This window comes from Brachybacterium halotolerans subsp. kimchii (assembly GCF_020792675.1).
Lineage (GTDB): Bacteria > Actinomycetota > Actinomycetes > Actinomycetales > Dermabacteraceae > Brachybacterium > Brachybacterium halotolerans.
Genome location: NZ_CP086254.1, coordinates 1,308,787 through 1,362,886 on the forward strand (window position 1 = coordinate 1,308,787; position 54,100 = coordinate 1,362,886).

At 70.6% G+C, this 54,100-nt stretch carries 59 protein-coding genes, 1 pseudogene and 1 riboswitch (2 of these 61 running past the window's edge); of the genes and pseudogenes, 26 read left to right on the forward strand and 34 right to left on the reverse strand.

Annotated features, from left to right (window positions below):
• Positions 1 to 126: the 3' end of an MFS transporter gene (locus Bra3105_RS05875; RefSeq protein WP_228358983.1), read on the forward strand. It extends 1,542 nt beyond the left edge of the window; the window shows 126 of its 1,668 coding nt (coding positions 1,543-1,668); its start codon lies off the left edge, out of view; the stop codon is at positions 124 to 126.
• 18 nt (positions 127 to 144) lie between these two features.
• Here the strand turns inward: Bra3105_RS05875 and Bra3105_RS05880 are convergent, their stop codons facing one another.
• The 4 genes from Bra3105_RS05880 to Bra3105_RS05895 all read right to left on the reverse strand — a co-directional run bounded on the left by Bra3105_RS05880 (position 145) and on the right by Bra3105_RS05895 (position 4,854).
• Positions 145 to 1,482: a glycoside hydrolase family 32 protein gene (locus Bra3105_RS05880; protein ID WP_228358984.1), complete on the reverse strand. Its 1,338-nt coding sequence runs from the start codon at positions 1,480 to 1,482 to the stop codon at positions 145 to 147.
• A 120-nt stretch (positions 1,483 to 1,602) separates the two neighbouring features.
• A complete protein-coding gene (locus Bra3105_RS05885; protein WP_228358985.1) occupies positions 1,603 to 2,544 on the reverse strand; it encodes a glycine betaine ABC transporter substrate-binding protein in 942 nt (313 codons plus the stop codon).
• Between the two features lie 43 nt (positions 2,545 to 2,587).
• Positions 2,588 to 3,583, reverse strand: coding sequence for an ABC transporter permease (locus Bra3105_RS05890; protein ID WP_228358986.1), 996 nt, complete (start codon positions 3,581 to 3,583; stop codon positions 2,588 to 2,590).
• Complete coding sequence (locus Bra3105_RS05895; RefSeq protein WP_228358987.1) at positions 3,580 to 4,854, reverse strand: quaternary amine ABC transporter ATP-binding protein; 1,275 nt, start codon at positions 4,852 to 4,854, stop codon at positions 3,580 to 3,582. The genes Bra3105_RS05890 and Bra3105_RS05895 overlap by 4 nt, the downstream gene beginning before the upstream one ends.
• Before the next feature lie 469 nt (positions 4,855 to 5,323).
• Here Bra3105_RS05895 and Bra3105_RS05900 point away from each other — a divergent pair, with 469 nt between their 5' ends.
• On the forward strand, positions 5,324 to 5,722 hold the full coding sequence (locus Bra3105_RS05900) for a VOC family protein (protein ID WP_228358988.1): 399 nt from the start codon (positions 5,324 to 5,326) through the stop codon (positions 5,720 to 5,722).
• Between the two features lie 98 nt (positions 5,723 to 5,820).
• On the opposite strand, the gene Bra3105_RS05905 is transcribed toward Bra3105_RS05900, so the two are convergent.
• Positions 5,821 to 6,654, reverse strand: a complete 834-nt coding sequence (locus tag Bra3105_RS05905) for a phosphosulfolactate synthase (protein WP_228358989.1) — start codon at positions 6,652 to 6,654, stop codon at positions 5,821 to 5,823.
• Positions 6,655 to 6,749: 95 nt separating this feature from the next.
• Positions 6,750 to 8,141 carry an MmgE/PrpD family protein gene (locus tag Bra3105_RS05910; protein ID WP_228358990.1) on the reverse strand — a complete coding sequence of 464 codons (1,392 nt, stop codon included), beginning with the start codon at positions 8,139 to 8,141 and terminating at the stop codon, positions 6,750 to 6,752.
• Positions 8,142 to 8,459: 318 nt separating this feature from the next.
• Between Bra3105_RS05910 and Bra3105_RS05915 the strand changes: the two genes are divergently transcribed.
• The 4 genes from Bra3105_RS05915 to Bra3105_RS05930 all read left to right on the forward strand — a co-directional run bounded on the left by Bra3105_RS05915 (position 8,460) and on the right by Bra3105_RS05930 (position 11,979).
• Positions 8,460 to 9,422, forward strand: a complete 963-nt coding sequence (locus Bra3105_RS05915; RefSeq protein WP_228358991.1) for a WXG100 family type VII secretion target — start codon at positions 8,460 to 8,462, stop codon at positions 9,420 to 9,422.
• Positions 9,423 to 9,491: 69 nt separating this feature from the next.
• Entirely contained in the window at positions 9,492 to 10,421 is a 930-nt protein-coding gene (locus tag Bra3105_RS05920; protein WP_228358992.1) for a hypothetical protein, read from the forward strand.
• Positions 10,418 to 11,098, forward strand: a complete 681-nt coding sequence (locus Bra3105_RS05925; RefSeq protein WP_228358993.1) for a hypothetical protein — start codon at positions 10,418 to 10,420, stop codon at positions 11,096 to 11,098. The genes Bra3105_RS05920 and Bra3105_RS05925 overlap by 4 nt, the downstream gene beginning before the upstream one ends.
• A 266-nt stretch (positions 11,099 to 11,364) precedes the next feature.
• On the forward strand, positions 11,365 to 11,979 hold the full coding sequence (locus tag Bra3105_RS05930; RefSeq protein ID WP_228358994.1) for a YceI family protein: 615 nt from the start codon (positions 11,365 to 11,367) through the stop codon (positions 11,977 to 11,979).
• Positions 11,980 to 12,093: 114 nt separating this feature from the next.
• On the opposite strand, the gene Bra3105_RS05935 is transcribed toward Bra3105_RS05930, so the two are convergent.
• Positions 12,094 to 12,903, reverse strand: coding sequence for a DsbA family oxidoreductase (locus Bra3105_RS05935; RefSeq protein WP_228358995.1), 810 nt, complete (start codon positions 12,901 to 12,903; stop codon positions 12,094 to 12,096).
• 169 nt (positions 12,904 to 13,072) lie between these two features.
• Here Bra3105_RS05935 and Bra3105_RS05940 point away from each other — a divergent pair, with 169 nt between their 5' ends.
• The gene (locus Bra3105_RS05940; protein ID WP_228358996.1) at positions 13,073 to 14,893 is read left to right on the forward strand and encodes a cation:proton antiporter; all 1,821 of its coding nucleotides are present in this window, start codon (positions 13,073 to 13,075) and stop codon (positions 14,891 to 14,893) included.
• A gap of 19 nt (positions 14,894 to 14,912) precedes the next feature.
• On the opposite strand, the gene Bra3105_RS05945 is transcribed toward Bra3105_RS05940, so the two are convergent.
• Positions 14,913 to 15,524 (reverse strand): LysE/ArgO family amino acid transporter, encoded by a 612-nt coding sequence (locus tag Bra3105_RS05945; protein ID WP_228358997.1) that lies wholly within the window; start codon positions 15,522 to 15,524, stop codon positions 14,913 to 14,915.
• A gap of 69 nt (positions 15,525 to 15,593) precedes the next feature.
• Here Bra3105_RS05945 and Bra3105_RS05950 point away from each other — a divergent pair, with 69 nt between their 5' ends.
• On the forward strand, positions 15,594 to 16,550 hold the full coding sequence (locus Bra3105_RS05950; protein WP_228358998.1) for an ArgP/LysG family DNA-binding transcriptional regulator: 957 nt from the start codon (positions 15,594 to 15,596) through the stop codon (positions 16,548 to 16,550).
• Here Bra3105_RS05950 and Bra3105_RS05955 read toward each other — a convergent pair.
• On the reverse strand, positions 16,547 to 17,176 hold the full coding sequence (locus Bra3105_RS05955; protein WP_228358999.1) for a TetR/AcrR family transcriptional regulator: 630 nt from the start codon (positions 17,174 to 17,176) through the stop codon (positions 16,547 to 16,549). The two genes, Bra3105_RS05950 and Bra3105_RS05955, sit on opposite strands and share 4 nt — an antisense overlap.
• 145 nt (positions 17,177 to 17,321) lie before the next feature.
• Here Bra3105_RS05955 and Bra3105_RS05960 point away from each other — a divergent pair, with 145 nt between their 5' ends.
• The 4 genes from Bra3105_RS05960 to Bra3105_RS05975 all read left to right on the forward strand — a co-directional run bounded on the left by Bra3105_RS05960 (position 17,322) and on the right by Bra3105_RS05975 (position 23,861).
• The gene (locus tag Bra3105_RS05960; protein ID WP_228359000.1) at positions 17,322 to 20,033 is read left to right on the forward strand and encodes a glycosyl hydrolase 2 galactose-binding domain-containing protein; all 2,712 of its coding nucleotides are present in this window, start codon (positions 17,322 to 17,324) and stop codon (positions 20,031 to 20,033) included.
• A 49-nt stretch (positions 20,034 to 20,082) separates the two neighbouring features.
• Positions 20,083 to 21,387: an MFS transporter gene (locus tag Bra3105_RS05965; RefSeq protein WP_228359001.1), complete on the forward strand. Its 1,305-nt coding sequence runs from the start codon at positions 20,083 to 20,085 to the stop codon at positions 21,385 to 21,387.
• Positions 21,387 to 22,367, forward strand: a complete 981-nt coding sequence (locus Bra3105_RS05970) for a glycoside hydrolase family 130 protein (protein WP_228359002.1) — start codon at positions 21,387 to 21,389, stop codon at positions 22,365 to 22,367. The genes Bra3105_RS05965 and Bra3105_RS05970 overlap by 1 nt, the downstream gene beginning before the upstream one ends.
• A gap of 147 nt (positions 22,368 to 22,514) precedes the next feature.
• Positions 22,515 to 23,861, forward strand: a complete 1,347-nt coding sequence (locus Bra3105_RS05975) for a M20/M25/M40 family metallo-hydrolase (protein ID WP_228359003.1) — start codon at positions 22,515 to 22,517, stop codon at positions 23,859 to 23,861.
• Positions 23,862 to 23,876: 15 nt separating this feature from the next.
• Here Bra3105_RS05975 and crcB read toward each other — a convergent pair whose 3' ends face one another.
• The 4 genes from crcB to Bra3105_RS05995 all read right to left on the reverse strand — a co-directional run bounded on the left by crcB (position 23,877) and on the right by Bra3105_RS05995 (position 27,219).
• Positions 23,877 to 24,254, reverse strand: a complete 378-nt coding sequence (crcB, locus tag Bra3105_RS05980; RefSeq protein WP_228359004.1) for a fluoride efflux transporter CrcB — start codon at positions 24,252 to 24,254, stop codon at positions 23,877 to 23,879.
• The gene (locus Bra3105_RS05985; protein ID WP_228359005.1) at positions 24,251 to 24,826 is read right to left on the reverse strand and encodes a fluoride efflux transporter FluC; all 576 of its coding nucleotides are present in this window, start codon (positions 24,824 to 24,826) and stop codon (positions 24,251 to 24,253) included. Before Bra3105_RS05985 ends, crcB begins: the two co-directional genes overlap by 4 nt.
• Positions 24,827 to 25,058: 232 nt before the next feature.
• Positions 25,059 to 25,790, reverse strand: a complete 732-nt coding sequence (locus Bra3105_RS05990; protein ID WP_228359006.1) for a TetR/AcrR family transcriptional regulator — start codon at positions 25,788 to 25,790, stop codon at positions 25,059 to 25,061.
• A 94-nt stretch (positions 25,791 to 25,884) separates the two neighbouring features.
• Positions 25,885 to 27,219 (reverse strand): MFS transporter, encoded by a 1,335-nt coding sequence (locus Bra3105_RS05995; protein WP_228359007.1) that lies wholly within the window; start codon positions 27,217 to 27,219, stop codon positions 25,885 to 25,887.
• A 294-nt stretch (positions 27,220 to 27,513) separates the two neighbouring features.
• Positions 27,514 to 27,609, forward strand: a riboswitch (TPP riboswitch).
• Positions 27,610 to 27,689: 80 nt separating this feature from the next.
• On the opposite strand from Bra3105_RS05995, the gene thiM reads away from it, so the two are divergent.
• Both thiM and thiE read left to right on the forward strand, forming a co-directional pair.
• On the forward strand, positions 27,690 to 28,658 hold the full coding sequence (thiM, locus tag Bra3105_RS06000) for a hydroxyethylthiazole kinase (RefSeq protein WP_228359008.1): 969 nt from the start codon (positions 27,690 to 27,692) through the stop codon (positions 28,656 to 28,658).
• Positions 28,655 to 29,323 carry a thiamine phosphate synthase gene (gene thiE / locus Bra3105_RS06005; protein ID WP_228359009.1) on the forward strand — a complete coding sequence of 223 codons (669 nt, stop codon included), beginning with the start codon at positions 28,655 to 28,657 and terminating at the stop codon, positions 29,321 to 29,323. The genes thiM and thiE overlap by 4 nt, the downstream gene beginning before the upstream one ends.
• Before the next feature lie 26 nt (positions 29,324 to 29,349).
• Here thiE and thiD read toward each other — a convergent pair whose 3' ends face one another.
• Together thiD and Bra3105_RS06015 are read right to left on the reverse strand one after the other, a co-directional pair.
• Positions 29,350 to 30,258: a bifunctional hydroxymethylpyrimidine kinase/phosphomethylpyrimidine kinase gene (gene thiD, locus Bra3105_RS06010; protein ID WP_323188849.1), complete on the reverse strand. Its 909-nt coding sequence runs from the start codon at positions 30,256 to 30,258 to the stop codon at positions 29,350 to 29,352.
• A gap of 169 nt (positions 30,259 to 30,427) precedes the next feature.
• The gene (locus Bra3105_RS06015) at positions 30,428 to 31,531 is read right to left on the reverse strand and encodes an NAD(P)/FAD-dependent oxidoreductase (protein WP_228359010.1); all 1,104 of its coding nucleotides are present in this window, start codon (positions 31,529 to 31,531) and stop codon (positions 30,428 to 30,430) included.
• Positions 31,532 to 31,622: 91 nt separating this feature from the next.
• Here Bra3105_RS06015 and Bra3105_RS06020 point away from each other — a divergent pair, with 91 nt between their 5' ends.
• Entirely contained in the window at positions 31,623 to 32,201 is a 579-nt protein-coding gene (locus Bra3105_RS06020; protein ID WP_228359011.1) for a helix-turn-helix transcriptional regulator, read from the forward strand.
• A gap of 99 nt (positions 32,202 to 32,300) precedes the next feature.
• Here the strand turns inward: Bra3105_RS06020 and Bra3105_RS06025 are convergent, their stop codons facing one another.
• From Bra3105_RS06025 to Bra3105_RS06050, 6 genes are all read right to left on the reverse strand, one after another.
• A complete protein-coding gene (locus Bra3105_RS06025; RefSeq protein ID WP_228359012.1) occupies positions 32,301 to 32,510 on the reverse strand; it encodes a CsbD family protein in 210 nt (69 codons plus the stop codon).
• Between the two features lie 214 nt (positions 32,511 to 32,724).
• Positions 32,725 to 32,928, reverse strand: a complete 204-nt coding sequence (locus Bra3105_RS06030) for a cold-shock protein (protein ID WP_152352115.1) — start codon at positions 32,926 to 32,928, stop codon at positions 32,725 to 32,727.
• Positions 32,929 to 33,318: 390 nt separating this feature from the next.
• Positions 33,319 to 33,720, reverse strand: coding sequence for a hypothetical protein (locus tag Bra3105_RS06035; RefSeq protein ID WP_228359013.1), 402 nt, complete (start codon positions 33,718 to 33,720; stop codon positions 33,319 to 33,321).
• Positions 33,721 to 33,835: 115 nt separating this feature from the next.
• Entirely contained in the window at positions 33,836 to 35,227 is a 1,392-nt protein-coding gene (locus Bra3105_RS06040; RefSeq protein ID WP_228359014.1) for an NAD-dependent succinate-semialdehyde dehydrogenase, read from the reverse strand.
• A 12-nt stretch (positions 35,228 to 35,239) separates the two neighbouring features.
• Positions 35,240 to 36,403 (reverse strand): ectoine hydrolase, encoded by a 1,164-nt coding sequence (gene doeA / locus Bra3105_RS06045; RefSeq protein WP_228359015.1) that lies wholly within the window; start codon positions 36,401 to 36,403, stop codon positions 35,240 to 35,242.
• On the reverse strand, positions 36,403 to 37,698 hold the full coding sequence (locus Bra3105_RS06050) for an aspartate aminotransferase family protein (RefSeq protein ID WP_228359016.1): 1,296 nt from the start codon (positions 37,696 to 37,698) through the stop codon (positions 36,403 to 36,405). Before Bra3105_RS06050 ends, doeA begins: the two co-directional genes overlap by 1 nt.
• Positions 37,699 to 38,028: 330 nt before the next feature.
• On the opposite strand from Bra3105_RS06050, the gene Bra3105_RS06055 reads away from it, so the two are divergent.
• Positions 38,029 to 38,439, forward strand: coding sequence for a hypothetical protein (locus tag Bra3105_RS06055; RefSeq protein ID WP_228359017.1), 411 nt, complete (start codon positions 38,029 to 38,031; stop codon positions 38,437 to 38,439).
• 48 nt (positions 38,440 to 38,487) lie between these two features.
• On the opposite strand, the gene Bra3105_RS06060 is transcribed toward Bra3105_RS06055, so the two are convergent.
• From Bra3105_RS06060 to Bra3105_RS06110, 11 genes are all read right to left on the reverse strand, one after another.
• Positions 38,488 to 38,973, reverse strand: a complete 486-nt coding sequence (locus Bra3105_RS06060) for a GNAT family N-acetyltransferase (protein WP_228359018.1) — start codon at positions 38,971 to 38,973, stop codon at positions 38,488 to 38,490.
• A gap of 51 nt (positions 38,974 to 39,024) precedes the next feature.
• On the reverse strand, positions 39,025 to 39,774 hold the full coding sequence (locus Bra3105_RS06065) for an MBL fold metallo-hydrolase (protein ID WP_228359019.1): 750 nt from the start codon (positions 39,772 to 39,774) through the stop codon (positions 39,025 to 39,027).
• Between the two features lie 71 nt (positions 39,775 to 39,845).
• Complete coding sequence (gene ilvD / locus Bra3105_RS06070) at positions 39,846 to 41,621, reverse strand: dihydroxy-acid dehydratase (protein WP_228359020.1); 1,776 nt, start codon at positions 41,619 to 41,621, stop codon at positions 39,846 to 39,848.
• A gap of 64 nt (positions 41,622 to 41,685) precedes the next feature.
• A complete protein-coding gene (locus tag Bra3105_RS06075; RefSeq protein WP_228359021.1) occupies positions 41,686 to 41,982 on the reverse strand; it encodes a hypothetical protein in 297 nt (98 codons plus the stop codon).
• A 419-nt stretch (positions 41,983 to 42,401) separates the two neighbouring features.
• Entirely contained in the window at positions 42,402 to 42,686 is a 285-nt protein-coding gene (locus tag Bra3105_RS06080) for a GlsB/YeaQ/YmgE family stress response membrane protein (protein WP_152352126.1), read from the reverse strand.
• Between the two features lie 216 nt (positions 42,687 to 42,902).
• Positions 42,903 to 43,334 (reverse strand): Hsp20/alpha crystallin family protein, encoded by a 432-nt coding sequence (locus Bra3105_RS06085; protein ID WP_228359022.1) that lies wholly within the window; start codon positions 43,332 to 43,334, stop codon positions 42,903 to 42,905.
• A 101-nt stretch (positions 43,335 to 43,435) separates the two neighbouring features.
• On the reverse strand, positions 43,436 to 43,615 hold the full coding sequence (locus Bra3105_RS06090; protein WP_228359023.1) for a hypothetical protein: 180 nt from the start codon (positions 43,613 to 43,615) through the stop codon (positions 43,436 to 43,438).
• A 136-nt stretch (positions 43,616 to 43,751) separates the two neighbouring features.
• A complete protein-coding gene (locus Bra3105_RS06095; RefSeq protein WP_228359024.1) occupies positions 43,752 to 44,867 on the reverse strand; it encodes a hypothetical protein in 1,116 nt (371 codons plus the stop codon).
• A gap of 18 nt (positions 44,868 to 44,885) precedes the next feature.
• Positions 44,886 to 45,077 carry a hypothetical protein gene (locus tag Bra3105_RS06100; protein WP_228359025.1) on the reverse strand — a complete coding sequence of 64 codons (192 nt, stop codon included), beginning with the start codon at positions 45,075 to 45,077 and terminating at the stop codon, positions 44,886 to 44,888.
• Between the two features lie 409 nt (positions 45,078 to 45,486).
• On the reverse strand, positions 45,487 to 45,918 hold the full coding sequence (locus tag Bra3105_RS06105) for an arsenate reductase ArsC (RefSeq protein WP_228359608.1): 432 nt from the start codon (positions 45,916 to 45,918) through the stop codon (positions 45,487 to 45,489).
• A gap of 33 nt (positions 45,919 to 45,951) precedes the next feature.
• On the reverse strand, positions 45,952 to 46,317 hold the full coding sequence (locus Bra3105_RS06110; RefSeq protein WP_228359026.1) for an ArsR/SmtB family transcription factor: 366 nt from the start codon (positions 46,315 to 46,317) through the stop codon (positions 45,952 to 45,954).
• An 81-nt stretch (positions 46,318 to 46,398) separates the two neighbouring features.
• Between Bra3105_RS06110 and arsB the strand changes: the two genes are divergently transcribed.
• The 4 genes from arsB (at position 46,399) to Bra3105_RS06130 (ending at position 48,859) form a co-directional block, all read left to right on the forward strand.
• On the forward strand, positions 46,399 to 47,490 hold the full coding sequence (arsB, locus tag Bra3105_RS06115) for an ACR3 family arsenite efflux transporter (protein WP_323188850.1): 1,092 nt from the start codon (positions 46,399 to 46,401) through the stop codon (positions 47,488 to 47,490).
• 23 nt (positions 47,491 to 47,513) lie between these two features.
• Positions 47,514 to 47,942 carry an arsenate-mycothiol transferase ArsC gene (locus Bra3105_RS06120; protein WP_228359027.1) on the forward strand — a complete coding sequence of 143 codons (429 nt, stop codon included), beginning with the start codon at positions 47,514 to 47,516 and terminating at the stop codon, positions 47,940 to 47,942.
• A gap of 126 nt (positions 47,943 to 48,068) precedes the next feature.
• Positions 48,069 to 48,377 carry a transposase gene (locus Bra3105_RS06125; RefSeq protein WP_228359028.1) on the forward strand — a complete coding sequence of 103 codons (309 nt, stop codon included), beginning with the start codon at positions 48,069 to 48,071 and terminating at the stop codon, positions 48,375 to 48,377.
• On the forward strand, positions 48,374 to 48,859 hold the full coding sequence (locus tag Bra3105_RS06130) for a hypothetical protein (protein WP_228359029.1): 486 nt from the start codon (positions 48,374 to 48,376) through the stop codon (positions 48,857 to 48,859). Before Bra3105_RS06125 ends, Bra3105_RS06130 begins: the two co-directional genes overlap by 4 nt.
• Here Bra3105_RS06130 and Bra3105_RS06135 read toward each other — a convergent pair.
• A protein-coding gene (locus tag Bra3105_RS06135) for an IS3 family transposase (protein ID WP_407650884.1) occupies positions 48,829 to 50,093 on the reverse strand; the annotation gives its coding sequence in 2 pieces (ribosomal slippage) (positions 48,829 to 49,751 and positions 49,751 to 50,093; 1,266 coding nt in all). The two genes, Bra3105_RS06130 and Bra3105_RS06135, sit on opposite strands and share 31 nt — an antisense overlap.
• A gap of 18 nt (positions 50,094 to 50,111) precedes the next feature.
• Here Bra3105_RS06135 and Bra3105_RS06140 point away from each other — a divergent pair.
• The 6 genes and pseudogenes from Bra3105_RS06140 to Bra3105_RS06160 form a co-directional block, all read left to right on the forward strand.
• Positions 50,112 to 50,603: pseudogene (locus Bra3105_RS06140) on the forward strand (transposase); the annotation flags it as partial.
• A 260-nt stretch (positions 50,604 to 50,863) separates the two neighbouring features.
• On the forward strand, positions 50,864 to 51,448 hold the full coding sequence (locus Bra3105_RS06145) for a YdhK family protein (RefSeq protein WP_122942833.1): 585 nt from the start codon (positions 50,864 to 50,866) through the stop codon (positions 51,446 to 51,448).
• A gap of 104 nt (positions 51,449 to 51,552) precedes the next feature.
• Positions 51,553 to 52,101, forward strand: coding sequence for a CueP family metal-binding protein (locus tag Bra3105_RS06150; protein WP_227488028.1), 549 nt, complete (start codon positions 51,553 to 51,555; stop codon positions 52,099 to 52,101).
• 155 nt (positions 52,102 to 52,256) lie between these two features.
• Positions 52,257 to 52,514 carry a TlpA disulfide reductase family protein gene (locus tag Bra3105_RS18540; RefSeq protein WP_323188851.1) on the forward strand — a complete coding sequence of 86 codons (258 nt, stop codon included), beginning with the start codon at positions 52,257 to 52,259 and terminating at the stop codon, positions 52,512 to 52,514.
• Positions 52,505 to 52,756 carry a TlpA family protein disulfide reductase gene (locus tag Bra3105_RS18545; RefSeq protein WP_318152451.1) on the forward strand — a complete coding sequence of 84 codons (252 nt, stop codon included), beginning with the start codon at positions 52,505 to 52,507 and terminating at the stop codon, positions 52,754 to 52,756. The genes Bra3105_RS18540 and Bra3105_RS18545 overlap by 10 nt, the downstream gene beginning before the upstream one ends.
• Positions 52,756 to 53,523, forward strand: coding sequence for a cytochrome c biogenesis CcdA family protein (locus Bra3105_RS06160; RefSeq protein WP_152352134.1), 768 nt, complete (start codon positions 52,756 to 52,758; stop codon positions 53,521 to 53,523). The genes Bra3105_RS18545 and Bra3105_RS06160 overlap by 1 nt, the downstream gene beginning before the upstream one ends.
• Positions 53,524 to 53,550: 27 nt before the next feature.
• Here Bra3105_RS06160 and Bra3105_RS06165 read toward each other — a convergent pair whose 3' ends face one another.
• Positions 53,551 to 54,100, reverse strand: partial view of a sensor histidine kinase gene (locus tag Bra3105_RS06165; RefSeq protein ID WP_122942837.1) — the 3' portion only. The gene runs 527 nt beyond the window's last position; only the last 550 of its 1,077 coding nucleotides appear in the window; its start codon lies beyond the right edge, outside the window — the gene reads right to left on this strand; its stop codon occupies positions 53,551 to 53,553.

Consider the following 54,100-nt stretch of genomic DNA (forward strand, 5'->3'; position numbering starts at 1 on the left):
TCGATGGAGGACCTCTTCACCGACGGCTCGCGCAGCGCGATGATCGGCGCGGGGGTGTTCCTCGTGCTCGGCCTGCTGGGCGCCCTCCAGGTCTCCCGCGCCGCCCGGCGCTCCGTCACGGACTGAGCCGCGGCGCTTCGCCGCCTACGCCGTGCGCTCCGACTCGGGGATGCGCAGGCTCCAGGCCTGCAGCTCCTGGCCGCTGATCCGCAGCTGCTCGCCGTCGGCGAGGTGCACGCGGCGCGTGTGCGGCAGGGTGCGCTCCCCGATCGCCTCGAGGAGGCTGCCGTCGACGAAGATCCGCAGGGCGCCGTCAAGGGCGACGACCTCGTCAGACGCGCCGTCCGCAGCGAGCACCTCCACGCGCGCCCCGTGGGGTGCGCGCACCTCGAGGCGCGGCGGCGCCCCGACCTGGACGGCGTTGCCGATCACGAGCTCCTCGCGTGCGCGCAGCGCGTCGATCTCCCGCGGCACCCGCGCGAGCAGACGGTCGTTCTCGAGCGCGAGCTCACGGGGGAAGGTGAGGCACCCGGCCCAGCCCTGGGCGTCGGACTGCTCCTGGGTGCGCTCCTCCCCCTCCCAGGACCAGCCCCACATCAGCACGCGATCGTCCTCGCGGTCCTGCACCGCCTGCGGCGCGTAGAGATCGGGACCGGAGTCGATCGGCCCGCCGGCGCGGGCGACGAACCGCGGGAGCCCGCGCTCGTCCTGCTCGAGGGCGCCGACGAGGTGCACCGTGCGGGAGGTCCGCCCCTCCGCAGGGCCCCGGCGATCCCACAGGGAGAGCAGCAGCACCCAGTCGCCGTCCACCTGCACCAGCTGCGGGCACTCCCAGATCTCCGCGGGCGCGATCTCCCCGGCGATCGGGTCCTCCCCGGTCAGCAGGGCGCCCAGCGGCTCCCAGCTCTCCAGGTCGTCGCAGCCGTACAGCAGCAGCGCGGGCGTCGCGGGGGCGGCATCGTCGCCGTCCGCCCCGTCGGCATCGAGGATCCCGGCACCTTGGACCGCATAGCGATGTCCGAAGGCCCCGAACACGAAGGGGTCGCGCACGCCCAACAGGCGCAGGCCCTCGGGGACGTCCGCGACCACGTGTCCGGGCTCGAGGATCTCGGTCATGTCCGCGCTGGTGCGCGCGAGCATCACCCGCGCGTGCTCGTCGCCGACGCCGTCGACGCCCGAGTAGACGAGGGCGGGCGCGTGGTCACGGGCGGGATCGAGGAGGGCGACCCCGCTCCAGCAGCCGCCCGCGTCAGCCTCGCCCGGGCGCGGGACCAGGCTGTCGGGCTCGGCGCGCCAGCTCACCAGATCGGGGGACGACATGTGGCCCCAGCGGATGTCCCCGTGCCGCGGCGCGGCCGGATTGTGCTGGAAGTGCACGTGCCAACGGCCGTCCGTGCGCACGATCCCGTTGGGGTCGTTGATCCAGCCTCTCGGGTGCACGCGGTGCAGGGCGGGGAAGGAGGGATCAGGGGCGTCGGACATGGAGGCACCTCGTGCTCGTGGGCGGGGCGGGCGTAGCGGGGCGGGGCGGGGCAGTTCGGACGGCGCAGGGCCCGCCGCCTCACGCATGAGGCGGCGGGCCCTCCGGGGCGTTCCCCTCGGTCAGCTCTTCTTGACCTCGGGCAGGACGTCGGGGTTGTCCTCGAGCCACTTCTTGACGGCCTCCGCCTCCTTGCCCTTGCCGTACTCGTTGACCACGAGGTCCTCGAGGCTGTTGTACTGCTTGTCGTCGAGCTTGATGCCGCCGATGAACTCCGCGGCGTCCGCGAAATCGTCGGCGAAGTCCTTCTTCCCCAGGAAGTGCAGACCCTCCTTCTTGCCCATGGCGCCCTCGGGGTCCTTGAGATCCTTCACGGGGAAGGCCGTGTTGGCCCAGAAGGGACGCCACAGGGTGACGACGATGTCCTTCTCCGCGTCGGTCGCCTTCTTCAGCTCGCTGAGCATGGCGGTCGTCGAGGAGGTGACGAGCTCGTACTCCTTGTCCAGGCCGTACGCGGGCATCGCGTCGTCCTTGACCACGCCGGTGAGGCCGGCGCCGGGCTCGATGCCGATGATCTTCCCGTCGAACATGTCGGCGTTGCCCTTGAGGTCGGCGATCGACTCGATCTTCGTGTACTTCGGGACGGCGATGGTGAGCACCGCGTTGCCGTAGTACGTGTCGAGGTCGTCGATGTCGTCGCCGTACTTGTCCATGTACTTCTTGTGGGTGACCTCGGGCCAGGCCGACGGGTAGATGTCGATGTCGCCCTTGGCGAGCCCCGCGTACAGCGCCGCGGGCTCCTCGATCTCCTGGTGCTTGACGGAGTAGCCCATCTCGGTGAGCCGGTTGTCCAGCAGGTAGGCGGTGCTCAGGCCGTCCGTCCACGAGGGGACGTAGCCCATGACGATCTCCTTGCCGCCGCTGTCGCCGGAGTCGCCCGAGTCGCCGCCAGTGGTGGCGTTCCCGGAGCAGGCCGCGAGGCCGAGTCCCACGAGGCCCGCGCCGCCGACGAGGGCGCTGCGGCGGGCGAGGGGGCGGGTGCTGAGGACGTGTCGTTCGTTCATCTCTGCTTCTCTCCTTCGGTCGGGATGTGGAATGCGACGGGGATCAGGCGTTCGAGTCGGCCGATGCGGACGCGACCGCCGATCCGCTCGAGGCGCTCGCGGCGTTCGCGGAGGACGACGCCGCGGCGGCCGACGCGGACTTCTTCGCCCGGTTGCCGCGCGCCTTCCGCGCGAGCGCGATCAGGGAGCTGCCGTACTGGTTCGGCGTGCCCAGGGCGGCGGTGAGGCGATCGAGGAACACGGCGAGGAAGACGACGGACAGTCCGGCCTCGACGCCGAGCGGCAGGTCGAGGCTCGAGATCGCCTGGACGACCTGCTTGCCGAGCCCGGGAGCGCCGATCATGCCGGCGATGACGCCCATCGAGAGGGCGAGCATGATGACCTGGTTGACGCCGGCCATGATCGTGGGCACGGCGAGCGGCAGCTGGATGCCGCGCAGGATCTGCCAGGGTGTGGCGCCGAAGGCCTCGCCGGCCTCGACGGTCTCGCCGTCGACCTGACGGATGCCCAGCTCCGTCATGCGCACCCCGGGCGGCAGCGCGAAGATGATCGTCGCGACCATGCCGGGCACCACGCCGATGGAGAACATGGTGACCGCGGGGATCAGGTAGACGAAGGCGGGCATCGTCTGCATGAAGTCCAGGATCGGCCGGACGATCGCGCTGACCACGCGGTTGCGCGCGGCGAGCACGCCCACCGGGATCGCGATCACCACGGCGATCACGGTCGCCACCAGCACCAGCGCGGTGGTCTCCATCATGTGCACCCACTGCCCCATGGACAGCACGAGCGCGAACATGATGACGGTGCCGATCGCGAACTTCCAGGAGCGCACGGCCCATGCGAGCAGGGCGCAGATGATGATCAGCGCGATCGGTGCGATCCCGGTGAGGGCGAGGGTGAGGTTCTCGACCAGGAACGTGAAGATCAGCTTGATGGCGTCGAACAGCCAGCCGACGTTGTCCGTGAGCCAGTCGATGGCCGACTCGACCCAGTTGCCGATCGGGATGGCGGGGATGATGCTCTCGTCGGGGTTCATCGGGCCTCCCCTCCCTGGTGCTCGGAGCGCGCGGCGGTCGTCAGTTCCTCATCCGGCGGTGATGGAGGCTCCGAGGGCGACCCGCGGTGCTCGTCGTTCGCGACGCCCGCGGCGGTCAGCAGGGTGACGCGGGGGACGACGCCCGTGAACTTCCCGGCGCCGTCGACCACCACGAGGGGGCTGAGGTGCTGGGCCGACGGCGCGAAGAGCTCGGCGATCGGGGTGTCCTCCCGGACCACGGGCATCTCGTGGACGCTCGACCAGGGCAGGTCCTCGCGCCCGGCGCTCACGGCGTCGGCGACGTCGTCCTCCCAGAGGACTCCGGCCGGCGTGTGGTCGCGGTTCAGCACCACGAGCCACGGGTTCTGGGTCTCGCGCATGAGCTTGTGGGCGGTGCGCGGGCCCTGGGCGGTGCCGAGCACCTCGGCGGGCTTCTCGAGGATCGCGCCGGCGGTCAGCACGCGGCTGCGGTCGACGTCCTGGATGAACTTCGCGACGTAGTCGTTCGCGGGCTCGTTGAGGATCTCCTCGCTCGTGCCCACCTGGACGATGCGGCCGTCGCGCATCATCGCGATGCGGTCGCCGATGCGCATGGCCTCGTTGAGGTCGTGGGTGATGAACAGGATGGTCTTCTCGAGGCGCTGCTGCAGGTCCACGAGCTGGTCCTGCATGTCGCGGCGGATCAGCGGGTCCAGAGCGCTGAAGGCCTCGTCCATCAGCAGGATGTCGGTGCCGGCGGCGAGGGCGCGGGCGAGGCCCACGCGCTGCTGCATGCCGCCGGAGAGCGCCGAGGGGCTGTAGCCGCCCCAGCCCTCGAGGCCCACCATCTGCAGAGCCTGCTCCGCCTTCTTCTCCCGCTCGGCGCGGTTCACGCCGCTGACCTCGAGCCCATAGGCGGCGTTCTCGCCGACGGTCCGGTGCGGCAGCAGGGCGAAGTGCTGGAAGACCATGGAGATCCGCCGGCGCCGCACCTCGCGCTCCTGCTTCGCGGACATCGTGAACAGGTTCTCGCCGCCGATCTCGAGGCTTCCGGCGGTCGCGGGCAGGAGCCCGTTGACCATGCGGATGAGCGTGGACTTGCCCGAGCCGGACAGGCCCATGACCACGAAGATCTCACCGGGCTCGACCTCGAAGGAGGCGTCGATGACGGCGGCCGTGAGGCCGTCCTCGCGCAGCTGGTCGCGGGTGCTCCCGCGGCGCAGCGCATCGACGCCCCGCTGCGGGCGGCGCCCGAACACTTTGAAGAGACCGTCGGCTGAGATGACGGGCACTATCGACTCCCTCGTGTAGACGTCCGGCGAACGGCCAGGGACAGGCAGATCGCTCCGGAACCGCGGTTCTGCGAGCGCTCGGAGCGATTCCTCCGCCTTCTCGAGCGCGCGAATGACGATTCTTCGATGCTGCGTCCGACCCTGACCCGACGTCCCATACTGGTCGTCTGACCTGCGGTTCTCAACCTCGCAACACCCAGGAACGCACGTCGCGTCCGATTTCCGGCGGATCCGGGTGCTGTGTCCGCAGATTTCGGACCGTGAATCCGACCCCCTCCCGGAACGCGCTCTGACCAGCACCGGCGCGGCCTTTTCGCGCACTCTCGGAGGGCGCTCTCCGGGCGCACTCATCACATTTGTGTCACGATCTCGATCCCGCCTCCGCGCTTGCGCCCCGCACGAGGGTCCCGGACGCTGGAGTCCGGGGTCCGGGCCCGTCGGACCCCCTCGCATCGGGAGGCATCGCAGCATGCGCATCACGAAGAGCTTCATGGTCCTGGACGCCGCGGACACCGGGACCGAGGCCGCCTTCTGGGCCGCGGTCCTGGGCGGCGAGGTCGAGGCCGGGCCCGACGAGGGTCCGTTCGCGCACTGGCGGGACGTCGTCGTCGACGGCCGCATCGCGCTGGGCGTGCAGCACGCCCCGGACCACGTGGCGCCCGAGTGGCCGGGGCAGGGTCCCGAGCGCCAGCGGATCCAGATCCATCCCGACCTCTACGTCGACCACGCGGACGCCCCGGCCGCGCTGCAGGAGGTGCTGGACCTCGGCGCTCGGATGCTCCAGCCGGCCGCGACGCCGCAGCAGGCGGGAGGCTTCCACGTCCTGGCCGACCCTGCGGGGCATCCGTTCTGCATCTGCTGGGAGTGAGGTCCGCGCATGCGGACGGGGGCGGGAGCCCCTGGCATGGCGCCCGCTCCCGCCCCCGTGTCCTGGGCGTCGCGCCCGTCGTGGACGCCTTCTCCGTCTCAGGCGGGGTTGATGACCCGGCCCCACGTGGACTTGTTGCCCCAGATGTTCTGGCGCAGCCCCTCGAGCTGCAGGATCTGGGAGTGGTCGACGAAGAGGTTGACCTCGTTGCCGTAGTTCTTGACGTACCACTCGAAGACGGGCCCGTCGGCCGCCTCGAACATGACGTTCTCCATGCCCAGCCCGTTCATGATCGACGCGGCGGCGCCGGTGTTCCACTCGCGGACGTTCTCGGTGATGCCCTCGGACTCGATCATGATGATCTCCGCACCGGCGTCGAGGGCCCGCTTGCCGCGGTCCACGAGGTCGCCGATGTCCTTGGCGCCCTCGGCGGCCAGCTCGGCCTCGCCGGAGTCGCCGCCGGAGCCGATCTGGATGCCGAGCTCGGGCTTGGCCTTGAGCCCGGCCTTCACGACCTTCTCGACCAGGCGCTCGAGCCCTGACGTGGGCAGCATGATGAAGCCCGTCGAGATCTCGATGACGTCGAAGCCGACCTCCTTCGCCTCCTTGAGGTAGTGGTCGACCGCGTCGTCGCCGTAGCGCAGCACGGTCTCGAGCCAGCCGCCCGAGGAGACGTAGGAGTCGTTCTCGTGGGCGATGTCGGAGAAGGCGCGCACCTGCTCCGGCGGGACCAGGGCGAAGGATCCGCCGGCCCACTTGATGCCGTCGACCCACTGGCCCGCCACGTCGAAGACGTCGCTCAGGTGGCGGGTGCCGAAGGTCGAGTAGTAGGGGGCGCGGATCTCCGTGAGGCCCACGGTGCGCGGCTTCTGGGGGCGCTTCGCGCGGGGCACGACGTTGAACGAGACGTCGAAGGGGATCTGGTTGCTCATGATTCCTCCTGGGGTGGGAGCGGGTGCGGCGGGTGTGTTCGTGGTGCGGTCGGGACGCGGGCCCGACGGGTCGGTCCCGGGCGCGGCCGACGGGGTCAGGCGCGCGTGCCGCGCACCTGGGCGAGCGCGTCCATGAGGTCGGCGACCTCGTGGTGCTCGAGGTCCTCGACGATCCCGGCGATGCGATCGCGCAGTTCGGCCGAGGCGAAGGGGGCGGCGAGCGCGTCGAACTTCTCGCGCGCTCCGCCCCAGCTCAGGGGGTCGCTGTGGAAGCCCTCGTAGGAGTCCGCTGCGGAGCGGAAGACGGTGCCGTCCGCCAGCGTCACCTCGAGGTCGGCGGGCATGGCCTGCGGGAAGCGCGCCGAGAGCTCGTCGTCCGGGACGATCTCGACGAGCCGCATGAGGTCCTGCACGTCGTCGGCGAGGATCCGCTCGTGGTGGTACTGCGCGGGCGTGAGCTCCCCGTCCAGGAGCACCGCGGCGAGCATCCACGGCAGGGAGTGGTCCGCCTCCTCCTTGGTGCGCACGGTGCGCTTGTCGCCCTCCTCGCCGCCGCCGATGATCGAGTGGGCGACGTCGAAGGTGCGCAGGCGCACGCCCGTGATCGCGGAGGCGGAGAAGCCGTCCTGGGCGCGCACGTCCTGGGCGGCGTCGAGCGCGGACTGCGAGTGGATCTCCGCGTTGTGCTTCTTGATGATCGTGCGCAGCACGGACTCGAGGTCCTCGGCCTCCCAGTCGATCGAGAAGGGACCGGCGATGGAGTCCTCGAAGCCCTTGTTGCCCTCGAAGACCTCCTCCGGGCCGGTGATCCCGCGCGCGGCGAGCAGCGCGGCGAAGGTCCCCTCCTTGGCGACCTGCGGGTAGGCGAGGCCCTTCCAGTGGCTGAGGTTCCCGGTGCGGGTGACGCGCAGGGCGTTGTTCGCGGTGCCGGAGATCGCGATCGCGTGGGCGATCTGCGCGGCGGGCAGGCGCAGGGCCTTCGCGGCGCCGGCGGCCGCCGCATAGGCGCCCTGGACGGTGTGGTCGAAGCCCTTGGCGCGCACGGGCGCCTCGTCAGAGAGCCGGGTGTGGACCTGGTAGGCGACGGCGAGCGCGGTGAGCAGCTCCTTCCCGCTCGCGCCGACGGAGTCGGCGCAGGCCAGCACGGCGCCGAGGTTGTCGCTGGGATGGCAGGTCTCCCCCGGTGCGAGGTAGGAGTCCATGAAGTCGAGGTACCGCGAGAGGCCGCTGGTGACGAAGGCGGCGCGGTCGGGCGCGGTGCGCCCGCCGCCGATGAGGCCCGAGCGCGGGGCGCCGCCGAGGTCATCGACGAGCTCGCGGATCGCGATCATCGGCTCCGCGTCGAGGGCGCCGATCGCGACGCCGAGGGTGTCCAGGACGCGGATGCGCAGCTGCTCGGCGGCGGCCTCGCTGAGGTCCTCGTAGCGGGCGCGATCGACGAACGCGGAGAGCTGCTGGACGCGGGTGGGTCCGGCGTCTGTGGTCATGGATGGCGTCTCCCTTCCGGGGTGGACGGGCCGGCGCACCGGAAGCGCTGCCGGTCATGAGCGATCAGGAGGTAAGGCATGCCTTGCCTTCCTTCTGCTCACCATGACACCACGGAATTATCTTGACGTCAAGAGATATCGTCGCCCGCCTCTCTCCAGCTCCGCCCCTCTCTCGCCACGTCCCATCGGGCGCCCCGCTCCTCCTCCGTCGCCCGATGGGGACTTCTCCCCATCGCGTGCGTGCCAGAAGCCACGTAGGTTCGCCGGAGCGCGGGCTCCACGACAACGCGCATCCCGCCCCACACCGGAGGATGATCCGTGACGAGCTTCTTGGGTGCAGACACCGACCAGCTGCGAGATCTCGCGAGAACGTTCCAGGAGCGCAGTCGGCGCCTGACGGAGATCCGCGACGACTTGGCACCGCTCGCGTCGGACCCCGCCATCTGGGTGGGCCCCGACGGCGACGCGTTCCGCGACCGCTGGGCGGATGTGTCCCGTCGCATCGATCAGGCGGCGGCGGACATCGGCACGCGTCGCGGTGACCTCGAGCGCCAGGCGGACGAGCAGGACGCCGCCTCGGACGCAGGCGGCGACGGATCCGGCGACGACGGCGGCGGGCTCTTCGGCGGTCTCAAGGATCTCTGGGAGGGCGCCAAGGGGATCGGCAAGGCGCTGTCGAAGATCAGCAAGGGCATCAAGGCCTTCCGACTGTTCAACGATCTGCAGAAGCTGGGCAAGGCGGGCTTCACGGCACTCAGGGACATGATCCACAGCCAGTACGTGGACGAGCTCGGCAACATGCTCGCCAAGCCCGGCCGCGTCGCGACCGAGTTCCTCGAGGGCAAGGGCATGCAGCGGCTGGCCGACATCACCCGGGGGGTCATGGACTCACCGGCGACCAAGCTCCTGGGCAAGACGGGCGCGAAGCTCCTGCCGGGCATCGACATCGCCACCGGCATCCATCAGATGGTGACCGCGGACGACGGCTGGGACGTCGCCTCCGGCGGTCTGAGCACGCTGGGCGGGACGCTCATGGTCGTCGCCCCGTTCACCGGCCCCGCGGCTCCGATCGTCGCCGGGGTCGGCCTGGTGGCCAGCGGCGCGTCGATTGCGATCGACGCGGGCAAGGCCATCGTGGAGAACTGGGATTCCATCAGCGGCACCGCGAGCGATGTCTGGAACTCGACGACGGACGCGGTCGGCGATGCCTGGGATTCCACGACCGATGCGGTCGGCGATGCCCTGGGCGGCGTCGGGGACGCGATCGGCTCGATCTTCTGATCCGGCGCCGAGCGCACGCACCGTGCCCCGAACACCCGAAGCCCGACGACCCGCACTTAGGATCGCACCATGACCTCGAGCACATCCGCTCCCGCCGACCCGTCGGCCGACGTGCCGTTCGGCGTCGGCACAGCCCGCACGCCGGACGGACCGATCGACTTCACCGAGTTCGACGTCGCCAGCGCCCTGGCGGTGCTCCGCCGGCGAGGGCAGAGCGATGGTCCCGTCGAGATCCTCACCCTGAGCGATGAGCAGATCATCGGCCTCGACGGCGCGGGGCGCAGCCAGCTCACGGAGCTGCCCTGGGTGCAGGACCATGCGTCGGACAGGGAGCTGCTGGCCGCCGCCGGCCTGCGTTCGCTGCTCGCGACCGGCGCCGTGTCCCTCTCCCCCGTCCACGGCGCGGAGGGCGCGGACGGCGCAGGGGGCACCGATGACGCGCAGCAGGGCGACGCGGAGCCCGCGGCACTGCGCTGGGTCGTCGACCCTGCGATCGACGGCTGCCTCGTGCTGCGTCGCACCGCCGACGTGCTCTGCGGCGTGGAGCGCCAGGTGCGGGGCGACGACGGGCTGCAGACGCACCGTCTGTACCACTACGTCCACACGGAGGGTGTCCTCGAGGAGGAGGTCACGGCCTCGGGCATGCATGTGTTCCGCTCACTCTCCGTCGCCGACGTGCCGGCTCGGATCGTGCACCTGGCGGACCCCGACCATGCCGCCCGGACCGCCTCGGAGCCCGAGGTGCTGCCGCTGTCGGAGCTCGACGACGCCGGGCAGCTCAGCCAGCAGCTCGCCGACGCCCGGGCGATCAGCCTGCTGACGTCGCTGGACACGACGACGGATGCCGTCAAGCAGCTGACCCTGTACGCGACGCCCGATGCGGTCCTGCTCATGGAGACCGGGGATCCCGAGTCGGAGGACCCCGAGGTGATGGTGCGGGCCGTCGATGCGGCGCAGCTGTCGGCTCTCGCCGCATGGTTCATCGGGGGCGAGGAGTGAGCCCCAAGGCAACCCGGGTCTCCCACCGCGCGGGGCTCGGGCGTCCGCTGCGCACGGTCCACCAGGCATGGCCCCTGTGGTGGTGGCTGCTGTGGATCGGGATCCTCGTCGTCATCCTGGGCGCCGTGTCCGTGAACCCCAACCTGGGAGCGGGGACCAAGGTCGCCGGAGCGTCGGCCCCCGTGCTCGCGACGCTCGTCGCCGGGTGGCTGCTGAGCGACAAGCGGCTCGTCGTGTGCGAAGGAGGCCTGCTGATCGGCGGCTTCTTCCCGTTCCGACTGCCGTTCGCGATCCGCTGGCAGGAGATCGAGCCGCGCGGGGTGACCTCTGTATCCGACATCGGCCGCCTCGCCTCGGTCACCGGGCGGTCCCAGGGATCCACTCTTTTCCTGCTTCCGCAGTCCCGGGCAGGAATCCTCCTCGACGGCCCGCTCGCGCCGCGTGCGCGCCTGCGCGGAGACGGATCCATCGGCGCCTTCGACACGGCGCCCGACACGGTGCGCGGGGGAAAGCTGTGGGCGTTCGCCCATCGGATGCCTCCGGAGCAGCTCGTCCACCTGCTGACCGAGCGTCTCTCCGCGGCCTCCGTCCCGCATGCCGCATCACTCCCCGACGCGGCCCTGCCCCCGCGCTCGATCGCTCGGGGAGGGAGGATCAACGGCCTTGCCCGGGACTGATCTCCGCACGGATGCGCCGCACCCGTCCGGTATGCCGCATCGACGCGATCCACCCCTCCCGTCTATCCTGGTCCGAATCCGGACGTCCGTTTTGTCCCACCCGGGGACGTGACGCCCCACCGCCCGAGCATCCGCATCCCGGCGCCCGGGACCGGCACCCATTCCAAGGAGCACCCCATGCCCCACCCGAACACCACCTCCTCGGCGCACGCGACGGAGTCGTCGCGCCCGATCCCGATGGCACCCGAGAGGACGGTGGTCCGCTGATGTCCTCCCAGCTCACAGGCACCTGGACCGTCGACCCGGACCACTCGAGGATCGGCTTCTCCTCCCGCCACGCGATGGTCACGAAGGTGCGCGGCGCGTTCAACGACGTCGCCGGCACGATCGTCTTCGACGAGGAGGACCACAACCGCTCCCACGTCGAGGTGACCGTGCAGATGGCCAGCATCGACACCCGCAGCTCGGCGCGCGACGAGCACCTGCGAAGCGCCGACTTCTTCGACGTCGAGACGCATCCGGAGATGGTGTTCCGCTCGAGCCGCGTCGAGGAGGTCGACGAGGGCGGCTTCATCGTCAGCGGCGACCTCACGATCCACGGGATCACCCGACCGATGAGCATCCCGCTGCACTTCGTGGGCGTGGACACCGATCCCTTTGGGAACCTGCGCGCGGGCTTCGAGGGCACGCGCCGCATCGACCGCCGCGACTGGGGCGTCACCTGGAACACCCCGCTGGACTCGGGCGGCCTGCTGATCTCCGACCGCATCAGCCTCGAGTTCGAGATGTCGCTCATCAAGCAGTCCGACGAGGTCTCCCCGGCTCCCGCGGTGGACGCCGCCGGCGCGGACGCAGAGGGCGGCGGTCCCGTGGAACGGTGACCAGCAGCTCCTGAACCCCGATGGGCCCGATCCGCATGCAGCGGATCGGGCCCATCGTCATTTCGAGGACTCGGCGTCAGCGGGCCCCGTGGGCCTCAGCAGTTCCTGTCGATCTCAGCAGTTCCCGTCGATGCCGCAGGCCTCGCCGCCGACGACGCCCGTCGACCCGTGGGCCGCGCCGTCCTCGCCCAGCAGCCCGCGGGCGCGGCCGAGCTCCTCGAGGGCGCCGCGCAGCGCCTCGACCGGAAGCGCGCCCGGAGCGGCGTAGGCGTCGCCGAGGACCATGAACGGGACTCCGCGCGCCCCCATCTCGACCGCGGCGCGCACCTCGTCGTCGACCTCCGCGTCGTGCGCGTCCGAGGCGAGGACCTCGCGCGCCGCCTGCGCATCGAGTCCCGCCGCGACGGCGTGCTCCACGAGCACCTCGTCCTCGAAGGGGTCGAGCTCGCCGCGGAAGTAGCCGCGCTGCAGGGAGAGGAAGAAGTCCTTCGCGGCCTCCTCCCCCGCCGCGGCTCGCACCGCCTGCAGCAGACGGTGCGCGGGGCGGGTGCTCGCGACCGGCCGCTCGAGCGCGTAGTCGCGACCGAGCTCCCGGGCGAGCTGCGCGATCTGCTCCTCCATGCCGCGCACCTCCTCGGCGCCGCGGCCGGTCTTCTGCATCAGGTGGTCGACGTTCGTGGGCGACTGGCCTGCCGCGCGCTCCTCGGCGCGCGTGGGGGCCGACGGGTCCAGCTCGAAGGAGTGCGTGCGCACCTGCACCTTCCCGGTGAGTCCGGCCTCCTGGATGGCCTGCTCGAGGCGGCCCTCGCCCACGTAGCACCAGGGGCAGACGACGTCGGTCCAGACATCGACGACGAGCGGCTGCTTCGCGCCGAGCGGGATGAGAGAGGGTGCGGCGGCGGGGGCGGACTCTGCAGGACTCATGACGGCTCATCTCCGAGAAGAGTGGTGTGGGAGCGCGAGGCGGCTCGATGCGCTCACGCTACGCTCGTGCCCGCACGTGCAGCGCATGCAGCCCGGGTGCTCTCCAGCGCTCATGGACGCGCCCGCCCGCTGCGAGATGACCTGCACGCCCGTCCGGACGGAGCCCGCCGTGACCCTCCCCATCGCCCTCGCGGTCGCCGCGATCATCGTGATCTGCGCGACCGACGTGATCGCGCCGCGCGTGCGGACCGCGGCGCCGTTGATCCTCGTGGGCATCGGGATCCTCGTCTCGATCGTGCCCGGGGTGCCCGCCGTCGAGATCGAGCCCGAGCTGATCCTCGAGGTGATCCTGCCGCCCCTGCTGTACGCCTCCGCGGTGCGGATGCCCGCGATCAGCTTCCCCCGCGACATCTACCCGATCAGCGCCCTGTCGATCATCCTCGTGATCACCTCGTCGCTGGCCCTCGGGGGCCTCTTCGCTTGGCTGGTGCCGGGCGTCTCCTACGTGTGGGGCGTGGCCCTGGGCGCCGTGCTGAGCCCCACGGACGCCGTCGCGACCTCGATCATCCGCGGCGGGCGCGTGCCCGGCCGCGTGGTGACGATCCTCGAGGGCGAGAGCCTGCTCAACGATGCGACGGCCCTGGTCATCCTGCGCACGGCGATCGTCGCGACGGCCTCGGGCTTCTCCCTCGCGGGGGCGCTGGGGTCCTTCGCCTGGTCGCTCGTGGTCGCGATCATCATCGGCGCTCTCGTCGCGGCCGTGAGCTTCGTGGTGCGCAAGCACATCGAGAGCTCGACCGTGAACACCGCGCTCACCTTCACCCTGCCGTTCATCGCCTCCGTCCCCACGGAGATGCTGGGCAGCTCGGGCCTGGTCGCTGCGGTCGTCGCGGGCCTCATCACGGGCACTCTCGATCCGCGGGTGCTGCCGCCGCGCCACCGCATGTCCAGCGCGGAGAACTGGGCGAGCATCCAGCTGCTGCTCGAAGGCTTCGTGTTCCTCACCATGGGCCTGCAGATCACCACCGTGCTCGAGGCGCTGCACGAGGACAGCCTGGGGATCCTCGCGGGCCTCGGCCTCACAGCCCTCGCGCTCGTGGTCACCCTCGCCGTGCGGTCACTGCTGGTGCGCACCCTGCTCAAACGGCTGCGCCGCTCCCGCGTGCGCGGCGAGGCGATGACCGAGCGCATCGCCTCGATGCAGAAGATGATCGAGGCCGGCGAGGACATCCGCATGCCGCGGCGCGGCGGGCCCCGCCGGGGCGAGGCGGTGACCGTGAAGAACACGGAGCTGTTCGCCACGCGGCTGCGGCGCGCCCGCGCGGACTTCGGCTACTACTCCCGCCAGGATCTGGGGCGCAGCGAGGGCATCATGCTGATCTGGGGAGGGATGCGCGGCGCCGTCACCGTTGCGGCCGCACAGACCCTGCCCGCCTCGGTCCCGCACCGTCCGCTGTTGGTGTTCATCGCCTTCGCGGTCGCGACGCTCTCCCTGCTGATCCAGGGCGGCACCGTCGGCAAGGTCGCCGGCCGCCTCTTCCCAGCCGGAGAGGCCGACGCCGAGGCCGAGGAGTTCGATCGCCGCCAGCGCGAGGCGATCTTCGACCTGCTCGCCGGCGCCGCGGCCGCCGCCGGAGGAACCAGCACGATCGGCGCGGAGACCGTGGAGGACGCGGACGGCGAGGAATCGGAGGGCGAGCGCGCTGCCGGCGCGCGCGCTGCCGACCCGGGCGAGGCCCCGGAGGACGAACCGTCCGCCGACGACGCGGGACCCGACTCCGGTGCGTCTTCCCCTGCGGCCGGTCACTCCGGGCGGCCCGGTCAGGGTCCCGACAAGGCGGAGATGCTGCGGATCCTCCGGGCGCAGCGCAAGGCCCTGCTGGATGCGCGCGACGACGGGCTGTTCGATGCGGAGATGGTCGAGCACGTGCTCGCGACGATCGACGCCGAGCAGATCTCGGTGGAGATGCGCGGCGCACCCGTCGACTGAACCCGCTGCCGCCCGGGCGTCAGCCGCCCGTCACAAGCATCACCGCGACGACGACCATCGTCACCGCGACCAGGGCGTCCAGCACGCGCCAGGCGCGCGGGCTCGCGAGCGCGCCGCTGAGCGCCCGGGCGCCGAAGCCGAGCGCCGAGAACCACAGGGCGCTGCCGATGATCGCCCCGAGGGCGAACTGCCAGCGGTCGCTCCCGTGCGTCGCCGCCACCGACCCCAGCAGGAGCACGGTGTCGAGGTACACGTGCGGGTTCAGCCAGGTGAGCGCCAGCGCGGTGACCGCGACCGCGGTCGTCCCGCCGCGTCGGCCCGCCGGGCCCTCCGCCTCGAGCGCCTCGCCCGTCGGCCGCAGGGCCCGACGCGCGGCGAGGAGCGCGTAGCCGACGAGGAACGCCGCCCCCGCCCAGCGCGCGACCTGCACGAGCTGCGGCGCGCCGGCGACCAGCAGGCCGAGCCCGCCGGCACCGGCGCTGATCAGAACGACGTCCGAGAGCGTGCAGACCACGACCACGGCGAGCACGTGCTCGCGGCGCAGGCCCTGGCGCAGGACGAACACGTTCTGCGAGCCGATGGCGACGATCAGTGCGAGGCCCGTGAGCAGGCCGTGGAGGGAAGCAGGCATCCCTCGACGCTACGAGCCCCGCACCTGAAGCACCAGCAAGGATTCCTGATGCAGATGTAGCGTTGCTTCATGAGCACCGATCCTCTGCGCGCAGCACCCGTGCGCATCGATCCCGTCCTCGCGCAGACGCTCGCCGCCGTCGTGGACGAGGGCTCGCTCGAGGCGGCCTCGCGGCGCCTGCACCTCACACCCTCGGCGGTCAGCCAGCGCGTGCGTCAGCTCGAGCAGCAGTTGGGACGGCGCATGCTGGTGCGATCCCGTCCGGTGAGCGCCACGGGCGCCGGGCAGGCGGTGATCCGCTTCGCACGCCGCCACGCGCTCATCGAGCACGAGGCCCACGAGGCCCTCGGGCTCGACGGCGAGGCGCAGGCTCCCCGGATCTCGGTCGCCGTGAACTCCGATTCGTCGGCGACCTGGTTCATCGAGCCTCTGGCTGCGTTCGTCGCCGCGCACGACGTCCAGGTCGAGGTGCTGCGCGAGGACCAGGACGCGACCGCGCGCCTCCTCGAGAGCGGCGCCGCGATGGCCGCCGTGACCTCGTCCTCGCTCGCCTCCCCCGGGTGCTCGGTGACGCCCCTGGGAAGCCTGGTGTACGAGGCGGTCGCCGCGCCGCAGTGGTGCGAGCGGTGGTGCGAGCAGTGGTCAGCGGAATCCGCGACCCTGCGGGAGTCCCGGCCCCCGTCGGCCGACGTCCTCTCCCGCGCCCCGCGCATCGACTTCGATCGCACCGACCAGCTGCAGGCGCAGTGGCTGCGGGCGCACGACGTCGACCCTGCGGACGCCCCGCGACACTTCGTGCCCTCGACGCATGACCTCGCGAGCGCGGTCGTGGAGGGGCTCGGCTGGGCGATGATGCCGCTGCAGCAGTCGGTCCCCCTGCGCGAGGAGGGCCGTCTGATCCCCTTGGGCGGTCCCGAGGTGACGACGCCGCTGTACTGGCAGGCCTGGCGCACGCCTCCCGCCCTGCTGCGGGATCTGGGAGAGCACGTCGAGGCCGCGGCTCGCCGGGAGCTGCGAGCGGGTTAGCCCACGTCGGCATCGGCGTCGGTGCCGGCGTCGGCGTCGGGGAGGAGGACGCTGCCGTCCGCGAGCAGCCGCGCGAGGTCGCGCGCGATCTCGCGCCCCGGGGTCGCGCCGTCGCCGTCGCGCCAGAGGTCGGCCGCCGTCTCCGCGACGAGCACCGCGAGGCGCGCGGTGAGCACGATCCGTGGCGTCGTCGGCTCGGTGCCCGTGCGCCGGCCGATCTCGTCCGCGAGCCTGCGTCGCTGCTCCGCCAGGAGGTCCCACACCCTGGCTCGGGCGGGCGGCGACTGGTCGATGATCGCGCGCAGCTGGCGGCGCTGCTCCCTGTGCTCCCGGTCCTCCGGCTCCAGCACGGCATCGATCGCCTGCATGAGCGCAGTCTCCGGCGGGAGCGTCGGCGAACAGCCCTCGAAGGTCTCCGCGAGCTTCTCGATCGAGGTCGCGAACTCCGCGAGGACGATCTGGTCCTTGCTCGGGAAGTAGCGGTAGAGCGTGGCGGGGTGCACCTCCGCCTCGGCGGCGATGCCCTCCATGGTGGTCCGGTCGTAGCCCTGGGACGCGAACCGCGCGAGGGCGACCTCCACGATCCGCTCCCGCGTCTGCTGCGCCTTGCGCTCTCGAAGTCCCACGGCCGCAGTCTACGAACCGCGAGCGGGAGGGCCGCGAGCACGGAGCGCGGATGGGAGGACGTCCGGCCTTGCCCCGCCCGAGATCGTGCAATACTCTCGCTTTTGCGAGTCACTCGCATTTTTTCTGACGGAGGAGCGAACGACGATGCGCGGAGCTGTGCAGACCACCGAGACGATCACTCCGATCGAAGGCGCACGGTTCACGGGATCGGACCCCGCCGTGCCGCCGAGCGCCCTCGACCTCGACCCCGACCTCGGCGGAGAGGACTGGCTCGATGCCGGCTTCCCCTTCGAGGTGCACGACGCCCTGCACCGCGCGCAGCGCATCGACCACCCGTACGTCGCGGAGAACTCCGAGCAGCTCGGCTGGATCCAGCAGCGCGCGTGGTGGCTGCGCACCACGATCCCCGCGACCGACCGGGAGACGGGACCGGGCGCCGAGCGCCTCCTGCGGATGCGCGGCCTGGACCTCGCGGCGACGCTCTGGCTCGACGGAGAGCGCGCGGCGACCCATGCATCGCTCTACCGCGATCTCGAGATCCCCCTGCCCGCGGGCCCGGACGGACCCCACGAGCTGCTGATCCGGATCGATCCCCCGCTGTGGGGGCTGGAGGCCCCGCAGGGTCCGCTCGACACGGCCCGGCGGCTCGCCCGGGCGATGGGCCGCGATGTCCCCGATGACGGCGGCGACAGCGACGACGGCGACGTCCAGGGTCTGTTCGGCGATCCCCGCACCGTGCTGCGACGCAAGCCCGTGGTGCACTTCGGCTGGGACTTCGCGCCGCGACTCCCCTCGATCGGCGTGCGGGCCATCGAGGTCGTGGAGCGGCCCGAGCGTCGGGTCCTCGGCGTGCGGCTGCGCACGCTGGGCCTGGACGAGGACGGCACGGCCGAGGCCGACCTGATCGCCCGGACCACGGCCCCGGGAGCACGGGTCGACTTCGAGCTCGCGCGGCCCTCCGGCTCCGCCTGTTCCACCGCAGTCCTGTCCGCGCACGCGATCTCCGGCGAGGACGGCGAGGCGCGCACACGCCTCCGCATCCCCACCGCCGACCTCTGGTGGCCCCATGACCTGGGTGAACCCCATCTGCACACCCTCACCGCCGCGCTGTCCGACGCCGCGGGGCGAGCCGACGCCACAGGGCGGGCCGACGGCGCGGGTCCGGCCGACGTCACGGGCCTGACGCGGCGCGTCGGCATCCGCACGATCGAGCTGGTGCGGGAGGACGAGGGCGACGGCCACCGGGCCTTCCACCTCGCGGTCAACGGCACGCGCGTGTTCGCGCGCGGGGCGAGCATCGTCCCCGACGACATGCTGCGCCCCGATCCGGCCCGTGAGCGCCGCCTGGCGGCGCTCGCCCGGGAGGCGGGCATGACGATGCTGCGCGTCTGGGGCGGAGGCGGGTACGCGGGCGACGCGCTCCTCGATGCCGCGGACGAGCTCGGCCTGCTGATCTGGCAGGACGCGCCGTTCGCCTGCAGCGACCAGGTGGAGTCCGCCGACTTCCTCGCGGAGGTGGAGGCCGAGATCCGCGTCCAGGCCGCCCGTCTCGCCGACCACCCGTCCCTCGCGCTGCTGACCGGGGGCAACGAGGTGCTCGCGCTCCATGAGCTCGCGCACGGCTCCCTCGAGCACGGCCCGTGGGGGTGGCACATCGTCCGCGAGCTGATCCCCCGTGTGCTCGCCGAGATCGCGCCGGAGGTGCCGTACTGGCCGAACTCGCCCTACGGGGAGGACGATCCCGCCGGTGTCAACGGCGTCGCCGACGGCGATCGCCACGCCTGGGAGGTCTGGCACGGGCTCCCGCTGGGGGCCCCGGATCCCGATCAGCACGCGAGCTTCGGGGAAGCGGCCCACTTCCGCCGCTACCGCCACGACACCGGTCGGTTCATCAGCGAGTTCGGCATCCTCTCCGCCGCCTGCGCTCCCACTCTCGAGCAGGTCATCCCCCGCGAGCACCGACGGCTGGACTCCCCCGTCCTGCGCTCACGGATCCGGGACGAGCCGAAGGACAAGGCGCTCGCGATCCTCGACGTCGAGACCGGCGTCCCGCGCACGTTCGCGGAGTACGTCCGCACCACCCAGGCCCTGCAGGCCGAGGGCTTGAAGTACGGCATCGAGCACTATCGGCGGCAGGAGCCGTGGACCAGCGGCACCCTGGTCTGGCAGCTGAACGAGCCCTGGCCGGGGATCACGTGGGCGCTCGTCGACCATGCCCTGCGCCGGAAGCAGGCGTTCCACGCGGTGCGCAGGGCCTTCGCCCCCGTGATCGCCTCCTTCGAGGACTCGGAGGGCGTGCTGCGGCTGTGGGTCGTCAACTCGACGCCCGAGCCCGCGGACGTGCGCCTGCGCGTGCGCCTCGAGCGGGCCGACGGGACCGTGCTGCTCGAGGACGAGGCAGCGGGCTCGGCCCCGGCCCACGGCGCCGCCGTGCTGTGGACGCTTCCCGCATCCTCCACGGCGTTCTTCGCCGAGGGACCGCACGTGCTCGACCCCGGGACGATCGCCTGGGTCGAGGACGCCGGGGGCTCCACGCGGGTCTCGGCCAACCGACTGCTCGGGGGCGCCCTGAAGGACCTGCCCCTCCCCTTCCCCGACGTGCGTCCACGAGTGCTCGAGTCCGCCGGCGATCGTGCGCGTCTGCGTCTGGAGGCCCGCACCCTTGCCCTCGGGCTCACCGTGACCCTGGGCGCGGACGACGTCCAGGCCGAGGACAACGCCATCGATCTCGGGGCGGGACGCGTCCGCGATCTCGAGATCCGGGCGCCTCGACTGCACTCGCGGCTCGACGAGCTGCTCGTCAGCGCGTACACCCCGCCGGGATCCGCCGCCGCGCTCTGGACGCCGGAGACCTGAGACGTCCCGATCCACCGCTCATCCCACGAGGCTTGATGAGGAGCCCGCCATGCCCACTCCACCCCGTCCGCCGTCGGACGCGCCGCCGCCGTCCACATCCACGCCCACGTCCACGTCCACGTCCACGTCCACCGTGGCCGGTCCGCGCACCGCACTGCGGGAGACGCTGGGCATCATCGGCCCGCTCGTGCTGGTGTTCAACCTCGGATGGTCCGCGACCAACAACGCCGGCGGCGCATACCTGCAGGCCGCCTCGGACGCGATCGCGCCCGGCGATCCGATCGGCTTCTACACGACGGCCTCCACGGCGGGCGCCGTGCTCGCGGCGATCACCATCGTCATCACGGGCACCCTCTCGGATCGCACGCGCAGCCGCTTCGGGAAGCGGGCTCCGTGGATCGCCGGGGGCGCGATCATCGGCTCCCTGTCCCTCATGCTCACCGGAGCGAGCAGCTCACGGGTCCTCGTCGTGATCGGCTGGGCCCTGTTCCAGATGTCGATCAACGCGATGATCGCCGCCGTGCTCGCCGTCGGCCCTGATCACCTCGTCCCCAGGATCTTCGGGCGCATGTCGGGGCTGGCCGGTCTGGGCGTGCTGCTGGGCACGGTAGCCGGCGGCGTGCTGACCGCGGTGTTCATCACCCGCCCGCAGCAGGGTCTGCTCGCCGTGCCCTGGATCATGCTCGTGGTCTGCGTGGGGGTCGCCGTCGCCCTGCCCCGGCGCTCGAGCATCGACGAGCCGCGGCCCGCGGGCGGAGCGCGGGGCTTCCTGCGGGCCCTCGTCCCTCCCGCCGATCTGCAGTACTGGCTGGTGTTCGCCGGCCGCTTCCTGTTCGTGCTCGCGCTCTACATGGTCGTCCTCTACCAGGTCTTCATCGCGAGCGACTACATCGGGCTGGGGCGGCAGGCCGCAGGGAACCTGATCGCCACGGCCTCCGCGGTGCTCGCGGTCTGCGCCGGAGCGGCCACGGTGATCGCGGGTCCGCTCTCGGACCGGCTCGGGCGCCGTCCGTTCGTGATCGCGGCCCCTCTGCTCACGGCGGTGGCCGTGGTGCCGCTGATGGCGTTCCGCACCCCATGGGCGTTCCTGGCGTTCTTCGCACTGGGCGGCATCGCCTACGGGGCCTACCTCTCGGTCGACGCCGCGCTGATGCTCGACGTGCTGCCCGACCAGGACCACGTCGCCAAGGACCTCTCCGTCCTCAACGCCTCCAACACGCTCCCCGCCGTCTTCGCCCCGATCGTCGCCGGTTCCCTCTCCTCGGCCGTCGGGTACGAGGCATCGTTCATCGCAGTGGCCGTGACCTGCGTGGTCGCGGCTGCCTGCATCATTCCCGTCAGAAGGGTCCGCTGATGTCGCACACCTCCCCCTCCGCCCCGGCGGCGGTCTTCCCGCTCGGTCCGTTCACCCCCAGCGCGCACAATCCGATCCTCGAGCCCCGCGGGGACGGCTGGGAGTCCGCGAACCTCTACAACCCGGCGGCGATCGTCGTCGAGGACGAGGTGGTCCTTCTGTACCGGGCGCACGGCGAGGACCTGGTCTCCCGGATCGGCCTCGCCCGCAGTCGCGACGGTCTGGCCTTCACCCGCGAGGAGGAGCCCGTGCTCGTCCCCGAGCACGACTACGAGTCCGCCGGCTGCGAGGACCCGCGGATCACCCGCATCGACGGGACCTTCTACCTCACCTACACCGGCTATGACGGCCATCGCGCGCAGCTCTGCCTCGCGACCTCGAGCGACCTCCGCACCTGGGAGAAGCACGGACCGCTGTTCCCGCAGTTCAACACGTGGGGAACCCTCCCCTACGGCCCCGACGGGCCCTGGTCGAAGGCCGGCGTGATCTGGCCCGAGCCGATCGACGGGGTCTATGTCATGTACTTCGGCGAAGGTGCGATCTACGTCGCGACCAGCACGGATCTCCTGCACTGGACACCGTGCGCCCAGGACCGCCCCATCCATCGGCCCTCCGCGGACCCCTCGCGGTTCGACGCGACGCTGGTGGAGATCGGAGCCCCTCCGGTGGTGACCGCGGAGGGACTGCTGGTGCTGCTCATCAACGGCGCGGTCGCCCAGTCGCCGCACGAGGTCGACTACCGCTGCGGGCAGCTCGCCGTCGCCCAGTCGGATCCCACGCGGGTGCTCGCGCACACCGATGTCCCCTGGCTCCTGCCCACCACCCGCGCCGAGACGGAAGGGCTGGTCCCGAGCGTCACGTTCGTCGAGGGGCTGGTCCACTTCCACGGACGCTGGCTCGCCTACTACGGCCAGGCGGACACGCGCCTGGCCGTCGCGATCCATGATCCGGCGCAGGACTCCTATCGCCCTCACGACTGACCGGGCAGCGCGTGGAGCGCGCTCCGTCGGACCCCTGTGCGCGCGTACGCTGGCCGGGACGACCCGATGCTGCGCGCCCGCGCGTGCCGGAGCCCCGCGGCTCGGTTCGGACAGACCCGTCCAGCCCCGCTCAGGAAGGACCACCGCGTGCCGCTCTCCGCACCGACTCAGGACGAACTGGAGCTGCTGCAGGACGAGGCCGTGCAGATCACGCGCGACCTCATCCGCATCGACACCAGCAACTTCGGCGGCAACAAGGGGCCGGGTGAGCGCGAGGCCGCCGACTACGTGGCCGGCCGGCTGCGCGAGGTCGGGTACGAGCCGGAGATCATGGAGTCCGAGCCCGGGCGCGCGAGCGTGGTGCTGCGCATCCCCGGCGAGGACCGCGAGCGCGGCGGCCTGGTGATCCACGGCCATCTCGACGTCGTGCCCGCGAACGCCGAGGACTGGAGCGTCGACCCCTTCGCCGCCGAGGTGCGCGACGGCGTCCTCTACGGCCGCGGCGCCGTGGACATGAAGGACATGGACGGCATGATCCTCGCGCTCGTGCGGCACCTGGCCCGCACCGGGCAGAAGCCGCCGCGGGACCTGGTCATCGTCATGTTCGCCGACGAGGAGGCCGGCGGCGTGCTCGGCTCCCGCTGGATGGTCGCGCACCGCCCCGAGATCTTCGAGGGCTGCACCGAGGCGATCAGCGAGGTGGGCGGGTACTCGATCACCGTCCCCGAGAAGGACACGGGGCGCGACGTGCGCGCCTACCTGCTGCAGACCGCCGAGAAGGGCTACGCCTGGATGCGTCTGCGGGCGCACGGCCGCGCCGGGCACGGCTCGGTCCCCAACGACGAGAACGCGATCGTGCGGCTCTCGCGGGCGATCGCCGCGATCGACGCGCACGAGTTCCCCTTCGAGTACATCGCGAGCGTGCGCACCCTCTTCGACCGCGTGGGCGAGATCAGCGGGCGCGACTGGGACGAGGAGGACCCCGCGGCGTTCCTGCCGCTGCTCGGCGGCGCGCGCCAGTTCGTCTCGGGCACCCTCTCGGACACCGCGAACGCGACCACGCTGCGCGCCGGCTACAAGGGCAACGTGATCCCGCAGACCGCCGAGGCGGAGCTCGACTGCCGCTTCCTCCCCGGCCATCAGGACGAGCTGCTCGCCCTCATCGACGAGCTCTCGGGGCCTGACGTCGAGATGATCGTGGACACCCTGGGCATCTCGCTCGATGCGCCCGACGACACCCCGTTCGTCGCCGCGATGCACCGCGCGATCCTCGCCGAGGACCCCGGCGCCGAGCTGCTCCCCTACTGCCTGAGCGGCGGCACCGACAACAAGCAGCTCGCCGGGCTCGGCATCACCGGCTACGGCTTCGCGCCCCTGCAGCTGCCCGCCGACCTCGACTTCGCTCCCCTGTTCCACGGCATCGACGAGCGCGTCCCGGTGGACGCGATCCGCTTCGGCGCCCGCGTGCTGCTGCGCCTGGTCTCCGACTGCTGAGAGGGCGGGCGCACCTCAGAGCGCCGCGCCGACCACGAGCCCCAGCGCAGCGGCGGCCGAGCCGACGACGAGCGAGCCCAGCAGGTTCCCCAGGGCGTAGAGCACCCGGCGCTCCTGGAGCAGGCGCGCGGTCTCGACGCTCGCTGTAGAGAAGGTGGTGTACCCGCCGAGGAAGCCCGCCCCCAGGACCACCTGCAGCTCGGGACTCAGCAGCTGGGCGCCGAGCATCCCTGTGACCAGGCCCAGCAGCAGCGACCCGCTGATGTTGATGAGCACGGTCCCCCAGGGCATGGCGCCGGAGACGCGGGAGCGCACGATCCCGTCGACCACGAAGCGGGCGACCGCACCGACGCCGCCGGCGAGGCTGAGCAGGACGAAGATCGCGGCGCTCATCGGGCGGCCTCCTCATGGGGCCGACGCGACGTGCGCCGGGAGGCGGCCAGGATGCCGGCGGCGGCGAAGAGCACGCCGAGGACCACGCTGACCAGGCCGAAGGCCACGCCGACGAGGGCCCGCCCGTCGGCCATGAGCTGATCGACGGCGAGGGCGAGCGAGCTGTACGAGGTGAAGCCGCCCATCACTCCCGTGCCGACGCACAGCCGCAGCGCGCGGCGCACGCCCTGGTCTGGCCCGCTGCGGGCGAGGGCCTCCAGGAGGATGCCGAGCAGGAAGGCGCCCGCGAGGTTGATCGCGAACAGGGCGATCGGCACTCCGCCGAGCTCCGGGACGGCGAGTGTCAGGGCCTCGCGGGCGGCCGTGCCGAGCGTCCCGCCGATCAGCACCAGGGCGATCGAGCTCGGTCGCAGGTGCAGGGGTCGGACGCGTGCTGGGAGGAGGACGTCGGGTGCAGTGGTGTTTCCCTGAGCAGTGGTGTCGCTCGGCGCTGTCGTGCCGCCCTGCGGATCAGGACTCTCAACGTCGGGGTCGAGCGGGATCTCGGGATGCGGGTCCTCGGGTCGGGGCACGGATCACTCCTGTTCAGAGTCGGGCGGGCGCGCGCTACCGCCGGATCCCGGCGCGCGAGGGGCGCGCTCCGGGAGCGAACAGGGACCGTTGTCGATCATCGAGGTTGGGTACGGCGGGCCCCACCGCCGTGCCGGCGGGCCCGAGGGCGGCCGACGCGCACCATTGAACGCCGCGCGGGCCGAACGGGGCAAGTCGCCGCCGACAGCGTCGGCTCACCGGGCCGGTGCGCCGTCAGTCCTGGCCCGTCCCCCAGGCCTCCTTGAGCCGGGCGACGTGGTCGCCGAGGATCTCCGCCATGTCCACCGAGGGGTCGATGAGCCATTGCAGCTGCAGCCCGTCCATGAGGGCGACCGTCTCCCGGGCGATGCGCTCGACGGGGGCGTCCTCGCGCACGTCCCCCTTCTCCTGGTCCAGGCGCAGGCAGCGGGTCAGCGACTCCATGACGGCCTCGAAGTGATCGAGCATCCACTCGTGCGCGGGGTGGTCGGGGGTGGTGGCCTCGCCCGTGACCGTCGCGTAGAGGAGCACGATCTGGCGTCGCTGCATGTTCAGCCCGGCCACGTGCACGAGATGGTCGAAGGCGGACCAGGGCGTGGATCCCTCGGGCGGCATGGGGTCGCTGTCCACGGCGTCGCGATGGGCGAGCACGGCCCCCAGCAGCGCCTTCTTCGAGGGGAAGTGATGGGCGAGGCCGGACGGGGAGATCCCGGCGCCCTCGGCGACCTGCGCCATGGAGGTCGCGCCGAAGCCCTGACGGGCGATGAGGTCGACGGCGGTCCGCAGCGCCTGTTCGCGGACGACCGCGGAGTCCTGCCCGCGGGGCCGCCCCGGGCGCCGACGGACCGGACGCTTCTCGGCGGCGGCCCCCTCGGCGGTGCTGTGCTCGCGCGGCTCGCGCGCGGCGACGGTCCCCTCGGCGGCGCTCGCGGTCGCGGCGGCGCGCGTGGTCTGGTCGGTGTTCATGGGCTCCCCTTCGGCACAGGTCTCCGTCGACCTGGGACGAGAGCGGGCCGGTGCGATCGTGCCGCACCGGCCCGTCATCAATGTGTCGCCCCTACTATTTCACGCCGCGGATGAACATCGTGAGCACAGCGCCGATGACGCCCGAGATCGCGGCGGCCACGAAGAGCACCGTGAAGTCGGTGCCCCCGCCGATGCGGGCGAGGAGCATCCCGCCCAGGGCCGGGGCGATCGACTGCGGGAGGGCGTTGGCCATGTTGAAGACGCCCAGGTCCTTGCCGGAGGTCTTGCGGTCCGGCAGCACCTCGAAGACGAGCGCGAGGTCGACGGCGAGATAGGTGCCGTAGGCGAGGCCCATGATCGCCTCGCACAGGAAGAACCCGCCGACCGAGTCGACGTGGGCGAGCATGTAGGTGCCCAGTCCGAAGACGAGGATCGACCCCGCCACGAGCACCTTGCGACGTCCGATCCGGTCGGAGATCCACCCGGCGGCCAGCCCGGCGACCATGGAGAGCACCGTGTAGATCGTGACGCCGGTGGCGACCGCGGTGGCGGCCGCCGCGTCCTCGAGCCCCAGGTGGTTGGTCATGAACAGCACGCGGAAGCTGATGAACAGGTAGGAGGCCAGGATGATCATGAAGCGCCCCCACCAGGCCAGTCCGAAATCCGGGAACTTCAGGGGGTTGGTCCAGAACGAGGTGACCAGCTCGCGCACGTTGAACGGGTAGCGGTTCTGCTTGAGCACCGGATCCGGGATCATCAGCGCGTAGACGGTCACCAGCAGGAAGCCGAGCACGGCGGGGATCATGAACAGGCCCACCATGGTCCCGCCGAAGAACGAGGCCAGCCAGGTCGCGGCCATGATGGCGGAGTTCTGGGCGATGCCCACGATGCCGGAGACCTTGCCGTACTGCTCGTCCGGCAGCTGATCGGCGAGCGAGGCCGTGTATGCCGCGTACGCCATGTTCGCGCAGGCCTGGGCGATGAACCAGCCAGTGGCCAGCACCACGACGTTCGGCGCGATCGCCATGATGAGGATCGCCGCGCACATCGCGAAGGCCCCGCCGATGATCCATGGTCGGCGCCGCCCCAGCCCCGATCGCGTGCGATCGGAGAGGCGTCCGCCGAGGGCGTTGAAGATGAGCGCTGCGATCGCGCCCGGGGCGAGGGCGGCGGCCGCGATCGAGGCCTGCTCCGCCGGGATGTCCGAGAGCGTGCGGGCCTTCATCTGGACCGACACCGTCGCGGGCCCCATCAGGGCGACGAACAGGCCGAACTGCCCCAGGAAGATGCCGATGACATACCAGATCGGCTTCTTCCGGTCTGGCTTGATGCCCATGGCGGGCACGCGCAGTCGCGGGCCGAGGATATTGGGGCTGCCCGTCGGGTCGACGGTCGGGTCGACCTCGAGGTCGGGTGCGGCAGTTGACACGGGAGACTCCTTCGTCATGACCGTCGGGCGACGCTCGCGACGGTGTGCGTGCGGTCCGTGCGACCGCCCCGAAAGTATTAGTTGGTCTGAACTATTTTGTCGAGCCGCATCCTGCCGCACGGACGTCCGGGACGCCCGGTCGGCACCCTGAGCTGGACGCCCGATGCCGCACCGTGCCGCACATCACAGAGGCTGACCGCAGGGAATCCGCGGCACCACGTACGTGCGGTGCGTCGTGCCGACGAGGGCCGGGCGGCGTTCCCCGACCTCCCTTCGCGCGCGCTAGGCTCGTCGGCACGTGACACGGGGTGCCGCCGATGGCGGCTGAGAGCAGACCCGTCGAACCTGATCCAGTCAGCGCTGGCGTAGGGAATGTCCGAAGCCGCGGCCGGGTGCCGACGATCCTCGAGGGTCGTCGACGACCACCCGCCGCGGCCGCTCCGGCCCCTCGCCCCGACGAGAGGAGCCCGATGGCCCCCGCAACCCCCGCAGGCGGCGTCCCCGAGGTCGCCACTGATCTCTCCGCGCGCCCCGCGACAGCCGTCGGTCCCGTCGATCCCGCAGGACTCGCCGCCCGCTGCGGCGAGCTGCTGGGCGCGGTGCGCGAGCGCGGTCCGCTGGTCCACGCGATCACGAACTCCGTGGTCACGAACGTGACGGCGAACGTGGTGCTCGCGATCGGTGCAGCCCCGGCGATGGTCGATATCGTCGGCGAGGCCGGCGACTTCGCCGCGGTGGCCGACGGCCTCCTCATCAACCTGGGCACTCCCGCGCCCGAGCAGCGCGAGGCCATGCACGAGGCGGTCGCGGGAGCGCGTCGCGCCGGGACGCCGTGGGTCCTGGACCCGGTCGCGATCGGATCGCTGCGGGTGCGCACGCCGCTGGCTGCCGAGCTCGTGGCGCAGGGGCCGACCGCCGTGCGCGGCAACGCCTCGGAGATCCTCGCCCTCGCCGGCGAGGGAACCGGCGGCCGGGGCGTCGACTCCTCCGACCCGATCGACGCGGCCGTCGCGGCGGCGACCCGCCTCGCGCGCACGCACGGCGCCGTGGTCGCGGTCTCGGGTGAGCGCGACCTCATCACCGACGGGAGCACGCTCGTGGAGGTGGGCGGCGGCAGTGCGCTGCTGACCCGCATGACCGGCGGGGGCTGCGCCCTGGGCGCCGTGATCGCGGCCTTCCTGGGCGTGCGCGGCGAGGGAGCACCTGCGCTGGAGGCCGTCGTCGCCGCGCACGCCGCCTACTCCGCGGCGGCCGAGCGCGCTGCTTCCGGGGCCGACGGGCCGGGCACCTTCGCGCCCCGGCTGCTCGACGCCCTCGCCGCGATCGGCCCGGACGAGCTCCGTGCGCCCAGCCGCCTGCACGTCGGCGCCGTGACTCCGGGCGGCACCGGGGATCACGGCGGCACCGCGGATCAGGGCGACGGGGGCGAGGCGGCGTGAGGCCCTCGAGCGAGGAGCTCGGCCTGTACCTCGTCACCGACGCCGCGCTCTGCGGTGCGCGGGGCATCGTGCGCACGGTCGAGCTCGCCGTCGAGGGCGGCGCGCGCGTGGTGCAGCTGCGGGAGAAGCACGCGGACCTCGCCGAGCACGTGCGCCTCCTGGAGCGCCTCGCGCGGGTGATCGATGCCCGTGCGCTGCTGCTGGTGAACGACCGTGTGGACGCCGCCGTGGCGGCGCGCGAGCGCGGGATCCGCGTGGACGGCGTGCATCTGGGGCAGGGCGACGAGGACGTGCGCCGTGCCCGCGAACTTCTCGGGCCCGACGCCGCCATAGGGCTCAGCGCGAACACGTCGGCGCATCTGGACGCCGTGGCCGCACTGCCCGAGGGCACCGTCGACCACGTGGGCATCGGCGCGATCCGCGCGACCGCCACCAAGGCGGATCATCCGCCGGCCCTCGGTGTGGAAGGGTTCGCGCTGCTCGCGGCCGCCTCCCCGGTGCCGAGCGTCGCGATCGGCGGGATCACTGCGGCCGACGTCCCGGCCCTGCGGCGCGCGGGCGCCTCGGGCTGCGCGGTGGTCTCGGCGGTCTGCGCGGCCGACGATCCCCTGCGCGCGGCACGGGTGCTCAGCGCGGCCTGGAGCGGAGCCGCATCGGATCAGTGAGCGGGACCCGCGCCCGTGGGAAGGGGTCAGCGCCCCGGTGTCCCCTCGCCGTCCCACAGCTCGAAGAAGTGGTGCAGGGGTCCGTGGCCGTGGCCCACGTCGAGGCGGTCGCTCGCGGCGAGCGCGCCGTGGAGGTACTCCTTGGCGCCCCGCACGGCGTCCTCGACGGGCATGCGCGGCAGCCGGGCGGCGATCGCCGCGGAGAGCGTGCAGCCGGTGCCGTGGTCGTTGGTGGTCTCGATGCGCGGGGCGGGCAGCTCGAGGATGCCCTCGCTCCCGCACAGCAGGTCGGTGCTGGTGGGCGACCCCTCGAGGTGACCGCCCTTGAGGAGCACGCTGCGCGGTCCGAGGGCCAGCAGGTCGTGGGCGCGCCGACGCATCTCCGCCGCGCTCCAGTCCGGCTCCTCCCCCAGCAGCACCGCGGCCTCGGGCAGGTTCGGGGTGAGAACGTCGGCGAGGGGCACGAGCTGCTCGCGCACGGCGTCGACCGCGTCCTCGTCCAGGAGGCGGTCGCCGCTCTTGGCGACCATCACGGGGTCCAGGACGATCCTGCGCGCGCCGTGGCGGCGCAGGCGCTCGGCGATGACCTCCGTGATCGCGGCGTTCGCGACCATGCCGATCTTCACGGCGTCCACCTGCACGTCCTCGAGGACCGCATCGATCTGCTCGCCGACGAACTCCGGATCGAGCGCGACGACCCCGCGCACCCCCTGCGTGTTCTGGGCGACGACGGCGGTCACCACGGCCATCCCGAAGGCGCGCTGGGCGGCGAAGGCTTTGAGGTCCGCGTGGATGCCCGCGCCACCCGTCGGGTCGGTCCCCGCGATCGAGAGGACGTTGGGGACGCGACCGGTGGCGGGTTCGCCGGGGGACGGCGCGCTGGCGCTGCGGGCGCTCGCGCTGCGGGCGCTGGGGCTGGGGGCGCTGGTGCTCACGATGCCTCTTCCACGAGGCCGGCGGGGAGGGCGCTCAGCGGTTCCGTCCCTGCGCCGGCATGATCCGGATCAGGTGCTCAGGGTCTCCACGCCGTCGCCGCCTCGCGCTCCTGCGCATCGCGTGACCAGTGGACTCTCAGCCCCTTGCCGGGACTCCCCTCGGTGCCGCTCACGCTAGCAGGGAGAGGCTCCCGTCGGCGGCCTCGCCCACCGTGCGCGAGCGCAGCGCGGCGTCGGTGTCGGCAGTGGCGAGGTCGGCATTGATGTGCGCTCCGGCGAGCGCACCCGCGGCCGCCGCGGCACCCACCTGCGCGGTCGGGTCGGTGACGTTCCCCGCGACCCAGACGCCGGGGACCTCGCTCACCCCGGCCATCGCCGACGGCACCTTCGCTCCCATCCCCGGGACCTCCTCCACGCGCAGGCCCAGGCCCTCGAGCCCGTCGAGGCGAGGGGTCATCGTGGTCGCGACGGCCAGCACGCGGCGCGCGATCACCTCCCCGCTCGCCAGGCGCACGCCCGCGATGCGGGGCGCGCGCTCCCCCTCGACGGCGGAGGCGTCGGGGTCCGTTCCGTCGTCGGCGATCACCTCGGCCACCTCCTCGTCGATCACGCGGATCCCGCGGGCGGACATCCTCGCGCGGGTCCGGGCGTCGAGCGCGGTGCCGCGGGCGAAGAAGGCGATGTCGTCGCTGAGCTGGCGGAACAGCCACGCCTGGTGCGCCGACATCGGGCCCGAGGCGAGGATGCCGATCGGCTCGTCGCGCACCTCCCAGCCGTGGCAGTAGGGGCAGTGGACGACGCCGCTGCCCCAGTGCCGGGCGAGCCCCGGGATCGCGGGCAGCTCGTCGCGCACGCCGGTCGCGACGAGGAGTCGCCGGGCGCGCAGTGCGCGACCGTCCTCGAGGGTGAGGTCGAAGCCGCCCTCGACGCCGTCGACACTCCAGTCCGGCCGCACCGAGGCGACGCGGCCCTGCACGATGGTCCCGCCGTAGCTCTCGACCTCGTCGCGCCCGCGTGCCAGGAGCTCGGCGGGCGGCGTGCCCTCGCGGCCCAGCAGCCCGTGGACGCCCTCCGCCGGGGCGTTGCGCGGGTTCCCCGCGTCCACCACGATCACGCGGCGGCGGGAACGGGCGAGCATGAGTGCGCCGTTCAGTCCTGCGGCGCCGCCGCCGATGACGACGACGTCCGAAAGGGGATCCGCCGCGCCGCGTGCCGGGGAGCCGTCGCGGGCGCTGGTGCCTGCGGATGCAGCGGTGATGTCTCGGGGATCCATGGATGCCTCCTCCTGCCCGCGGGGCGGGCCGATCGTCGTGTACGACGTCGACACTAGGCATGGTTTGCCTATACGGCATACACTCTTGCCTATGACGCAAGAAGATGCTGCGATCGAGACCCTCGTGCGCAAACGGATCCGGGCGCTGCGCGTCTCGCGCGGGTGGTCGCTCGGCGATCTGGCGGAGCGCGCCCGGATGAGCCCGTCGTCCCTGAGCCGGATCGAGGGAGGGACCCGGCGCCTGGCCCTGGATCAGCTGATCACGCTGGCCCGAGCCCTGGACACGACCCTGGACGAGCTCGTGGACTCCGGCGCGGAGGATGTGGTCTCGAGTCCCACGCTCGACGGGCCGCGGGGCGCGATGCGCTGGACGATCCGGGGCCAGCCGGATCTCTCGGTGATCCGTCAGCGCCTCACGGAGCCGCCCTCGGCGCCCTCGGCCATGCGGGCGCACACGGGCCGCGAATGGTTCGTGGTGCTCTCGGGGACGGCGACCCTCCTGCTGGGCGATCGGCGGCTGCGGGTCGAGAAGAACCAGGCGGCCGAGTTCCCGACGATGCTCCCGCATGCGATCGGCGCCGAAGGGAGCAGGCCCTGCGAGATCCTGGGCGTCTTCGACCGCGAGGCCCGGCGCGAGCACAGCGGGCCGCCGTCCGCGTCCGCGAGCTGAGCCGGCCGGACTCCGCAGCCCGCGACGCGAAAGAGCCCCCGCCCGGCGTGCGCCGGACGGGGGCTCCTCTCGGAGTGCTGGGACTCCGGGCGGCGGGTCTTACTCGCCGTCCTTCTTCCCGGTGAGGCCGTTCAGGGCCCCCTTCACGGAGTCCTTGACGTCCTGGACCTTGTCCTCGAGGCCGGCGCGCGCCTGCTGCACCTTGCCCTCCGACTCGGCCTCCTTGTCACCGGTCAGCTTGCCGAGGCCCTCCTTGGCCTTGCCGCCCAGCTGATCCGCCGTGTTCTCGAACTTCTCATCCGCACTCATCAGTGCCTCCCTCGCTGTCGGATGTCCTGCTCGTACCCTTGCGAGTATAGGGACGAAGACCGGACGGCGGGCGAGTTCCACCTGGCCGCGAGCTGAACGCGGTCGCGCCCCGCCCTCCGCCGGTGAGGGCGGAGGACGGGGCGCGGTGCACGCGATGCGTGCGACTCCCGGAACGAGGCGGCGGGCGGACCCGCCCCTCAGCTCAGGAGGAGGTTCAGGCCGGCTGGATGTTGGTCGCGGTCAGGCCGCGATCCGTGCGCTCGGTGTCGAAGGAGACCTTCTGGTCCTCCTCGAGGTTGCGGTAGCCGGAGCCGGCGATGTTGCTGAAGTGGGCGAAGACGTCGGCCGAGCCGTCGTCGGGGGCGATGAAGCCGTACCCCTTCTCGGAGTTGAACCACTTCACGGTGCCTGTAGTCATGCAGTCTTTCCTTCGGTGTGCAGAGAGCAGATGCCCTCTGTGCGGTCACGACGAGATCTCCGCCGTGCGCCCCCACGGCGGAACCTTCCCGGTGGGAAGGAGTCCGAAGTGGGGAGTTCGTGGGGATGGGCGCGGGGCCTCATCCGGTGGGCTGCCGAGTGCGCTGCGGAGATCCTTCATGGACCTGCGACGCCACGGTCGATTGCAGGGGGTGTGGGTGCTGCGGGTGAAGATGTCCTGACGGTCGGCCGTGCGCTCGATCGGCGCACTTGATTCGAGCGTACCCGATGGATCCGGATCGCACGAGGGGTTTGCCGCGTGCATCATGCGGGAGTGTCGGGCGGAGCACTCGACGGGCGCGTGATCAGGCCCCGCCGGCGGCGGCTGCCGTCACCACATCGCCCGGGCGAGCGCGGCGACGACGACGCTCAGCAGCTGGCCGCCCACCATCATCACCAGCCAGGAGACGCCCACGGTCACGCCGACGATCGCCGCCGTCCTGCGTCGCAAGCGCTGCAGCAGGGCGACGACTCCGATGACGATGGCGACCAGCGCCACGAGCGCGAGCAGGATCGTCGATCCCCAGCCCCAGAGCGCGTAGCCCGTGTTGTACTTCGCCATCAGCAGCGGCACCAGCACATTCAGTCCGCCGCGGATGGTGGAGAGCACCACAAGCACGATCGCCGCGATCAACGAGACGACGCCCAGCGGGTTCGGCGCGGCGTACGACGCGGGATCAGAGGCGGAGGGGGACGGTGCGGCGCCGGAGCGCGGCTGTTCGGGCTGGCCCATGGGGCGAGTATGCCCGACGAGCGCCGCGCCCCGAAGGGATGAGGCGGGCGGACTCGGCATCGCGTACCGAGTCCGCCCGCCTCATGGGTTCACGGTCAAGCGCGGGCCGCGCCGATCAGCCGACGGCGGGACCCACCCAGACCTGCTGGGCGTTGACGAACTCGCGGATGCCGTGCGGCCCCAGCTCGCGGCCGTAGCCGGAGCGCTTGATGCCGCCCGAGGGCAGACGCGGATCTGTCTTCACGATCCCGTTGACGCTGACCTGCCCTGCCTCGATGCGCCGGGCGAGGGCCTCCCCGCGTGCGGTCTCGGTCCAGATCGAGGATCCGAGCCCGTACGGGGTGTCGTTCGCGATCGCGATGGCATCGTCCGCGTCGTCGGCCGCGACGACCACGGCGACCGGCCCGAAGGTCTCCTCTGTGCACGCCGTCATGCCCTGCTGCACGCCGGTGAGCAGGGTGACCGGATAGAAGAACCCGGGCCCGTCGGGCATCTCGCCACCCAGCACGAGCTGCGCCCCGGCCTCGACGGACGAGGCGACCTGCCGGTGCAGGTTCTCGCGCAGCTCCTCCCGGGCGATGGGCCCCACCTGGCTGGCGTCCTCGCGGGGGTCGCCCACGGTGAGCGCCTCGAGCTGCGCGCGCAGCAGCTCGACGAACTCGTCGTGCACCGAGCGCTCGACGATGACGCGCTTGGCGGCGATGCAGGACTGGCCGGCGTTGATGATGCGCGAGAGCGCGGAGACCTTCGCGGCCTCCTCGAGGTCCGCGTCGGCCAGCACGATGCACGGGTCCGAACCGCCGAGCTCGAGCACGGCCGGCTTGATCTCGCTCGCGGCGATCGCCGCGACCTTCGCGCCGGCCCGGTCGGATCCGGTGAAGGAGACGGCGGCGATGCGCGGGTCGCGGATCGCCTGCTCGACGTCCTCGGTGCGGGCCTGGAGGACCTGGAAGATCCCCTCGGGAGCGCCGACGGCCCGGAAGACCTCCCCGATCGCCGCCGCGCAGCCGGGCACGTGCGGGTCGTGCTTCATCACGCACGTGTTGCCTGCCATCAGCGCGGGAGCGGCGAAGCGGAACGCGATCCAGAAGGGCGCGTTCCAGGGCAGCACGCCCAGCACCGGCCCGAGCGGCAGATGCTGGATGTAGGACGAGGTGGCGTCGGAGGCGATGTGCTCGTCGGCCAGGTACTCCTCGGCGTGGTCGGCGTAGTGCTCGGCGGCCCAGGCGGCCTTGTTCACCTCTCCCCTGGCCTCGCCGATGGGCTTGCCCATCTCCTGGGTCATCAGCGGTGCGAGCTCCTCGACGTGCTCGCGCATGTGCGCGGCGACGGCGCGGAGCACGCCGGCGCGCTCGGCGAAGGTGGTCTCCTTCCAGGTCGTGAAGGCGTCGTGGGCGCGGCCGACGATCCCGCTGATCTGCGAGGGCGTCGCGGCCGGCACCTCGCGCACGACGTCGCCGGTGGTGGGATCGATGGCTGTCAGCACGCTGGCGGTCTGTTCGCTCATGGTGTGCTCCTCTCAGGCGGAGTGGACGGTGAAGTCCTCGGGGACATGGAAGAGGGATTCGCAGCCGTCGGCCGTGATGCGGACCGTGTCGGAGATCCCGCAGGTCTTGTCGCCGTCCACGCCCCACATCCAGGGGATGAGGTGGAAGGTCATGCCCTCCTCGAGCTCGCGCCGGTCCCCGCTCATGAGGGAGAGGATGTAGCCCTCGTCCCAGCTGGGCGGGAAGGCGATGCCGATCGAGTAGCCGGCGCGGGTGATCAGGTGCGCACCCACGGAGTTGTCCTCGATGACGGCGCGGGTGAGCTCGTCGACCTCGGAGACGGTGACGCCGGGCTTCATGAGTCCGCGCAGCTCCGCCAGCGCCCGCTTCATCGTCTCCTGAGCCTCGTGCATGGAGTCGGTGAGGCCGCCGTTGACCACGGTGCGCATGATCGCCGCGTGGTAGCGGCGGTAGCAGCCGCCGATCTCGAGGAACACGTGCTCGCCGGGCTGGATGATGCGGCCCTCCCAGGTGGCGTGCCCGATCATCGAGCGCGGCCCGGAGGTCACGTAGGGCATGACCGCCGGGAACTCGCCGCCCGCGCGGAACATCGCGGAGGCGATCGCCGCGGCGACGTCGTTCTCCGAGTTCCCGGGGACGGCGACCTCGACACCCGCCGCCCAGCCGGCCTCGGCGGCCCGCGCCGCGCGGCCCATCACCTCGATCTCCGCCGGCGACTTGCGCAGGCGCCCCTCCTCGACGATCCCGAAGCAGTCCACGAGCCCGTGCCCGAAGGCCTCGTGCATGCGGTCCTGCTGGTAGGCCGGGAAGTAGTAGCTGTTGCGCTCGAAGCCGACCGTGGCGTCGCCGAGCCCCAGATCCTTCAGCAGGCCCACGAGGGTGACGATGGCGTCGCCGTCGTCGGGGAAGGGCCGGGTGCGGTCCACCCAGGTGCGGTGGATGACGTTGGACTCCTCCATGCCGCGGGTGACGAACACGGAGTCGTCCGTCAGCGGCACCACGAGCGCCTGGAAGAAGGAGTAGCCGGTGGTCTGGTAGTCCGTGAGGTACATGAGGTTCTCGGGGTCCGAGATCACGACCGCGTCCAGTCCGCGCTCGGCCATGCGGCTGCGCAGTCCGTCGAGGCGGCGCTCGTACTCCTCGGGCGCGAAGGTCATATCCTCGCGCCGGCGCATCAGCGGGCGCCTTCCAGGTCGGCGTCCTTCGCGGCGGGGATCGCCGCCGCGGCGGCGTCGATCGCCTCGGCGAGGATGTCGAGGCCCGCCGCGAGGTCGTCCTCGGGGATCGTCAGCGGCGGGATGAGCTTCACGACCCGGCCGTCCTGGCCGCAGGGGCCGATGAGCAGGCCGCGTGCGAAGCACTCGTCCTGGACCTTCTTGGCGAAGGCGCCGTCGAGGGTGTCCAGGGCCTGCATCATGCCCTTGCCGCGCACCTCCCAGCCCCGCTCGGGGTGGGCCGCGGCGATCTGCTCGAGCCGGTCGCGCATCACCTGCCCCTTGGCGGTCACGTCCTTCCCGAAGGCGTCGTCCGTGAAGTAGTCCAGGGCCACGGTGCCCGCGACGAAGGACATGCCCTGGCCGCGGAAGGTGCCGGTGTGCGCGCCGGGCGACCAGTGCCGGTCGACCTCGGGCTTGTTGAGGTTCATGGCGATCGGGGTGCCGAACCCGCCCAGCCCCTTGGCGAGCGTGATGATGTCGGGGTCCAGGCCCATCCCGTCGAAGGAGAAGAAGCTGCCGGTGCGACCGATGCCCGCCTGGATGTCGTCGAAGATCACGAGCGCCCCGACCTCGCGGGCGAGGTCCTGGACGGAGCGCAGCCAGGCGGCGCTGGCCACGTTGACGCCGCCCTCGGCCTGGATCGGCTCGAGGAGGAACGCGGCGGGAGCGGTGAGCCCGCTCGAGGTGTCCAGCAGTGCCTCCCGGTACTCGGCGATCGCGGTGTCCCCGCCCGGCGCGGTCTCGAACGGCAGGCGCACGATGTTGTCCAGCGGCACGCCCGCCCACTGCCGGAAGGCGTGGTTGGCGGTCGCGGCGAGGGAGCCGAGGGTCATGCCGTGGAAGCCGTGGCTGAACGCGACGATCTCCCGGCGGCCGGTGGCGCGGCGGGCGAGCTTCATGGCGGCCTCGACGGCGTTGGAGCCGGTGGGGCCCATGAACTGCATGCGATGGTCCATGCCGCGCGGGGCCAGGATGACGTCCTGGAACTTCTGCACGAAGTCCCGCTTGGTGGTGGTGTACGTGTCGAGGCTGTGGGCGACGCCGTCGTTGCTGATGAACTCGATCAGCGCCTCCTTCATCCTCGGGTTGTTGTGGCCGAAGTTCAGGACGCCGGCGCCGGCGAAGAAGTCGATGAAGCTGGTGCCGTCCTCGTCGACCTGGCGTGCGTTGGACGCGGAGGCGAAGACGGTCGGGTAGTTGCGGCAGTAGCCGCGGATCTCGGATTCGTGCTGCTCGAAGACTGCAGTGTCCATGGCATATGCCTCGCTTTCGGCGACGTGCGAGAGGACGGCGATCCGGACCACTGTGTCCGGGATCGACGAAGGCGGCCCCGAATCGAGAACCGCCTTATGACGCACCCTCAACCCCCGATGCCGCCCCCGTCAAGCAGGGTCTGTCCCCCGGTGCCGGCGGGCCGGTCCGTTCCGCGCTCCCACCTGCGCGGGGTCCGTCTCGATACATCCGGGGATCGGGGCCCGCCGGCGCGTCGTCGGTTCACTCGGCCCGCGCCCCGACCTTCCCGAGGCATGCGAGCGCACGTAGGGTGGCAGCCATCACACGTCGCGACGGAGGAGGCGACCACGATGGCGCAGACGGAGCCCCACCTGGCCGAGATCGCGCTGCGGGTCGCGCGCGGCGAGCTGGCCATCGTGCCCGGCAGCCCGCGCAGCGGCCCGAACTCGCGGGCGGAGGCGCAGGCGCTGCTGTTCGACGCGCTCGGCGCCCTCCCGGAGGACGTGCAGCACCGCCTCTTCGGGGAGCCCACCCAGCGCGCGATGTTCCTGTACTACGAGGAGGGCCCGGCGACCGTGGGCGTGGTCCTCGAACCGGCGACCGCGGTGCACGGCCCCTCCCTCGCCGCGGTGGAGCGGCACGTGCGCGACGTCGTCGCCGCAGATCGCGGCGTGGTGCACGCGGACGTGCGCGTGTTCGGCACGCGCGTGGATCGCGACGTGGTGCTCGAGGCTCTGCAGGACGTCGTGCCCCGGAGGTGACAGCGGACCTGCTGCCCTTCCGGGGCACGACGCCGGCGCACTGACCCGTCAGAGGGCTCGAGGGAGCGCCTTCTCGAGTCTCTGCGAGGTCTCCGTGGCGCGTCGGCGCACACCGCCGTCGTCGACGTACTCGTAGGTGCAGGTCTCCGATGCACCCGTCGCCGCGAACCCGAGTCGCTCGTACAGGCGGCGCGCATCCGGATTGTCGACACCGACCGCGAGACCGATCCTGCCCTGCGGCCGTGCGGCATCCTCCGCCGCCGCGACCAGCCCGGAGCCGACTCCTCTGCTGCGGAACCCTGCTTCGACGTGCAGGTTCCGCAGCTCCGGCACCTGCTTCCACACCAGCTCCCCCGACCCGACGGGGACATCATCGATCCACGCGACGAGGAAGAGGCACAGCCCCTGCTGCTGGGCGGCGAAGACGGAGGACGCATAGTCCTTGCCCGCCGGTTCGCGGGCGGTGAGTGCGCGCGCATCATCCTCACCGCAGGGGTGGATGCGCAGTCCTGCGGCGGGGTCCGGGGCGTCCATGCGCGCACCCTACCGACCCGTGCGAGCGCGCGAAGCGCGAGGCGAGCCTGTTCAGAGGGACGACTGAGCCGCGCTGCGGGCCCTGGCGCGCTCCACGGCCTCGCGCACGCTCCCCTGCCACGGGTCCCCATGCCCGGGAAGGATGAGACCGGCCGGCAGGTCGACGAGGGCATCGAGCCCGTCGAGCGCCGCCTGCGGATCGCGCGCGAAGAACTCGGGGAGCATCTGGGGCCCGTCGACGACGGACAGCCGATGCCCCGTGATCAGCGCGTCGCCGGTCAGGAGGATCCCCGCGTCCCGCAGCAGGAACGCCGCGTGACCGAGGCTGTGGCCGGGCGCGGGCACGGGCTCGGGGCGCCCGGGGAGGTCGAGGGGGCCGCCCAGCGGCAGCGGCGAGGCCGACGGCACGGCCACGTGGGACATCCCTCCCGCACGCAGCACCGTGAGGATCCACCGCGCCATGTGCGGGGCGGAGAGGTTCGCGAGCACGTCGCGCGCGCCCGCCTGGTCGTGGACCTCGCCGTGCAGGGCCGGGATCTCGTCGGCGTGAGCGAGGACCGGCACGTCCCAGTGGCGCAGCAGACCGGGCAGGGCGCCGATGTGGTCGACATGCGCGTGGGTGACCAGCACGGCGCGGACCTTCCAGGGGCTGCCGACGAGTCGGCGCACGTCGTCAGCGACCTGCGGAGCATCCCCGGGGTAGCCGGCGTCCACGAGGGTGAGCTCGTCGTCCTCGCGCAGCAGGATCCAGTTGGATCCGCATCCGGAGGAGAAGAAGACTCCGTCGGCGACTTCACGCATGGCAGGGGTCCTCCGGTTCTCGGACGGGGAAGGCGGCGCGGGCGGGGTCGTCGAGGCCCGGGCCGGCGCCGTCAGTCACCCAGGATCGCACCGCGCGAGGCGGACTTCACGAGCTTGACGTACTTGGCCAGGACGCCCTTGGTGAACTTCGGAGGCAGCGGCGCCCATCCCTCCTTGCGCGACTCGAGCTCCTCGGGGTCCACCAGCACGTCCAGCTTCCCCGTCGCGACCTCGAGACGGATCCGGTCGCCGTCGCGCACGAAGGCGATCGGCCCGCCGTCCACGGCCTCCGGGGCGATGTGCCCGACGCACAGGCCGGTGGTGCCGCCGGAGAAGCGTCCGTCGGTCATGAGAAGCACGTCCTTCCCCAGCCCGGCGCCCTTGATCGCCGCGGTGATCGCGAGCATCTCGCGCATCCCGGGTCCGCCCTTGGGGCCCTCGTAGCGAATGACGACCACGTCGCCGTGGGTGATGGTGCCGTCGCGCAGGGCCTGCAGCGCGGGCTTCTCGCGCTCGAAGACGCGCGCGGTCCCCTCGAACACGTCGCCCTCGAAGCCGGCGGACTTCACGACCGCGCCCTCGGGGGCGAGCGAGCCGTGGAGGATCGTGATGCCGCCGGTGGGCGCGATCGGGTCGGCCACCGGCCGCAGGATCTCCCCGTCGGGCTTCGGCGGATCGAGGGCCTCGAGGTTCTCGGCGACGGTGCGGCCGGTGATCGTGAGGCAGTCGCCGTCGAGCAGCCCCGCCTCGAGCAGGGAGCGCATGACGACCTGGATGCCGCCGACGCGGTCCACGTCGTTCATGACGTACTGGCCGTAGGGCTTGAGGTTCGCCAGGTGCGGGACCTTCGCGCCGATGCGGGCGAAGTCCTCGAGCGTCAGGTCGACATCGACCTCGTGGGCGATCGCCATCAGGTGCAGCACGGCGTTGGTGGAGCCGCCGAAGGCCTGGACGACGGCGATGGCGTTCTCGAAGGCCGGCTTGGTCATGATGTCGCGGGCGGTGATGCCCTGGCGCAGCATCTCCACGACGGCCTCGCCGGCTCGTCTCGCGTCTGCGTCACGCCGCCGATCGGCCGACGGCGGGGTCGCCGACCCCGGGATCGACATCCCGATCGCCTCGGCGACGGTGGCCATCGTGTTGGCGGTGTAGAAGCCGCCGCAGGCGCCCTCGCCGGGGCAGATGCGGCGCTCGATCTGGTCGGCGTCGGCCTGGCTCATGCGGCCGCGGGCCAGTGCCCCGGCGGCCTCGAAGCCGTCGATGATGGTGACGTCCTTCGAGGTGCCGTCGGACAGGTCCACGTGGCCGGGCATGATGCTCCCGGCGTAGACGAACACGCTGGCCAGGTCCAACCGTGCGGCGGCCATGAGCATGCCCGGCAGGGACTTGTCGCAGCCGGCGAGCAGGACGGAACCGTCGAGCCTCTCGGCGCTCATCACGGTCTCGACGGAGTCGGCGATCAGGTCGCGCGAGACCAGGGAGAAGTGCATGCCCTCGTGGCCCATCGAGATGCCGTCGGATACGGAGATGGTGCCGAACTGCAGGGGGTAGCCGCCCGCGGCGTGCACGCCGTCCTTCGCGGCGCCCGCCAGCCGGTCCAGGGAGAGATTGCACGGGGTGATCTCGTTCCAGGAGCTGGCGACGCCGATCTGCGGCTTGTCCCAGTCCTCGTCCCCCATGCCCACGGCGCGGAGCATCCCGCGCGAGACGATCGCGTCGGGCCCGTCGGTGACCTGGTGACTGCGGGGCTTCAGTCGCGAGGCGCCGGTGCCGGTGGCAACGGGATCGGCGCCAGTGGGATCGGCGACGGTGGGGTCGGAATCGGCGGTGTTCCCGGGGGCGGTCATGCCCTCGACTCTAGGACGTGAGCGCGATCATGTCAGGGGGCACGGGAGCGGAGGATCCCCCGCCCTACGCGACCTCAGGCGGCCACGGGGCGCTCGGTCGCGCCGATCCGGAGCGCCGACAGCACGGCTGCCAGGACGACGGCAGGACGATCCCTGCCCCCACCGCGCGCCGAGCCCCGACGCAGTCCGAGAGGTTCCCGGCGCACAACAGCAGTGACGCGAACACCAGCGCGTACCCGTCGACCATCCACAGCAGCGCGGAGATCCCGCCGCCCAGCTCCCGTCCGGTCGAGCTGAAGGCGGTGTTCACGATGAGGATGTCGAGCGTGGCGAGGACGAACGCGCCCGCCAGCGCAGCCACAGACATAGCCTGACCGCAGGCGGCTAGTACCCGGGCAGGCGCTGGCCGCCCAGAGCGGGGGCGTCGCCCCCGCCCGGGTGCCCCCACCCCCTTCCACGGGGCGCGGGCGCTTCCTGTGAAGTGTCGGACTTGCCCCCACGAATGTCCCGCGCGCCGTGGAGTGACCTTCGGTGGCTCTCTTGATTGAAGCCCGGGAGACCCGCCTCTGGAGTGGCGCACTTCGAAAACGTCCCCCGTTCTCGGTAGCTGGGAGGCGGGGGCGTTCTTCGTGCCTGGGGGTAGCCTTCGGGGAAAGTGGCTTCTTCTATGGACCGTCGGGGAGGCCTCCACGTCGCGGGAGCAGCCACTCCCGCCATTCGAAGCGCCCCCATCCTGACCTCACGATCGGGGTGGGGGCGCTCCGTCGTCTCCTGAGTAGCTCAGCGGCGCCGACCTGCGGCCAGACCGTAGACGACCATGACGATCAATGCGCCGATGACGGAGAGCACGATCGTCCACACGCTCCACGGATCCGCGAAGACACCGCTGACGCCCTTGGATCCGAAAAGCCCGCCGATGAAGCCGCCGACGAGCGCGCCCACGACACCGAGAACGATGGTCGTGCCAATGCCCATGGCCTGCTTGCCGGGCATGACCGCGCGGGCGATCAGACCGATGATCGCGCCGATGACCAGCCACCAGATGAGAGCTCCGATGAAGCCCATGATGCACACTCCAATGCACTAGGGACAGGGACGGGCCGACAATGCGACCCCTACGGGGACGCACCAGCGCGCACTTCCGTCACACCCCGAGTGATCGAAAGCACACATAGAAGGCCCCTTTGAATCGGAGGCAACCGCCCGCTCCGCGCGAGCAAGCCGGAAACGAGGGCGGGCCCTGTCGCCGAAGCGAAAGGGCCCGCCCATGAGTGAGACCGGTCAGGTGGTGGTGGATTCGATCTGCTGAGGTGTGTTCTCGGTCGAGATCTCGATCTTGCGAGGCTTGGCCTTCTCGCTGATCGGGATCATCACGCTGAGAACGCCGTTGTTGTAGGTCGCAGAGATCTTCTCCTTATCCAGTCCCTGTCCCAGGCTGAGCTGACGCAAGAAGCTCCCGCTGGTGCGCTCTCTGGTGATCCACTGCGCATCCTCGTCCGTGGTGAGGGTGCGCTCGGCGCGGATCGTCAGCAGCTGCCCGTCGATGTCGACGTCGACGGATCCGGGATCGATGCCAGGCAGATCTGCCGAGAGGATGTAGTGATCACCCTTGCGGTACAGATCCATCGGCATCTGCCGCGGGCCGCGGCGGCCGGACTCGAGGACGGTGGAGGCAAAGCGCTCCAGGTCTCGGAGCGGATCATAGGTGGCCATGTCAGTCTCCTTCCTGTCGGAGGCCGCTCCCATAGCGGCCTGCGCGTCTTGAGCGTCCCCCGCTCAAGTGCGGCCAGATTAGCACTCTCCTCCCGAGAGTGCTAGACCTCTTCCTCATCGATCGGAACCTCTTCGCGTTGCTCGAGGACGTCGACCGGGTCGGCGTCGTGGGAACCGACCGGCCCCTGCAAAGTTTGGTCCTCGTCCAGCGCAAACACCGCCTGTTCCTGCGCATCCTCGAGAGGCACATCGAGGCGGGTTTCACGCGGTTCGCCGTTCATATCGCTCCCTCCTTCCCTACATCCAACTGCGGCCGGATGACGAGGGTAGAGCGAAACACGGGCATCGGGAAAGCATGCAACCGAACCAATCCGGTGGTCGCTGGTGGAGCTATACCGCACCGGCGGGCGAGGCCGCTCAGGTGGACGGGCGATCGTGGCTGCCCGAGCTCTCGACAGAACGCGAGTCGCGCTCTTTCTCCTCGGTATATCGGCGCTGGCGCTCGCGCTGCCCGTGCGTGAGGGTGCGGAGGTTGGTCTCATGGTCGAAGCTCGAGCCGAGTGCACCAGCGACGACCCCTATTGCCGCACTGAGCCACGCGATGTCCAGATAGTTCCCGAACGTAGGTGACTCCCGGATGATCGTGGCCATGTAATCCGGCGAGATGGCGATCAGCCCGCCAGCCAGGATCAGGAGGACGAGAGCCAGGTAGAGCGCTACCACGCAGAGCAGCAGCGTCCCGACCGTGGAGAGGTTGTACAGCAGGACAACCCGAGCCAAACCGCTTCGTCTCGGCGAATCCCACAAGCCATTGCTGACGATCAACCACAGCACCATCGCACCTATTGCCAAGGCTCCGATGCCGACCAGGCGCGGCATCGAGAGATACGTAGACATGGCCCAGATCGAGCTGTAGAAGATCCCGAACGCCCCGGTCGCTGAGGCCGCTGCCAGCGCACTCGAGAGCCGTGGAGCGGTCTTCCGTGGCTCATTGCCGGCGACCATCCCCAGAACGGTCCGCACCCCACCGACCGCCGGGCTGGCATAGAGAGTCGAGTGGGCCCCCGCTTCTCCAGCGTCACTCCAGTGAAGCCAGGATCGGCCGAACTGCGACGTTCCGCTCCCCTCGTTCACGGGCTTCATCTTCAGAATGCAGTCCATGAGGGTGTCCAGAATGCGCTGCCGGCTGGCGAACGCTCCGAGGGTCGGGCACGAGATCACCGCCACCTGCTCGTCGGGGAAGATCTCCGCGATCAGGGGCCTCCCGTCAGTGAGGCGAGGAATCTCCGTCAACAGCAGCACCACGTCCGGGCGCTCGTACTCCTCCGCAAGCTGCACTGCATCGCTGAGGTCGAGAGAGTTATCCGGCCGTAGGCGAAGCATCGACGTGCGCGTATGCAACTCCACCGGCGGACTGAACACCTCATTCAAATGCTCCTGAAGCTCATCCTCGATGGACCGTGCGCGCCGAGTCGGAAGCCCCGGATCCGACACCAAAAGCACTCGCACACCACGGGTCAAGCCGTCTGTCATCGTGTACCTCCAACTCCCTCAAACGGTCGCCCCCAGTCTCTCAGCTACTACGTCGCCCCCAGCCGCCCAGATCTGCGACTCCTCGCCACGCTGCGCCCACTCGTCGTCGGCCGTCGGGACGGGCGGCTCGAAGAACGGGTGCACCCGCTGCTCGATCCTGACCCGCACCTCGTGCGCCCACTCCGCGTCCCGCTCACGCATGCTCGCCATGGGTAAAGTCTGGCCCCGGGGTGGGACACGCGGAGTCTGTTCTGCGCGAAACAGCAGAATGCCGATGTGTGACCCCTGGGCTACACCTGAGCTAGGACTGGACCGCGCTCGGGTGTTCTGGCTACACCATCGTCTACACCATCGCCACATGTGTAGCACTACATACCGGGGCTGAACTGGTGGGCCCGGAGGGGATCGAACCCTCGACCCGCGGATGAAAAGCCCGCCAGAGCATCGGCCGCAGAGCGTGTACAAGCAGGTCAGAGGGCTCGTACTGCTACCCGAAGCGCGACGGACACCATCGCGTCGCTGGCAGCGTTGCTGTCAAGAGGTGTTCGAGACGAGTCGGCATCTGTTCCTTGGGGATGGTGTCTCCAGAAGCCGTCGTCACACGTGCTCTCGGCTTTCCTCAACCTTGGCCTGGAATGTCGAGTGGCTCGCGGGACAGCAAGCTGCCGATGAGCTCCTCGAGGCGGGTGCGGATCTCATCGCGCACCGGGCGGACTTCCGCGACGCCCTTGCCGGCTGGGTCCTCGAGCTTCCAGTCCTCGTACCGCTTGCCGGGGAAGTAAGGGCAGGCGTCGCCGCATCCCATGGTGATGACCACGTCGGAGGCCTGGACGGATTCGGGAGTGAGGATCTTCGTGTTCTGGTGGGAGATGTCGATGCCGACCTCCGCCCTGGCCTCTACCGCTGCGGGGTTGATCGAGTCGGCGGGCGCTGACCCGGCGGAGTGGACCTCGATGCGGTCCCCGGCGAGCTCCCGCAGCCACCCGGCTGCCATCTGGGATCGACCGGCGTTGCGGACACAGACGAACAAGACGCTGGGGCGAACGGTCAGGGGAGTCTCTAGACAGGGGTGAGAGGGAGGGGTTCAGGCGATGTCGAGGAACGCGCGGAGCTCGGCGAAGGCTGACGGGACGACGGAGTAGTGGGCCCAGCGGCCCTTCTGCTCGCGCGTGAGCAGGCCGGCGTCGACGAGCTTCTTCATGTGGTGGCTCACGGTGGGCTGACTGATGCCGAGCGGCTCGGTGAGATCGCATGCGCAGACCGACTCGCAGCCCTGGGCGGCGACGTGGGACAGGAGCCGGAGGCGCGTGGGGTCGGACAGCGCCTTCAGGAGAGAGGCGATCCGCTCGGCGTCGACAGCGTCGACCGGGCCTGCGGACAGCGAGCAGCACTCGTCAGAGTCGGTCCTAGACGCGAGTCCGGTGGCTATGGCGTCGGTCGTCGTGGTCATACCCTCACCTTACATTGACAGTTATCGATGTGGAACATAGCGTACTCATCGATAACCGTCGATGGAAGGTGCCGAGGACTGATGAGTACGACCACCAAGGACGTGGAGCAGCCGCGCGTGATGAAGGAGATGTCCTTCCTCGATCGCTGGCTCCCGGTATGGATCCTGGCCGCCATGGCCGTGGGGCTCCTGTTGGGGCGGTTCGTCCCCGGCCTGAACACCGCACTGGCGGCGGTGAAGATCGGGTCCGTGTCCCTCCCCATCGCGATCGGGCTGCTGGTGATGATGTACCCGGTCCTGGCGAAGGTCCGCTACGACGAGACCCGGCGCATCGGCGCGGACCGACGCCTGTTGGTGACTTCGTTAGTGCTGAACTGGATCGTCGGACCGGCACTCATGTTCGGCCTCGCGTGGATCTTCCTGGCCGACCTGCCGGAGTACCGGACCGGCCTGGTCATCGTGGGTCTCGCGCGCTGCATCGCGATGGTCCTCATCTGGAACGACCTCGCCTGCGGTGACCGCGAAGCTGCTGCCGTGCTGGTCGCGATCAACTCCGTGTTCCAGGTGATCGCCTTCGGTGCCCTGGGCTGGTTCTACCTCCAGGCGCTGCCGTCGTGGCTAGGGCTGCCGACCACGTCGGCCGAATTCTCGATCGGCGCGATCGTCCTCAGCGTGCTGATCTTCCTCGGGATCCCCCTGGTCGCCGGGTTCCTGACCCGCATCCTCGGGGAGCGAGCGAAGGGCCGGACCTGGTACGAGGAGCGGTTCCTCCCGAAGATCGGCCCGTGGGCGCTGTACGGGCTGCTGTTCACCATCGTGCTGCTGTTCGCCCTCCAGGGCGACGCGATCCTCTCCGCCCCGGGCGACGTGGCCCGCATCGCCCTGCCGCTGCTGGTCTACTTCGTGGTCATGTTCCTGGGGTCCTTCCTGCTCGGACGGGCGATCGGCCTGAACTACGCGAAGTCCACGACCGTCGCGTTCACCGCCTCGGGCAACAACTTCGAGCTCGGAATCGCCGTCGCCATCGGCACCTTCGGCGTCACCTCCGGCCAGGCCCTCGCCGGTGTCGTCGGCCCCCTGATCGAGGTCCCGGTCCTCGTCGCCCTCGTCTACGTCGCTCTCGCGATGGGCCGCCGGCTCTTCCGCGGCGACCCCACCGTCCCCACCCGATGAACCAGCAGAGAGTTCGAGTCACCATGACCGCGAAACGCCCCGCAGTCCTGTTCGTGTGCGTGAAGAACGGCGGCAAGTCACAGATGGCGGCCGCCCTCATGCGCCATCACGCCGGAGATGCCGTCGAGGTGCGCTCCGCCGGAACCCGCCCCGGCACCGCCATCAATGCCCAGTCCGCGGAGGCGATCGCCGAGGTCGGCGCGGACATGTCCTCTGCCGTCCCGCAGCCGGTGACCCCCGAGCTGCTGCGCAGCGTCGATCACGTGATCGTCATCGGCGGCGAAGCCGTCATCGAACCCGTCGAGGGAATGACCGCGCCGGTCACCACCTGGCACACCGATGAGCCATCCCTGAGGGGCATCGAAGGGATGGAGCGCATGCGCCTGGTGCGGGACGACATCGACGCCCGCGTCCGTGCACTCCTGAACGACCTCACCCCTACCGCGAACTGACCACGTCCGCAGCGACACGGCCCGACCTCGCCACCGCATCGAACTCGCCTCCCTGGTGGGGCTGCCGCACGGATAGGTGACATCTGATCTGGCTTGCCCACTGGGCGGCCTGGAAGGATGTGCACCATGCCCGCTCCCTACCCGCAGGAGTTCCGCGACGATGTCGTGCGAGTGGCCCGGTCCCGTGAGGACGGCGTCACCATCGCGCAGATCGCGAAGGACTTCGGCGTCCACGAGATGACGCTCCACAAATGGATCCGCCAAGCCGACATCGACGACGGCAACCACCCCGGAAAGAGTCGGGAGGAATCTACAGAGCTGCGCGATGCCCGCAAGAAGATCCGGTTGCTCGAGCAGGAGAACGAGGTCCTGCGCCGTGCCGCCGCCTACCTGTCCCAGGCGAACTTGCCGGGAAAAGGTTCTACCCGCTCGTGAGCGAGCTCGCCGCTGACGGCATCCCCGTCGCGGTGTCCCTGCGGGTCTTGAAGCTCTCCCGCCAGCCCTACTACCGCTGGCGGAAGCAGCAGGTCACCAACGCCGAGATGGTCGAGGCCTACCGAGCCAACGCCCTGTTGGACGCCCATCTCGATGACCCCGAGTTCGGCTATCGGTTCCTGGTCGGCGAAGCCGCCGAGTCGGGTGAGGAGATGTGTGAACGGACGGCGTGGAGGATCTGCCGGGACAACCGCTGGTGGTCCGTGTTCGGGAAGAAGCGCGGCAAGAACGGGAAGCGGCCCGGCCCGCCGGTCCATGACGACCTCGTCAAGCGAGACTTCACCGCCGATGACGTCAACGAACTCTGGCTGACCGACATCACCGAGCACTGGACCGATGAGGGCAAGCTCTACCTCGGGGCCTACCCCCGGTTCGTGGACGCGGGGGTCGTTTACGCTGCGAGCGCTAGCTTAGCGGTGTAGGCGCTCTCGTAGGCGTTGGGGGACAGGTAGCGGCACCAGGAATGGCGGCGCTTGGTGTTGTAGCGGGTCAGCCACCGGAACATCTTGCGGTGGGCGGTGAGCTCGTCGGTGAAGCACGCGGCGTCGCGGAGGACCTCGCGCTTCGCGGTCGCGTTGAACGATTCGGCCATCGCGTTGTCGGCGCTGGAGCCGACAGCCCCCATCGACTGGACCACGCCGAGCCGCTGGCAGAGCTCGGCGTATGCCTTGGAGGTATAGACCGACCCGTGGTCGCTGTGGAAGATCGCCCCGGCCAATGATCCGCGGGTCGCGGCGGCGGCCTTGAGCGCGTCGGCGACAAGGTCGGTGCGCATGTGATCGGCCAGAGCCCAGCCCACCAGGCGGCGGCTGTAGCAGTCGATCACGGTGGCGAGATAGAGGTTCCCGCCCCCGCCAGCCTCGGACAGCGGCAGGTAGGTGATGTCTCCGACGTAGCGCTGGTTCGGCGCCTCGGCGGTGAAGTCCCGACCCAGCAGGTCGGGGACGACCTGGTCGGCTGGCTCCGGCACCGTCGTGCGGTGCTTGCGCTTCTTGACGAAGCCACTGAGTCCGGCCTCGCGCATCACGCGGGCGACTCGCTTGTGGTTGACCCGGTCCTCGGGCGAGACCGCGTCGTTGAGCTCGACCGTGATCCGCGGGACGCCTTGAGCATCGTCCTTGGCGTGGATGACGCGGATCCGCTCCAGCAGACCAGCATCGGACTCCGCTCTCGCGGCTCTTCCCGCGGCACCTGTCTGCCAGGCGTAGTAGGAGGAGCGCTCGATCTCGACGAGCTCGCACAGTCGCTTCACCGGGTAGGTGGTGGAGTTCTCGGCGACGAACTGGAAGCGACTCACCAGCGCGTCTCCCCGGCGAAATACTTAGCCGCCTTCTGGAGGATCTCCCGCTCCGTGGTGAGCTTTGTCGTCTCCGCTCTGAGCTGGGCGTTCTCCGCTTCCAACCGGGCCACGCGCTGCTCGAGCGGCTCATCGGGATCCGGCGTTGCAGCGATCGGCGCGGATCGCAACGGACTGTCGGTCAGCGTGCCGTCAGCCGCGGTCTTCTTCCCGGACCCGTGGGTCTCCAGCCACTGCCGCAGCGTGCCCCGGACGATCCCGAGATCCTCCGCGATACCGCGGACCGTCGCTCCCGGGGTCGACTCATACAGGTCAACCGCCTGCTGGCGGAACTCCTCGGAGTAGTGCTTCCTAGCCATAGTTCATGATCTCGCTTCCCCAGCAAATGCTGGAATCAGCGTGTCCACGAACAAGGGTCAGGCCCCCTCTGCGCGATCAAGGACGTGTTCTCCGGTCGGATCGTGGGCTACTCAATCAGTGACCGGATGAAGGCCCGACTGGCGGTGACTGCCCTGGACAACGCGATATCCAGGCGTCGCAACGCCGCCGGCTGCATCGTGCATTCGGACCGAGGATCCCAGTTCAGGTCCCGGAAGTTCGTGCACGCCCTGCACCGTCATCACCTCATCGGATCGGTGGGCCAGGTCGGTGCTGCTGGCGACAACGCCGCGATGGAATCGTTCTTCTCGCTACTTCAGAAGAACGTCCTGGACCGCAAGCGCTGGCGGACCCGAGAAGAGCTCCGCATCGCAATCATCACCTGGATCGAGAGGACTTACCACCGACGACGCCGACAGGCCCGCCTGGACCGATTGACCCCCATCGAATACGAGACCATCATGAACCCGGCCGTGAGCCTCGCGGCCTGACACCCCAACTGTCACCTGATCGTGCGGCAGCCCCGTTCATGGTCGTGCTCCTTCTCGTTCCGAACAGACCGCGGATACCGGCCCGCTCTGACGACGGTAGCCGGGGCGTCACCAATGACGGAAGCGAGCAGACCGTTCGTTCGCAGGCAGTGCGGGCCGACTGGTCAGCGCTGTGCTCAAGAAGTCCAAACCTGACCTTGAAGAGACCTTGATCTGAGGGTCGTAGGCTGGCGCAAAATGTCCTCTGACTAGGAGTAATAATGCGTTCTCGTCGCTCTTTCGGCCGTCTCGCGGCCGTCGTCTTCACCGGTGCGATTGTGTTTGCCGGATGCACCGACAACGGGTCTGACGACGGTCAGACGTCCGGTGGGTCCGAAGCATCGGAGGCGTCCGATGGTGGTGGCCACGGGGGCATGGAGCACCCGATGGATGGCGGCCCTGCGCCTGAGGGGATGGTGCCTGCGGAGGATCCCGAGTTCCCAGTCGGCACAGAGGTGACGCTCACGGCGGACCACATGGAGGACATGGAGGGAGCGACAGCGACGATCTCCGGTGCCTTCGACACCACGACCTACTCGGTCAGCTTCACCCCGACCGACGGCGGCGAGCCGGTCACTGACCACAAGTGGGTCGTCCACGAGGAGCTCGAGAACCCGGGCAAGGCACCGCTGGCAGAGGGCACCGAGGTGGTCATCACCGCTGATCACATGGCGGGTATGGAGGGTGCTGAAGCCACCATCGACAGTGCCACCGAGGAGACTGTGTACATGGTCGACTACGAGGCCGACGGGATGATGATGACGAACCACAAGTGGGTCGTCGAGAGCGAGATCGAGCCTGCGTGATGACCACCCCGTCGAGCCCTCGAAGTGCATTCGCCTCCTCCGGGGATGGGCCGCGTCGTCGCACTGTGCGGCTGCCCCGGCGATCGGTCTTGATCGGTGCTGGCTTGTTCCCGCTCGTGGTCGCCGGTTGCGGGACCGGCGGGTCCGAGCCCGCATCCGTCACGAGTGATCAGGAGTTGCTCCAGGAACATGGCTTCGCCGACGCGGACGCGCACGAGATCATCGACAGGCTCGAAGCGCTCCCGGTGGCTGAACGACCGCAGGACCTGATCGCCAGCGTCACCGCGACGTCTCTTCAGCTCCAAGACGATGCAGGGCGAGAGGCCGAGCTGCCCCTTCCCGAGGACCAGTTCTACTTGTCGGTGGCCCCGTTCGTGGAGACCACCCACGAGTGCGCCTTCCACAGCCTGACCACCTGCCGCGGGGAACTGCGCAGCCGCGAGCTCACTGTGAGCGTGGTCGACAGCGGCTCGGGCGACGTCCTTGCGGAGGGCCCTCGCACCACGCATGACAACGGGTTCCTCGGTCTTTGGCTGCCGCGCGGGATCACCGCGGAGCTCACGTGCACCCTCGAGGACTACACAGGGACCGCGTCCATCTCGACCCAGGCGGAGGATGATCTGACCTGTCTGACCAGTCTCCAACTGACGTGAGCAGGCGAAACACCCGGTCCGCCTTCTGGCACTCGGTGGTCGGCCCAGCTGGGCGGAGCGTCACACCAGGCCTGAGTCGTCGGACCACGCTCCGACTGGGCGGGAGCCTGCTCGTCCTCGCCCCCGTCCTTGCGGCGTGCAGCAATTCCTCAGATGTGGCGAGTGAGGCGAACGCCGGGTACGTCTCCGGCGATGGCGTCGTCGTCGAGATCCCCCCAGAGGGACGCGCCGATCCTCTGGCGTTCCAGGGAACCACCTACGACGGCGACGACTTCGACTCCACGGCGCTGCGCGGCGCACCCTTGGTGCTCAACATCTGGTACGCCTCGTGTCCACCATGCCGGCTCGAAGCCCCCGCGCTGAAGGCCGTGCATAGCGAATACAACGCCCGGGAGTGGCATTCATGGGCGTGAACACCCGCGACCAAGCGGGGCCGGCCGCCGCGTTCGAAACGACCTTCGGCATCACCTACCCCTCGATCCCCGATCCCGACGGAGTCGTCATCTCTTCCATGGACGGCAGCGTCTCGCCCAACGCCGTCCCCACGACTTTGATCCTGGATGCTGAAGGACGAGTAGCCGCCCGGATCACGGGCGCGGCCAACCAGAGCACCCTCGAGAGCCTCCTGGATACCGTGCTGGCGGAGGCCGCCTGATGGGTGAACTGTTCGCCACCACCGTGCTGAGCGGACCCCTGGCCGCAGCCCTGCTGCTGTCGATCGTGGCTGGTCTGGTCGCGTTTCTGTCTCCGTGCGTGCTTCCTGTGGTCCCCGGCTACCTCGGATACATCACCGGGCTCACAGGACAGAACGCCGGGCCGTGCCGTACCGGCGATCCTGGGGAACGGCCATGGCGCCTGGTCACCGGAGCGGTGCTGTTCGTCGCGGGCTTCACTACGGTGTTCCTGGTCATCGGCGGCTTCGTCGGTGCACTCGGGTCATTGATGATTCAGTACACAACAGCGATCAATCGGATCTCCGGGGTGCTGGTGATCCTCATGGGCCTGGTGTTTGTGGGAATCTTCCCCCGCCTCTCCGGTGAGAAACGGATCCGGAAGCGCCCCGATGCCGGACTCGCCGGTGCCCCGTTGCTCGGGATCACGTTCGGCTTCTCGTGGACCCCGTGCATCGGGCCGACGTTCGCCGCAGTCGCGGCGCTCAGCCTCGGGGAGGCCTCCGCCAGTCGCGGCGCTCTCCTGGCTTTCGGCTATGCGATCGGGCTCGGGATCCCGTTCATCCTCTTCGCTCTCGTGTTTCGGCGTGCCCTGGGCATCTCCCGAGCGTTGTCCCGGCATCGCCGGACGCTCCAGATCGTCGGTGGCTCCGTGCTCATCGCCATCGGACTCCTGCTGGTCACCGGCGTGTGGGAGCAGTGGATGGCATTGCTGCAGGTGCGGATCGGCACCTTCACCACGATCGTCTGAGAGCTGAGCCCGCCGTACGCGGCCGGCTCAGCGATCAGTGATCGCTCGCGGCAACCGTATGGTGAAGGTGGCGCCCCGTCCTGGGCCCTCACTGGCCGCGGCCACGGTCCCGCCGTGCGCATCGACCAGGGCTCGACTGATCGTCAGGCCGATGCCTGAGCCGGAGTTGTCACGGGTGCGTGAGCTGTCGGCGCGGAAGAACCGTTCGAACAGGCGTGACCGGTCCTCATTGGTGAAGCCTTCGCCGTCGTCCGCTACCGTGATCTCCACCGTGCTGCCGTGGGTGGCTGCCGAGACCGTGACGGTGCCTCCGGGGGAAGTGTGCCGTAGAGCGTTGCTCAGCAGGTTTCCGAGGACTTGGGCGAGGCGGTCCGGGTCCGCGTGGATCGTCACGGAGTGGGGCAGGGCCGTTTCTCGTCGTAGTGCCACGCCCGCTGTCTCGAACCGTTCATCCCATGCCGGGAGTATCGACTCCAGCAGGTCGTCGACGGTGAGGGGGTGCAGCTGTACCGGGAGCTGGCCCTCCTCGGCCCGGGACACTTCACTGATGTCGTCAGCCAGCCGCGAAAGTCGCATG

Excerpts from the sequence above, each read along its gene's own strand:
- Bra3105_RS05935 (WP_228358995.1), bottom strand. The coding sequence starts at position 12,903 with ATGAGTCCTGCAGAGTCCGCCCCCGCCGCCGCACCCTCTCTCATCCCG.
- crcB (WP_228359004.1), bottom strand. The coding sequence starts at position 24,254 with ATGAGCGCCGCGATCTTCGTCCTGCTCAGCCTCGCCGGCGGCGTCGGT.
- Bra3105_RS05900 (WP_228358988.1), top strand. The coding sequence starts at position 5,324 with ATGCGCATCACGAAGAGCTTCATGGTCCTGGACGCCGCGGACACCGGG.
- Bra3105_RS06125 (WP_228359028.1), top strand. The coding sequence starts at position 48,069 with ATGCCCGCTCCCTACCCGCAGGAGTTCCGCGACGATGTCGTGCGAGTG.
- Bra3105_RS06100 (WP_228359025.1), bottom strand. The coding sequence starts at position 45,077 with ATGGCGAGCATGCGTGAGCGGGACGCGGAGTGGGCGCACGAGGTGCGG.
- Bra3105_RS06065 (WP_228359019.1), bottom strand. The coding sequence starts at position 39,774 with ATGCGTGAAGTCGCCGACGGAGTCTTCTTCTCCTCCGGATGCGGATCC.
- Bra3105_RS05990 (WP_228359006.1), bottom strand. The coding sequence starts at position 25,790 with ATGAACACCGACCAGACCACGCGCGCCGCCGCGACCGCGAGCGCCGCC.
- Bra3105_RS05945 (WP_228358997.1), bottom strand. The coding sequence starts at position 15,524 with ATGCCTGCTTCCCTCCACGGCCTGCTCACGGGCCTCGCACTGATCGTC.
- Bra3105_RS05905 (WP_228358989.1), bottom strand. The coding sequence starts at position 6,654 with ATGAGCAACCAGATCCCCTTCGACGTCTCGTTCAACGTCGTGCCCCGC.
- Bra3105_RS05880 (WP_228358984.1), bottom strand. The coding sequence starts at position 1,482 with ATGTCCGACGCCCCTGATCCCTCCTTCCCCGCCCTGCACCGCGTGCAC.
- Bra3105_RS05885 (WP_228358985.1), bottom strand. The coding sequence starts at position 2,544 with ATGAACGAACGACACGTCCTCAGCACCCGCCCCCTCGCCCGCCGCAGC.
- Bra3105_RS06110 (WP_228359026.1), bottom strand. The coding sequence starts at position 46,317 with ATGACCACGACGACCGACGCCATAGCCACCGGACTCGCGTCTAGGACC.
- Bra3105_RS06035 (WP_228359013.1), bottom strand. The coding sequence starts at position 33,720 with ATGGGCCAGCCCGAACAGCCGCGCTCCGGCGCCGCACCGTCCCCCTCC.
- Bra3105_RS06040 (WP_228359014.1), bottom strand. The coding sequence starts at position 35,227 with ATGAGCGAACAGACCGCCAGCGTGCTGACAGCCATCGATCCCACCACC.
- Bra3105_RS06090 (WP_228359023.1), bottom strand. The coding sequence starts at position 43,615 with ATGAACGGCGAACCGCGTGAAACCCGCCTCGATGTGCCTCTCGAGGAT.
- Bra3105_RS05950 (WP_228358998.1), top strand. The coding sequence starts at position 15,594 with ATGAGCACCGATCCTCTGCGCGCAGCACCCGTGCGCATCGATCCCGTC.
- Bra3105_RS06025 (WP_228359012.1), bottom strand. The coding sequence starts at position 32,510 with ATGAGTGCGGATGAGAAGTTCGAGAACACGGCGGATCAGCTGGGCGGC.
- Bra3105_RS06145 (WP_122942833.1), top strand. The coding sequence starts at position 50,864 with ATGCGTTCTCGTCGCTCTTTCGGCCGTCTCGCGGCCGTCGTCTTCACC.
- Bra3105_RS06030 (WP_152352115.1), bottom strand. The coding sequence starts at position 32,928 with ATGACTACAGGCACCGTGAAGTGGTTCAACTCCGAGAAGGGGTACGGC.
- ilvD (WP_228359020.1), bottom strand. The coding sequence starts at position 41,621 with ATGACCGCCCCCGGGAACACCGCCGATTCCGACCCCACCGTCGCCGAT.
- Bra3105_RS05960 (WP_228359000.1), top strand. The coding sequence starts at position 17,322 with ATGCGCGGAGCTGTGCAGACCACCGAGACGATCACTCCGATCGAAGGC.
- Bra3105_RS05910 (WP_228358990.1), bottom strand. The coding sequence starts at position 8,141 with ATGACCACAGACGCCGGACCCACCCGCGTCCAGCAGCTCTCCGCGTTC.
- Bra3105_RS05890 (WP_228358986.1), bottom strand. The coding sequence starts at position 3,583 with ATGAACCCCGACGAGAGCATCATCCCCGCCATCCCGATCGGCAACTGG.
- doeA (WP_228359015.1), bottom strand. The coding sequence starts at position 36,403 with ATGCGCCGGCGCGAGGATATGACCTTCGCGCCCGAGGAGTACGAGCGC.
- Bra3105_RS06020 (WP_228359011.1), top strand. The coding sequence starts at position 31,623 with ATGACGCAAGAAGATGCTGCGATCGAGACCCTCGTGCGCAAACGGATC.
- Bra3105_RS05965 (WP_228359001.1), top strand. The coding sequence starts at position 20,083 with ATGCCCACTCCACCCCGTCCGCCGTCGGACGCGCCGCCGCCGTCCACA.
- Bra3105_RS06015 (WP_228359010.1), bottom strand. The coding sequence starts at position 31,531 with ATGGATCCCCGAGACATCACCGCTGCATCCGCAGGCACCAGCGCCCGC.
- arsB (WP_323188850.1), top strand. The coding sequence starts at position 46,399 with ATGAGTACGACCACCAAGGACGTGGAGCAGCCGCGCGTGATGAAGGAG.
- Bra3105_RS06050 (WP_228359016.1), bottom strand. The coding sequence starts at position 37,698 with ATGGACACTGCAGTCTTCGAGCAGCACGAATCCGAGATCCGCGGCTAC.
- Bra3105_RS06120 (WP_228359027.1), top strand. The coding sequence starts at position 47,514 with ATGACCGCGAAACGCCCCGCAGTCCTGTTCGTGTGCGTGAAGAACGGC.
- Bra3105_RS05930 (WP_228358994.1), top strand. The coding sequence starts at position 11,365 with ATGTCCTCCCAGCTCACAGGCACCTGGACCGTCGACCCGGACCACTCG.
- Bra3105_RS06080 (WP_152352126.1), bottom strand. The coding sequence starts at position 42,686 with ATGGGCTTCATCGGAGCTCTCATCTGGTGGCTGGTCATCGGCGCGATC.
- thiM (WP_228359008.1), top strand. The coding sequence starts at position 27,690 with ATGGCCCCCGCAACCCCCGCAGGCGGCGTCCCCGAGGTCGCCACTGAT.
- Bra3105_RS06060 (WP_228359018.1), bottom strand. The coding sequence starts at position 38,973 with ATGGACGCCCCGGACCCCGCCGCAGGACTGCGCATCCACCCCTGCGGT.
- Bra3105_RS05970 (WP_228359002.1), top strand. The coding sequence starts at position 21,387 with ATGTCGCACACCTCCCCCTCCGCCCCGGCGGCGGTCTTCCCGCTCGGT.
- Bra3105_RS06055 (WP_228359017.1), top strand. The coding sequence starts at position 38,029 with ATGGCGCAGACGGAGCCCCACCTGGCCGAGATCGCGCTGCGGGTCGCG.
- Bra3105_RS06095 (WP_228359024.1), bottom strand. The coding sequence starts at position 44,867 with ATGACAGACGGCTTGACCCGTGGTGTGCGAGTGCTTTTGGTGTCGGAT.
- Bra3105_RS18545 (WP_318152451.1), top strand. The coding sequence starts at position 52,505 with ATGGGCGTGAACACCCGCGACCAAGCGGGGCCGGCCGCCGCGTTCGAA.
- Bra3105_RS06085 (WP_228359022.1), bottom strand. The coding sequence starts at position 43,334 with ATGGCCACCTATGATCCGCTCCGAGACCTGGAGCGCTTTGCCTCCACC.
- Bra3105_RS06160 (WP_152352134.1), top strand. The coding sequence starts at position 52,756 with ATGGGTGAACTGTTCGCCACCACCGTGCTGAGCGGACCCCTGGCCGCA.
- Bra3105_RS05920 (WP_228358992.1), top strand. The coding sequence starts at position 9,492 with ATGACCTCGAGCACATCCGCTCCCGCCGACCCGTCGGCCGACGTGCCG.